This is a genomic window from Algoriphagus aquaeductus (assembly GCF_003253485.1).
GTDB lineage: Bacteria > Bacteroidota > Bacteroidia > Cytophagales > Cyclobacteriaceae > Algoriphagus > Algoriphagus aquaeductus.
On record NZ_QKTX01000007.1, the window covers coordinates 1 to 57,671 of the forward strand.

Annotated in this window: 52 protein-coding genes (1 of these 52 running past the window's edge); 30 read left to right on the forward strand and 22 right to left on the reverse strand. The window is 44.0% G+C overall.

Features of this window, described 5'->3' with window-relative positions; all coding sequences use genetic code 11:
- Positions 1 to 180, forward strand: a 180-nt coding sequence (locus CLV31_RS10580; RefSeq protein WP_146250888.1) for a transposase domain-containing protein, incomplete at its 5' end; no start/stop codon positions are given.
- A gap of 3 nt (positions 181 to 183) precedes the next feature.
- On the opposite strand, the gene CLV31_RS10585 is transcribed toward CLV31_RS10580, so the two are convergent.
- The 6 genes from CLV31_RS10585 to CLV31_RS10610 form a co-directional block, all read right to left on the reverse strand.
- Positions 184 to 522 carry an NAD(P)H-dependent oxidoreductase gene (locus CLV31_RS10585; protein ID WP_111392868.1) on the reverse strand — a complete coding sequence of 113 codons (339 nt, stop codon included), beginning with the start codon at positions 520 to 522 and terminating at the stop codon, positions 184 to 186.
- Positions 523 to 778: 256 nt separating this feature from the next.
- Entirely contained in the window at positions 779 to 2,428 is a 1,650-nt protein-coding gene (locus tag CLV31_RS10590; protein WP_111392869.1) for an SLC5/6 family protein, read from the reverse strand.
- Positions 2,429 to 2,488: 60 nt separating this feature from the next.
- Positions 2,489 to 2,971, reverse strand: a complete 483-nt coding sequence (locus CLV31_RS10595; protein ID WP_111392870.1) for a hypothetical protein — start codon at positions 2,969 to 2,971, stop codon at positions 2,489 to 2,491.
- A gap of 212 nt (positions 2,972 to 3,183) precedes the next feature.
- Complete coding sequence (locus tag CLV31_RS10600; protein ID WP_111392871.1) at positions 3,184 to 3,528, reverse strand: hypothetical protein; 345 nt, start codon at positions 3,526 to 3,528, stop codon at positions 3,184 to 3,186.
- A 62-nt stretch (positions 3,529 to 3,590) separates the two neighbouring features.
- Positions 3,591 to 5,117 (reverse strand): glycoside hydrolase family 32 protein, encoded by a 1,527-nt coding sequence (locus CLV31_RS10605; RefSeq protein ID WP_245943377.1) that lies wholly within the window; start codon positions 5,115 to 5,117, stop codon positions 3,591 to 3,593.
- A gap of 21 nt (positions 5,118 to 5,138) precedes the next feature.
- Complete coding sequence (locus CLV31_RS10610; protein WP_111392872.1) at positions 5,139 to 6,065, reverse strand: hypothetical protein; 927 nt, start codon at positions 6,063 to 6,065, stop codon at positions 5,139 to 5,141.
- A 133-nt stretch (positions 6,066 to 6,198) separates the two neighbouring features.
- On the opposite strand from CLV31_RS10610, the gene rfbA reads away from it, so the two are divergent.
- Complete coding sequence (gene rfbA, locus CLV31_RS10615) at positions 6,199 to 7,059, forward strand: glucose-1-phosphate thymidylyltransferase RfbA (protein ID WP_111392873.1); 861 nt, start codon at positions 6,199 to 6,201, stop codon at positions 7,057 to 7,059.
- Between the two features lie 66 nt (positions 7,060 to 7,125).
- Here the strand turns inward: rfbA and CLV31_RS10620 are convergent, their stop codons facing one another.
- The 6 genes from CLV31_RS10620 to CLV31_RS10645 all read right to left on the reverse strand — a co-directional run bounded on the left by CLV31_RS10620 (position 7,126) and on the right by CLV31_RS10645 (position 11,654).
- Positions 7,126 to 7,569, reverse strand: a complete 444-nt coding sequence (locus CLV31_RS10620; RefSeq protein WP_111392874.1) for a response regulator — start codon at positions 7,567 to 7,569, stop codon at positions 7,126 to 7,128.
- Positions 7,570 to 7,711: 142 nt separating this feature from the next.
- Complete coding sequence (locus tag CLV31_RS10625) at positions 7,712 to 8,590, reverse strand: CorA family divalent cation transporter (protein WP_111392875.1); 879 nt, start codon at positions 8,588 to 8,590, stop codon at positions 7,712 to 7,714.
- 43 nt (positions 8,591 to 8,633) lie between these two features.
- A complete protein-coding gene (locus tag CLV31_RS10630; RefSeq protein ID WP_111392876.1) occupies positions 8,634 to 9,656 on the reverse strand; it encodes a hypothetical protein in 1,023 nt (340 codons plus the stop codon).
- Positions 9,657 to 9,660: 4 nt separating this feature from the next.
- The gene (locus tag CLV31_RS10635; RefSeq protein ID WP_111392877.1) at positions 9,661 to 9,972 is read right to left on the reverse strand and encodes a DUF3817 domain-containing protein; all 312 of its coding nucleotides are present in this window, start codon (positions 9,970 to 9,972) and stop codon (positions 9,661 to 9,663) included.
- The gene (locus CLV31_RS10640) at positions 9,969 to 10,577 is read right to left on the reverse strand and encodes a hypothetical protein (protein WP_111392878.1); all 609 of its coding nucleotides are present in this window, start codon (positions 10,575 to 10,577) and stop codon (positions 9,969 to 9,971) included. The genes CLV31_RS10635 and CLV31_RS10640 overlap by 4 nt, the downstream gene beginning before the upstream one ends.
- Positions 10,578 to 10,727: 150 nt before the next feature.
- Positions 10,728 to 11,654: a ThuA domain-containing protein gene (locus tag CLV31_RS10645; protein ID WP_111393080.1), complete on the reverse strand. Its 927-nt coding sequence runs from the start codon at positions 11,652 to 11,654 to the stop codon at positions 10,728 to 10,730.
- A 159-nt stretch (positions 11,655 to 11,813) separates the two neighbouring features.
- Here CLV31_RS10645 and CLV31_RS10650 point away from each other — a divergent pair, with 159 nt between their 5' ends.
- The 5 genes from CLV31_RS10650 (at position 11,814) to CLV31_RS10670 (ending at position 18,078) form a co-directional block, all read left to right on the forward strand.
- Positions 11,814 to 12,704 (forward strand): DUF6807 domain-containing protein, encoded by an 891-nt coding sequence (locus tag CLV31_RS10650; protein ID WP_245943378.1) that lies wholly within the window; start codon positions 11,814 to 11,816, stop codon positions 12,702 to 12,704.
- 25 nt (positions 12,705 to 12,729) lie between these two features.
- Positions 12,730 to 14,100, forward strand: a complete 1,371-nt coding sequence (locus CLV31_RS10655) for a Gfo/Idh/MocA family protein (RefSeq protein WP_111392880.1) — start codon at positions 12,730 to 12,732, stop codon at positions 14,098 to 14,100.
- 124 nt (positions 14,101 to 14,224) lie between these two features.
- Positions 14,225 to 15,598: a putative oxidoreductase C-terminal domain-containing protein gene (locus tag CLV31_RS10660; RefSeq protein ID WP_111392881.1), complete on the forward strand. Its 1,374-nt coding sequence runs from the start codon at positions 14,225 to 14,227 to the stop codon at positions 15,596 to 15,598.
- A gap of 58 nt (positions 15,599 to 15,656) precedes the next feature.
- On the forward strand, positions 15,657 to 17,063 hold the full coding sequence (locus CLV31_RS10665) for an NAD-dependent epimerase/dehydratase family protein (protein WP_111392882.1): 1,407 nt from the start codon (positions 15,657 to 15,659) through the stop codon (positions 17,061 to 17,063).
- 64 nt (positions 17,064 to 17,127) lie between these two features.
- The gene (locus CLV31_RS10670; protein ID WP_111392883.1) at positions 17,128 to 18,078 is read left to right on the forward strand and encodes an aldo/keto reductase; all 951 of its coding nucleotides are present in this window, start codon (positions 17,128 to 17,130) and stop codon (positions 18,076 to 18,078) included.
- A 59-nt stretch (positions 18,079 to 18,137) separates the two neighbouring features.
- Here the strand turns inward: CLV31_RS10670 and CLV31_RS10675 are convergent, their stop codons facing one another.
- Positions 18,138 to 18,758 carry a beta/alpha barrel domain-containing protein gene (locus CLV31_RS10675; RefSeq protein WP_146250889.1) on the reverse strand — a complete coding sequence of 207 codons (621 nt, stop codon included), beginning with the start codon at positions 18,756 to 18,758 and terminating at the stop codon, positions 18,138 to 18,140.
- A gap of 138 nt (positions 18,759 to 18,896) precedes the next feature.
- Here CLV31_RS10675 and CLV31_RS10680 point away from each other — a divergent pair, with 138 nt between their 5' ends.
- The 10 genes from CLV31_RS10680 (at position 18,897) to CLV31_RS10730 (ending at position 33,428) form a co-directional block, all read left to right on the forward strand.
- A complete protein-coding gene (locus CLV31_RS10680) occupies positions 18,897 to 19,577 on the forward strand; it encodes a hypothetical protein (protein ID WP_111392885.1) in 681 nt (226 codons plus the stop codon).
- On the forward strand, positions 19,564 to 21,222 hold the full coding sequence (locus tag CLV31_RS10685; protein ID WP_111392886.1) for a S8 family serine peptidase: 1,659 nt from the start codon (positions 19,564 to 19,566) through the stop codon (positions 21,220 to 21,222). The genes CLV31_RS10680 and CLV31_RS10685 overlap by 14 nt, the downstream gene beginning before the upstream one ends.
- Before the next feature lie 53 nt (positions 21,223 to 21,275).
- A complete protein-coding gene (gene rpe, locus CLV31_RS10690; protein ID WP_111392887.1) occupies positions 21,276 to 21,926 on the forward strand; it encodes a ribulose-phosphate 3-epimerase in 651 nt (216 codons plus the stop codon).
- Between the two features lie 119 nt (positions 21,927 to 22,045).
- The gene (locus tag CLV31_RS10695; protein ID WP_111392888.1) at positions 22,046 to 22,534 is read left to right on the forward strand and encodes a hypothetical protein; all 489 of its coding nucleotides are present in this window, start codon (positions 22,046 to 22,048) and stop codon (positions 22,532 to 22,534) included.
- A gap of 104 nt (positions 22,535 to 22,638) precedes the next feature.
- Entirely contained in the window at positions 22,639 to 23,658 is a 1,020-nt protein-coding gene (locus CLV31_RS10700; RefSeq protein WP_111392889.1) for a hypothetical protein, read from the forward strand.
- A gap of 97 nt (positions 23,659 to 23,755) precedes the next feature.
- Positions 23,756 to 26,275 carry a DNA gyrase subunit A gene (gyrA, locus tag CLV31_RS10705; RefSeq protein ID WP_111392890.1) on the forward strand — a complete coding sequence of 840 codons (2,520 nt, stop codon included), beginning with the start codon at positions 23,756 to 23,758 and terminating at the stop codon, positions 26,273 to 26,275.
- 24 nt (positions 26,276 to 26,299) lie between these two features.
- Complete coding sequence (locus CLV31_RS10710) at positions 26,300 to 27,508, forward strand: tetratricopeptide repeat protein (protein ID WP_111392891.1); 1,209 nt, start codon at positions 26,300 to 26,302, stop codon at positions 27,506 to 27,508.
- A 450-nt stretch (positions 27,509 to 27,958) separates the two neighbouring features.
- On the forward strand, positions 27,959 to 29,071 hold the full coding sequence (locus CLV31_RS10720; RefSeq protein WP_111392893.1) for an acyloxyacyl hydrolase: 1,113 nt from the start codon (positions 27,959 to 27,961) through the stop codon (positions 29,069 to 29,071).
- 94 nt (positions 29,072 to 29,165) lie between these two features.
- On the forward strand, positions 29,166 to 31,622 hold the full coding sequence (locus CLV31_RS10725) for a PIG-L family deacetylase (protein WP_111392894.1): 2,457 nt from the start codon (positions 29,166 to 29,168) through the stop codon (positions 31,620 to 31,622).
- A gap of 102 nt (positions 31,623 to 31,724) precedes the next feature.
- Positions 31,725 to 33,428, forward strand: a complete 1,704-nt coding sequence (locus CLV31_RS10730; protein ID WP_111392895.1) for a sodium:solute symporter family transporter — start codon at positions 31,725 to 31,727, stop codon at positions 33,426 to 33,428.
- Between the two features lie 405 nt (positions 33,429 to 33,833).
- Here the strand turns inward: CLV31_RS10730 and CLV31_RS10735 are convergent, their stop codons facing one another.
- Positions 33,834 to 34,682 carry a DUF2911 domain-containing protein gene (locus tag CLV31_RS10735; protein WP_111392896.1) on the reverse strand — a complete coding sequence of 283 codons (849 nt, stop codon included), beginning with the start codon at positions 34,680 to 34,682 and terminating at the stop codon, positions 33,834 to 33,836.
- A gap of 179 nt (positions 34,683 to 34,861) precedes the next feature.
- Between CLV31_RS10735 and CLV31_RS10740 the strand changes: the two genes are divergently transcribed.
- Both CLV31_RS10740 and CLV31_RS10745 read left to right on the forward strand, forming a co-directional pair.
- The gene (locus CLV31_RS10740) at positions 34,862 to 35,782 is read left to right on the forward strand and encodes a 2-hydroxyacid dehydrogenase (RefSeq protein ID WP_111392897.1); all 921 of its coding nucleotides are present in this window, start codon (positions 34,862 to 34,864) and stop codon (positions 35,780 to 35,782) included.
- A gap of 9 nt (positions 35,783 to 35,791) precedes the next feature.
- Positions 35,792 to 36,634 carry a universal stress protein gene (locus CLV31_RS10745; RefSeq protein WP_111392898.1) on the forward strand — a complete coding sequence of 281 codons (843 nt, stop codon included), beginning with the start codon at positions 35,792 to 35,794 and terminating at the stop codon, positions 36,632 to 36,634.
- Here the strand turns inward: CLV31_RS10745 and CLV31_RS10750 are convergent.
- A complete protein-coding gene (locus tag CLV31_RS10750; protein ID WP_111392899.1) occupies positions 36,621 to 37,340 on the reverse strand; it encodes a tetratricopeptide repeat protein in 720 nt (239 codons plus the stop codon). The genes CLV31_RS10745 and CLV31_RS10750 overlap by 14 nt on opposite strands.
- A 296-nt stretch (positions 37,341 to 37,636) precedes the next feature.
- Between CLV31_RS10750 and holA the strand changes: the two genes are divergently transcribed.
- From holA to trmB, 9 genes are all read left to right on the forward strand, one after another.
- Positions 37,637 to 38,659: a DNA polymerase III subunit delta gene (gene holA, locus CLV31_RS10755; RefSeq protein ID WP_111392900.1), complete on the forward strand. Its 1,023-nt coding sequence runs from the start codon at positions 37,637 to 37,639 to the stop codon at positions 38,657 to 38,659.
- Positions 38,660 to 38,677: 18 nt separating this feature from the next.
- A complete protein-coding gene (locus CLV31_RS10760; protein ID WP_111392901.1) occupies positions 38,678 to 41,665 on the forward strand; it encodes a tetratricopeptide repeat protein in 2,988 nt (995 codons plus the stop codon).
- 4 nt (positions 41,666 to 41,669) lie between these two features.
- Positions 41,670 to 43,379: a TonB-dependent receptor gene (locus CLV31_RS10765; protein ID WP_111392902.1), complete on the forward strand. Its 1,710-nt coding sequence runs from the start codon at positions 41,670 to 41,672 to the stop codon at positions 43,377 to 43,379.
- A 67-nt stretch (positions 43,380 to 43,446) separates the two neighbouring features.
- Positions 43,447 to 44,259, forward strand: coding sequence for an SPOR domain-containing protein (locus tag CLV31_RS10770; RefSeq protein WP_181452610.1), 813 nt, complete (start codon positions 43,447 to 43,449; stop codon positions 44,257 to 44,259).
- A 1-nt stretch (position 44,260) separates the two neighbouring features.
- Positions 44,261 to 44,950 carry a MotA/TolQ/ExbB proton channel family protein gene (locus CLV31_RS10775; protein WP_111392904.1) on the forward strand — a complete coding sequence of 230 codons (690 nt, stop codon included), beginning with the start codon at positions 44,261 to 44,263 and terminating at the stop codon, positions 44,948 to 44,950.
- A 2-nt stretch (positions 44,951 to 44,952) separates the two neighbouring features.
- Positions 44,953 to 45,342, forward strand: coding sequence for an ExbD/TolR family protein (locus CLV31_RS10780; RefSeq protein ID WP_111392905.1), 390 nt, complete (start codon positions 44,953 to 44,955; stop codon positions 45,340 to 45,342).
- A 2-nt stretch (positions 45,343 to 45,344) separates the two neighbouring features.
- Positions 45,345 to 46,301, forward strand: coding sequence for an energy transducer TonB (locus tag CLV31_RS10785; protein WP_111392906.1), 957 nt, complete (start codon positions 45,345 to 45,347; stop codon positions 46,299 to 46,301).
- Between the two features lie 342 nt (positions 46,302 to 46,643).
- Entirely contained in the window at positions 46,644 to 47,933 is a 1,290-nt protein-coding gene (locus tag CLV31_RS10790; RefSeq protein ID WP_111392907.1) for a bifunctional folylpolyglutamate synthase/dihydrofolate synthase, read from the forward strand.
- Entirely contained in the window at positions 47,934 to 48,593 is a 660-nt protein-coding gene (trmB, locus tag CLV31_RS10795; RefSeq protein ID WP_111392908.1) for a tRNA (guanosine(46)-N7)-methyltransferase TrmB, read from the forward strand. It begins immediately after the preceding gene.
- A gap of 156 nt (positions 48,594 to 48,749) precedes the next feature.
- On the opposite strand, the gene CLV31_RS10800 is transcribed toward trmB, so the two are convergent.
- Genes CLV31_RS10800 through CLV31_RS10820 form a run of 5 tightly spaced genes read right to left on the reverse strand, consistent with a single transcriptional unit; the run spans position 48,750 to position 55,075 of the window.
- Positions 48,750 to 51,131 carry a hybrid sensor histidine kinase/response regulator gene (locus CLV31_RS10800; RefSeq protein WP_111392909.1) on the reverse strand — a complete coding sequence of 794 codons (2,382 nt, stop codon included), beginning with the start codon at positions 51,129 to 51,131 and terminating at the stop codon, positions 48,750 to 48,752.
- Between the two features lie 49 nt (positions 51,132 to 51,180).
- Positions 51,181 to 52,059, reverse strand: a complete 879-nt coding sequence (locus CLV31_RS10805) for a 3-hydroxyacyl-CoA dehydrogenase (protein WP_111392910.1) — start codon at positions 52,057 to 52,059, stop codon at positions 51,181 to 51,183.
- A gap of 5 nt (positions 52,060 to 52,064) precedes the next feature.
- A complete protein-coding gene (locus tag CLV31_RS10810) occupies positions 52,065 to 53,093 on the reverse strand; it encodes a phosphotransferase family protein (RefSeq protein ID WP_111392911.1) in 1,029 nt (342 codons plus the stop codon).
- Entirely contained in the window at positions 53,090 to 54,298 is a 1,209-nt protein-coding gene (locus tag CLV31_RS10815; RefSeq protein WP_111392912.1) for an acyl-CoA dehydrogenase family protein, read from the reverse strand. Before CLV31_RS10815 ends, CLV31_RS10810 begins: the two co-directional genes overlap by 4 nt.
- Positions 54,299 to 54,307: 9 nt before the next feature.
- A complete protein-coding gene (locus CLV31_RS10820) occupies positions 54,308 to 55,075 on the reverse strand; it encodes an SDR family NAD(P)-dependent oxidoreductase (RefSeq protein WP_111392913.1) in 768 nt (255 codons plus the stop codon).
- Positions 55,076 to 55,184: 109 nt separating this feature from the next.
- On the opposite strand from CLV31_RS10820, the gene CLV31_RS10825 reads away from it, so the two are divergent.
- Positions 55,185 to 56,156, forward strand: a complete 972-nt coding sequence (locus CLV31_RS10825) for a zinc-dependent alcohol dehydrogenase family protein (protein ID WP_111392914.1) — start codon at positions 55,185 to 55,187, stop codon at positions 56,154 to 56,156.
- 70 nt (positions 56,157 to 56,226) lie between these two features.
- Entirely contained in the window at positions 56,227 to 56,649 is a 423-nt protein-coding gene (locus tag CLV31_RS10830; RefSeq protein WP_111392915.1) for a hypothetical protein, read from the forward strand.
- A 37-nt stretch (positions 56,650 to 56,686) separates the two neighbouring features.
- On the opposite strand, the gene CLV31_RS10835 is transcribed toward CLV31_RS10830, so the two are convergent.
- Both CLV31_RS10835 and tyrS read right to left on the reverse strand, forming a co-directional pair.
- Entirely contained in the window at positions 56,687 to 57,382 is a 696-nt protein-coding gene (locus CLV31_RS10835) for a TetR/AcrR family transcriptional regulator (RefSeq protein ID WP_111392916.1), read from the reverse strand.
- Positions 57,383 to 57,520: 138 nt separating this feature from the next.
- Positions 57,521 to 57,671, reverse strand: partial view of a tyrosine--tRNA ligase gene (tyrS, locus tag CLV31_RS10840; RefSeq protein ID WP_111392917.1) — the end only. 1,142 nt of this gene lie beyond the right edge of the window; 151 of the gene's 1,293 nt are visible here — the last part of the coding sequence; its start codon lies beyond the right edge, outside the window; its stop codon occupies positions 57,521 to 57,523.

Below are 57,671 nucleotides of genomic sequence, written 5' to 3' on the forward strand. Positions count from 1 at the left end.
GGATCACATCACGCCGCCGAAATGACCGCCGCCATGTACTCCTTCATGGCCAGTTGCAAAAGAAACCACATCAATGAGTTTGAATGGCTCAAAGACGTCTTTGAACGAATCCAAAGCATCAACCACAAAAACCTCTACCAACTCCTGCCATCCAACTGGCCCAAATACCGCCCTAAATAAAAATCACTTTTTCTGCAATATGGGGTTGGTCGGAGGGATACACTTATTTTTTAAAAAAACACCTCCGGGGCCATATGCCCAACCGTACTCCAACACCAAGTCAATCCATTGCTTCAACAGCGGAGGACAGGAATACCAATAAATCGGGTGATGCCAGATAATGATTTCATGCTGAAAAAGCAGCTCCTGTTCCTTTTGGATGTCTATGTTGAAATCGGGATATAGCTCATACAAATCCCGTATTTCAATGTTTTCCAAATGACTGATAGGTTCAAGGAGTGCGTGATTGACATCCGATTGTTCGTACTTCGGATGGGCAAAAAGTACCAGGATTTTTCTCATAAATAGACTCAATACATCCAACAGTGGTAGGAGTTGGAAGTCTTGAATATAAAAATCCTTGGCCTGATTGGAACCAACCCAGCCAATAAAAAATCAAAAAGGTCTTCATACCCAGCACCAAAAGCGAATGATGCAGGGTTATTGGAATTCTATTCCTCTTTTGAGGAAGGACTCTTCAAGACCAAATAGAAGCAATACAAGGTGATTCCGATAATCAGGCCTTGAGTAACTAAGGATAGTATAATAGCTGAGGTATTCATGGCTGAGTCTTTTTTCGATGTAGGGAAGAGTACCAAACTATGGCGGTGATCACGAGGAACAATATGGCAAGTTGGGTTCTTGCCAAACCGGAAAACCACATTTTTCGCTCCAAAAATTCGGATCGACTGGGATCAGCTGCCAGTTGGGCCTCCAGGTCGGCAAAGGTAAGTTTGGCGAGAAGGGAACTTGGATCCAAACTCCATCCTTGGCCGGATAGGAGATTTGAAAACCCGGCATTCCAATCATTTCCTGCCGGTGTGATCAGGGCTCCCAAGAGAACCATTAGGAGCAAGACCGGGGTGATGTATTTCATAATCCATTGATAAGCAGATGGAATTCGGATTTCTGCCCCTCGGTTTAGCTCTTGCCACCCCTTATCCATTCCAAAAATCCAAGTAAACAGTATGGTTTCCAAAAGCGCAAACACGACCAAACTGACGGTTCCTGCCCAATAATCGTATTCGTCAAAATATCCATATTGGTAAAATAGGACAGTAGGAATTCCCATCGCCAAGGCAATCAATCCAAAAGAGATCGCACCTTTTACTTTCCCCCAGCCAAACTCATCCTTCATAAAGCCCATCCAAGGCGTTCCCATGGCAAGCGATGAGGTGATTCCGGCAAAGAAAAGCAAGCCAAACCAGCAAATTCCCGCAAAAGCGCCAATAGCAGGTCCCCATTGCTGGAATAAATACGGCATGGTCTGAAAAGCCATTCCAAATCCGGCGTTTTCCAAGACCCAATCCAATCCCAAAAAACCTGCGGCAATCGGAATCACAATGGCACTTCCCAATACGACTTCCACGAGCTCATTGGTAAATCCAGCAGTCACTGAATTAAGGGCGATATCTTCATTTTCCTTCAAATAGGAAGCATAGCACTGGATCGACCCCATACCCACTGAAAGGGTAAAGAAAATCTGACCTGCAGCTGCCAACCAAACTTTGGGATCGGCCAGAGAACTGTACTGCGGTGTCCATAGAAAATTGATCCCATCCCAGGCATTGGCGTCGGGAAAAGCTTCCGACGCAAAACGGTCTCCCATGGTCCAGGCCCGAATGGCCAATAGGACACCAAATAAAATCAGCAAAGGCATACCGATCTTCGCGACTTTTTCGATTCCTCCCAAACCTGTAGAAAGGATATATACATTCACTCCCAAAACCAGAATGTAAATCAGGAGGGGGAATAGAGGAATCCCAAAATCTGACCCCTGCAAGAGTACATATTGGTCAAAAAATTGACTGATCGATTCCTTGTCCAAGCCGCTGAATGTCCCGATCACGCTATGTATCACATACATGAATGTCCAGGATTCGATATAGGTGTAATAGGCTACAACAGCGATATTGGTAAAAATTCCAAAAACACCGATGTACTTCCAATACCATTTTTGGCTCATGGAGTCCAAAATATAAGGGGTACTGTGATTGCCCAGTTTACCACCAAATCTCCCAATACTCCACTCGATGAAGAGCAAGGGGATTCCCATCAATAAAAAGCAGATCAGGTAGGGTAAAATAAATGCCCCACCGCCATTTTGAACTGCCTGAACGGGAAACCTTAAAAAATTACCCAAACCGACCGCATTCCCGGCCATGGCTAAAATCAGCCCGGTCCTCGAGCCCCAAGACTCTTTTTTCATAGATTTATTCGTTTGATTGTAAGGAGGGAGGCCTTGATGTAGGCCTCCCAACTGAGATGATTAGAGGTTGGTCCGGATGAGTTCAGCCCATTTTTCAACAAGCAGTGTTTCTCCCATCAAATCCGAAAAGAATTCTTCGTTATAAAATTCGACCAAACTGCTTTTTTTCGTCGGGGATACATAGTGGATCTCCAGCCCCAGCTGTTCGAGGACACTTTTTTTGGATTCTCCCAGTTCCCTTGTCTTTTTTATCACAGTCACTTTCTTGATTTCCGACAGAGGGATACAGAAAGTGGCTCCAATTTCTCCTTCCTGATGATAGACAAGGACCTTCTTTTGAGTATCCAAACCGATGGCGTACTTGTGTCTCCAGGATTCGAATTGATCCAGATTTCCTCCGATGGCATTTATGGCATCTTTAAGATTTTGAACGAGGAGGTTATCTTTCTTTTTGTTTTTTTGAAAATGGTAAATAAACGGCACAGTGAACGCACCAAATAACACCACAGACAGCACAGCTGTCACAGGATCGATTGTGATCATTTGTATTGAAATTTTTGGATTAAGGTGAAATAGCCGAGAAGGCTGTTTTGAAAAGAGGTTTGAGGCTGTGTGACCCGCTTTTCCAAGGATAGCATTCACCGCGATTTGCGATAAGCGCCCATAAGACCATCAAAAGAAGAGTCTCAGGGGAAATCTACGGTGAGTCTATTCAAAGAGGACGGGTAGCATGCCTCCAGAAAAAAGGATTTCACCTACCAGGAATAAAAATACCTGATGAAAAATAGTCGGATGTCGAGTAATGCCCGGGATTTAGTGAAAAACGCAGGGGCCAAATAGGTACTTGATGGGGAAAAGATGGCAGGAATCCACTCGGAATTTAATTTGCCATTCAGTCTCCAGTCTATTTCAAATGGGGGAGTCTTTGGATTTTCGAAGGTGGATCGAAAATGAAGATCCGGACCTGAAACCTCACTCAGAAAGGTTTGCCTTGATTTGTTATTACCTTCTGTTGGGATTTTAGGCGGAAATGAAAATACAGCCACCATGCTGATCATCCAGCATAGACTGAGAAAGAAAGCAGATTGCCGTTTTTTCATTTTTATCACTCCAAATCAACCTCAAATGTAGTGGAATTGATTCCAATAAATCCTATTAGTCTTCAAGGTTTTTTTAGGGGATAAAGTTGGACCTCGTCAAGGCCGTATCCGATTTCAACTTTTTTCCATGGCGTGCTAGGAAATAACAATGAGGTAAGGACCAATTCTCCTTCATTGACAAACAATTCGATGGAAGAGGCATCCAGAAAAATCCGGAGATTTTTAGCTTTCCAACTCATGGGGGCTGCATGGGCTGCCGAAAAATCGGGATGGAAATCTGCTTTCCCGGCCTGTCTTCTGTCTATAGTAACCAAATTCATTTCCTTGGAAATCAGAAGTTCTTCACCAAGTTCATTTGAAAATTTAAGTTGAAAATGATCCTCATTGTCCACTTCCGCGAGGATCTCAACAGCTTCGGAAGGAAGCACGGACTCTTTTCCCGAAAGGGAAATAGCCTGGAGTCTTAGAGCGAGGAGTTCTTCAGCTGGGGAAGATTTGACCAATAGGGTGCCATCCACATCAAAAAGGCTGAGCTCTCTCGGAATGGTCATGGCTGATCTCCAAGTTTTTGTAGGAAGCCGCTGTGCATACAGCCAATTACTCATCCAGCCGATGAAAAGAGTCCGATTTTGTTCTTTGGGAAGGTTTGCCCAAGTCACGCCGGCGTAATTATCCGGTCCATAATCCAGCCAACGAATCATAGTGTCATCGGGCGTAAAAGTCCCGTTTTGGAAATCACCGATAAAATATTGGGTAGCTGAGCCATTTTGAGGTCCACCGGGATTTAAACTGACCAGTAAGACCCATTTCTGTTTTCCATCAGGCGTAGTGAAAGGCAAGAGATCAGGGCATTCCCAGACTCCTCCATGAGCACCGATACCCTGACCGAATTCACTGAGCAAGGTCCAATCTTTTAAATCAGACGAACCGAAAAACTGGATTCTGTCCAAAACAGCCAGCGTCATTATCCAGCGTTTGTTTCCGTCAGCTTCGGTGATTTGAGATACCTTAGGGTCTCGGAAATCTTTAATTCCCTGATTTGGCAGGACAGGATTTCCTTCATATTTGGTCCAAGTGCGACCCTTGTCAAGCGAGTAGGCAATTGCTTGCTTTTGGTAATCTTTTGCCCCTGATTTTTCCCCAGCCATATCATGATAGGTATAGATGGCCACTACCGGCGGATTTTCGGCTGTTCCCAATCCAGATGAATTTTCCGCATCAAATACTGCACTGCCTGAAAAAATATACCCTAGGCTATCCGGGTAAAGTGCGATTGAAAGGTCTTCCCAATTGACCAAATCCTTGGAAACCGCATGTCCCCAATGCATTGGACCCCAAACTGTGCTATCGGGGTAGTATTGATAAAACAGGTGGTATTCTCCGTCTATAAAAATCAGTCCGTTTGGGTCATTCATCCAGCCTTTGGAAGGAGTGAAATGATAGATCGGACGATAGGTTTCGGAAACTTTGGTTTCAAAGGTGACTTCAGAAGATTTGTTGCACGAATACAAGGAAAGTAAAAAACAAATAGTCAAAATCTGCTTTATGATTTTCATAATCGTTGAAAAGAGTTGAAGGATCGTTTTCATCCAAAGCTACAAGGAATTAGTTCAAGGAAGCGGGTTTGAGGCAAGTTTTTCGACCAATTCCAGACCTATTCCGCTGATCAGACATCGATGCTTCTGATTTCCTGTGAGCATTTTGGTCCAATCCACCAGCCCACCATCTGCCAGATCGATCAAATGTCCCTCATGGGTCAAAAACACCTTAAACTGAAAAGATTCATAATAGTGATGTTCAGGATCCTCCTGAAATGTCATGGGGATGGAAATCGAGTTCTGAAGCCAGTTTTCCAGCCGTGCTTTCCATGATTCCGGGTTTTCTTTCAGATAAAAAGCCAAACGGAATTCTCTATCGGGAAAAGAGTGGCGAAGAAGATGGAGTATCAGGCTTAAATGAGCTATCAATTCCTCTTTTTCAAATCGAAATGAGCCTGAATCCACTCCCCCCGAGGCCATCCCAAAAACTTCAAAATGGGCGGTAAAATTGGGCTGGTCAAAATGCTGCGCACGGATGTGCCTATGGGTCGTGGCAAATCTTTTAAGGTCTTTTGAGCCCTTTTTATGGGAAAGTGCAAGCTGTAAAGCCAAAATATTGGTGGCATCAGCCATGATTTCAGTGCCTCTTACTGCACTGATCACTTTGTCTTGATGGACTGTGCCGAAGCTGGAACAGGAGCCAAAAGGGGCAGCAGGGGAACAGGTCACTGGTTCAAATCCCTTGATTTTGGCTGCTTGGAGCCAGTTAAGCTTCCGCTCAAGGATGCGGATTGGATCACTGCTTGCCGGAAGGGTAAAGCGGTTTTTCTCGTAATTCCTCAATAATTCGCTTGGACTTACCGATGCGGCTCTTTGTTTGAACACTTCCAGCATGAGGCTATTGAATTCGGATCCGCTAAGGTTCTGAGCTAGCTTGGAGACGATTTTTGGGTCTCCGATTTTGTGCAATATTTTCTGGATCAGGGCTTGTGTCGACATGGAAATCTAAGAATCAGGGGAGAGGGGAAGATGAGAATCAATTTTTTATAAAAATAGATTTTGCGTTCTGATAAGGCAAAAGTTCCAATTGAACTGATAGTTTTGTCAAAATTTTAATCAAGTCGTCTCTATAATGAAGGGAATTATTTTAGCCGGGGGATCCGGTACCAGGCTTTATCCACTTACCATCGCAGTCAGCAAGCAGCTGATGCCGGTCTATGACAAGCCGATGATTTATTATCCGCTTTCGGTCTTGATGATGGCGGGTATCCGTGAGATTTTAATCATCACTACTCCCGAGGATTCGGCTGCATTTCAAAAACTTCTTGGCGATGGATCACAGGTGGGTTGTCGGTTTGAATATGCTGTACAGCCCAGTCCTGATGGATTGGCTCAGGCTTTTATTATCGGGGAGGAATTTATTGGTAATGACAAAGTTGCCCTGGTTCTTGGCGATAATATTTTCTATGGTTCCGGTCTCCATAAGACCCTGCAGGAAAACACCAATCCGGATGGAGGGGTGGTATTTGCCTATCATGTGAATGATCCGGAGCGCTATGGCGTTGTGGAATTTGATGAGCAGCAAAAAGCCATTTCAATTGAGGAAAAGCCGCTGAATCCTAAGTCAAATTTTGCGGTTCCGGGACTTTATTTCTATGACAACCAAGTGGTAGAAATCGCCAAAAACATCAAACCAAGCCCAAGAGGAGAGCTGGAGATTACCGACGTAAACAATGAGTATCTCAAAATGGGAAAGCTTCAAGTGGCGATTTTGAACCGTGGCACCGCCTGGTTGGATACCGGTACTCACCAGTCCTTGCTTCAGGCGGCCCAGTTTGTAGAAGTAATTGAAGAGCGTCAGGGATTAAAAATCGGATGTATCGAGGAAATCGCTTTCCGCAATGGCTTCATTGGAAAAGAAGAATTGCTCAAAGCTGCTGAAAAACTGGGTAAAAGTGGCTATGGAACGTATCTCAAAAGGCTGGTAAAATAAATTCCAATAAAAAAAACGAAGGTTGTCTGCAGATGTAGACAACCTTCGTTTTTTTAAGGTTTATTTTCAGTTTGGCATCTCTGCCTCGTAGAGTTGGTGCCTTGCCAAAAAGTCCGTTACATGCTTTCCGGAAAGTGGTTTGGAGATGTAGTCCAAAACCTCTGGATAGGAGAAAGCCTTGTCCCGATCCGATGCATCTATGGAACTGGTGATGATGGAAATTTTAAACTGGGATTTGATTTTGGAATCCAGTTTACTAAAAGCATCCAAAAATCCCCAACCATCCATGACGGGCATATTGATGTCCAAAAGAATCAAAACAGGACCTTGACTTTCCAGAATTTGATTAGTCGCTACGCGCTCCATGATTGCTTCAATAGCCTTTTTCCCATTTTCAAACTGAGTCAAGGTTTTATCAAAATCAATCGAATTCAAAATTTTTTTACCGACCATCCGGACAATCGCATCGTCATCTATGAAAAAAATCTCGCTTATTTTGAATTTACTCATTTGATTTCAAAATTTTCCTACAAAATTAATGGTTTTATCCAATTAAAAATTGGTTTCGGTGCAATGAAGTGTATTTTGCCGAATTTTTTTTCAAAATTTCAGCATTGGGAACAAGAAAACCTACTCCTCAGGGATAAAAAAATCAAAGGATGTTTTTTCTTTTAAACCAAAGGTAAATCACCAATGAAATACCGGCCATGATGCCCCAAGTGAGGAAATAGCCGAATTCCCAAGTCAGTTCAGGAATAAACTGAAAATTCATCCCGTATACCCCAACAATGAATGTGAGTGGAAGAAAAAAGGCCGAAAAAATGGTCAATAACTTCATCACCTCGTTGGTCTTTTGTGATGTGGTCGAAAGGTGGATATTAAGGATGGAATTGGCTTCGTCCAGAAAATCATCAAACTGGAGAATTAAGCTAGCGACCGTTTCTTTTAAGTCTTGTACTTGGGTTTGATTGGCAGGCTTGACCGAAATTTGATTCAGCACCATTTGAGTCAGAAGCATAAGTTTTTTACAAGCCCTGGCCTTTGCTTTGTCGTAATAGAGGTCTTCTACTGAAAACTTTCGACTGTGATTCAGGAAAATATCGTGTTCAAACCGATCCATTTGCTCCGACAACCAATCCGCAGGCCCCTCAAAAGTCTCCAGCATCTTTTCGGCTATTTTGAGAATCAGGGATTCTGCATCAGCGAAATTGCCCTGAATGGAATGTAAAAAATCAAATGACCTCTGATGAATAGTGATCAATAGATTTTCCTTGAAAAAAAAGCCGATTTTGTTGGTGAGTTCTGAGATTTCAGAGGAGTTTTCCTCGTTTTTGGCAGAATAGGCTCTCAAAATTAAAAAATTGAATTCTCCGACTTTTTCGATTTTGGGAAGGTGGCCGATTTGCAGCGTGTCTTCTAAAAGGTGAAGACTGATACCAAAAGGCCTAACCAACTCGGACAATTCAGACATTTTGGGATTTTCCAAATCAATCCAATGAAAATTCTGAAACTCTTTTTTTACTTCTCCCATACTGGACTCGGCCTGGTTGATGGAATTAAAATAGATTTTTATTCTAAGATTTGAGCAAAAGCTCCAAACTCGTACGCAAGATCCCTCCCATGTTTTGACAACTTAGAAACTTCTCGGATTTGTAATGTTTGGCCAATTCATTTTTCAAAGACTCGACATTCTCCGTTGGTGCAATTTTGTCTCGTTCCATTGTAGAGAGGATATCTTCAATTTCCTTGTGGGAAGATTTCAACCGGGTGGCAATCAGAGCGCGCTCTTCCCGCTGGTACTGTCGCATGGATTCGGGAGTGATGATTTCCATCCCCAGTTTGATCAGCGCATTATTTTCTTTGAAGTATTGGGGCAAATAGATAGACTTTTTGCCTTCGTAGGATTGCTGATCAAAGTCAATAGCCCGAATTCGGTAGTGGGTTTCTTCAAAATCAGGTGTCACGTCCACCACAAAATTGGAGGAGTGCATATCCCCAAGCAATCGGACAAAACAACGCTCGTTGAATTTGACAAATTCTTTAGCCAATCGGATCGGATTAAGATTGGGATCGTCCATGTGTTGCCGCATAAATTTATCCCCTGGAATACCGGCAATATGCTCTTCGATCAGGGTGTCTTTATGGACGAGGTAGCTGATTCGGTTGGGGGAAAGCAAATCCTCCAATTCCAGCCCATAGACCCTGGAAGCATCGGCACGCTTGATGTAGAAGTAGTCAAAATTGTCATTGATCCGATTGACAATCCGGACCCGAAAAGGTTGGGTATTTCCATAGATGCACAAATCAATCCGGTCGATATAGAGGTGGTCCATCACGCTCATATCTCCGCCGGCCTTCAGCAAGGCATAGATTTTTTTGACGTTGAGATGGATCTCCTCCCAATCACTTTGGTCATAGAATACAGTCTCCCATAGGGTATCCTGCTCCTTGGAATCATAGAGCGCGATAGAATTGGAATACCGTAGGAGCTCGTGGTAATGAATGGGAATATCAACCTCACGGCCATACTTGATCAGGTAGCGACGCAAGCCCGTTCCGATAGGGTAGATGAGCTTTTTCTTACTGATCAGAGCCATGAGCTTACAACGGGATTTGTTGGCTTTTTTTCAAGTTTCGGTCGAAAATAAAGGGCCCAAAAGGAAGAACAGAAGCTAAAAGGGCAAAAAAGGTCCGTCCAAATTCCCATTTTAGGCTTTTGGCGGTGGGGAAAACAATGTAGATATAGACGATGAACAACAGTCCATGCACCCAACCCACATAAGTGACTGCCATTGGCATGTCAAACATGTATTTGAGCGGCATAGCTATTCCCAGAAGTAGTAAGAAGGATAGGCCTTCGATCAAGCTGATCCACTTGAATCTTCTTGCCCATTTGATTTGTTCGGTATTCATTTGGTGCCGGAGCTAAGGTTAAAGAGAATCTGGAGCGACTTCCAGAGTTTTATTTTCAGGGGTTTGTCCTCTGCTATGACCGAAAGCGCATCTGCAAACAAATACTCGGTTTCCTCCTCGGAATAAATTTCATAGGGGTTTGCAGGAATGGCATTGATGGGGTGTTTGATCCGTCCGAATTTCAAAACTACATGAGCATTCAGCGCTTGAAATTCTTCCAGGGAGCGGTTTTCCAAATTCTCAGAAGAAATCATGCCTACTTCATTCATCGAATGTCCACAGGCATTGATCATCTTGACCAACATGTCCAAAACCTCTGGACCCAGTTCAGATTCTTCGTGAAGGATCAATATTCCTTTCGAAAAATTTCCACTCACAGGGATTGGATCCGGTTTAATTTCTTCTTTCAGTTCCTCCAGGTCTACCGTGTCTTCTTTGGCTTCTGGGTCACCGGAGAGGGAAGTATTTTCAGGAGAAAGCATCGGGATTTGATTGGGAGATTCTGCTCCTTGAAGTTCTTCTTCCAATTTTCGTAGATCCTCAGGAATCAGATAAAGCTCTTCTTCCAAAAATGCTTTTAGATTTTCCAGACTGTCATGTTCCATGTCGGGAAATTGGCTAAAAAATGCCTGATGGCAAAAGAGAACTTTGGAAAAGGCGGATTACCCAATTTGTTTTTGCCATTCAAAATTCAAAAGCATGGCCAAAGAAATTCAGCCATGCTTTTATCATCCAAGTCTTTGGATGATTATCGCTCAGTTTTTCAGCGGGGTCTCATCACAGATTACATCTCCGGCTACATACTGCATACCATCCAGAAAGAATTTCAGTAGTTGCGGATTTTCGAAGCTTTGAGCATTATGAGATGGGGAGGCATACATCACTTTTCCTTTGCCTTCAGCGCGGATCCAGGCTACGTAGGTTTTGCCTTCGGTCAATTCTTGGCCTTTTCTTTGGTTTTTGATCTCGGCATTGTTGAAATAAAGGAGCGGTTTAAAGTTTTGTTCTGCATAGGCGTTTTTGTAGAAATAAGGCTCATCAATATGGCTGAAGCCTCCGGCAGGGAAAGCGGAAACCAAAGGATGATCAGCGTCTTCCAAATATACTTGGAATGACTGCTGAGGGGGGTGATAATCAAAACTCGCTCCGACCAGCCGGCTAAATGCCCAAGAATTATTCTGGGTAGTCACAGCCCCATGGAGCAACATCAGCCCTCCGCCTTTCTTGACGTAGTTCAGAAGATTGGACTCGAGTTCCTGGGCTTTTTTCATCAGGGTGACAGAATCGGCATTGGAATCAGCTCTTAGCTTATCCCAAAACAGGTTTCGGTGATCTGGCCTGGAACAGGTGTTGTTGAGGATGATGGCATCGTATTTTTTCAGGTTTTTGGATTCAAACTCCGAGATGTCCTTGCTTCCTGTCACCGTGAATGCCCCGCTTTTTTCTCCGATGATTTTGATCATTTCTTCCGTATGTGGGATGACCCAATGATTGAATCCGGTATGGAGAGAAAACACCAGAATTTGTTTCTTTTTCTTGGTTGGAAAAGTAGGTTTCTCCGGTGCCAAGGAATGGATTTTACCTTTCCATTCATGGTCTAACGTGACTTCTGGAAGGCTTTGTGAATGGGCAAACTGTACGAAAAACAAGAAAACGATTCCGTAGAAAATATTCCTCTTCATGGGACTAAGGTGGGTTAATTTGGATTCTTTCATCGAGATTTTGATATCTTCAAACTCTAAGCCCAATAACCAGAATTTTCCATGCGTTTCAAAAGAAATTTCCTTTTACTGCTCGTTTTAGCCGGTTTTTTTACGCGATCGTTTTCGCAAAAAATTGATTTGAACGAGACTTCAAGTGGAGTAGATTTTCTCATTGATAATCAGAGGGTCCTGACTTATCAGACCAAGAAAGAACCGGTGCCGGCAGGAGTCAAGGAAGCATTTAGCAAGTCCGGTTTTATTCACCCGATTACTTCACCGAGCGGTCAGGTTCTCAGTAGGATACAGCCTTCAGACCATTACCATCACTACGGGATTTGGGGTCCTTGGACCCGAGCTACCATCAGTGGGAGAGAGGTGGATTTTTGGAACTTGGGAGATGAAAAAGGAAGGGTGGATTTCTCCCACGTGCTTTCCAAAAAGATTGCAGGAGGTGCAGCAGAACTCAATGTACGCCAACATCACATCGACCTGAAAGCCCCCGAATCGGAACGCCTTGCTATTGAAGAAGACCTTCGCATCAAAGTGAAGCCTGCTGACAAAGGTCGCTACCTAGTGGACTACACCACCACCATTTATACCAAAATCCCCGGAGGAATCTTGCTTGATGACTACCGATACGGTGGGGGAATCGGTTTCCGTGCCACCGAACTCTGGGGAGATGACAACAGCACCATTTTAACTTCGGAAGGTCATGATCGGAAGACAGCAGATGGTTCCAATGCCAAGTGGATCATTGTGAAGGGAAAGTCAGGCGATAAATCCGGTCAGAGCGGAATCTTATTTTTAAGTCATAACACGAATAAAGCCCATCCTGAACCCCTTCGGGTTTGGCCTGTGGGTCAATACAATGGAAAAGGCAATGTATTTATCGAATTCTGTCCGATCCGTCATGAATCCTGGGAGATTCAGCCCAATAACCGTTACACCCTGAAATATAGAATGATTGTGTTTGACGGTGACCTCAGTGCACAAGAAGCAGAGGCTTACTGGAGAGCATTTGTCAAATAACCCCTAATAACCCGTCTATCTAGCTATGGAAAGAAGAGACTTTATGAAAAAAACCGCACTCGCAACGGCTGCTTTTGGTATTCCAACCATTGTTCCCGCTTCAGTCTTTGGCAAAAATGCGCCAAGTAATAAAATCAACATCGGACAAATCGGATGTGGACGGATTGCAAGAGAACATGATTTACCGGGGACCTGGAGGCATGAGGTGGCTCGAATCGTAGCCGTATCCGATGTAGACAGCAAACGGATGGCCGACGGAAAAAAGCTCATCGAGGACTACTATACCAAAAAAATGGGGAGTCCCTACCTCGACGTAAAACAATACGGAGACTATCGCGAAATGCTGCTTAACAAAGACATCGATGCGGTAATCATTTCTACGCCTGACCATTGGCATTCCCAGCCTGCGATGGAAGCAGCCTTGGCCGGTAAGCATATTTATGTGCAAAAACCCACTTCTCTGACCATCAAGGAAGGACGTCAGCTCGTGAATGTGGTCAATCAAACAGGAGTGGTTCTTCAGCTGGGGACACAGCAGCGCTCGAGTGAGCAGTTTAGAGTGGCCGCTGAATTGGTTAGAAACGGAAGAATCGGAAAACTTCATACGGTCAAGATCGGTCTCCCGGGAGATCCCGCCGGACCGGATGCTCCAGCCATGCCGGTTCCAGCAAATCTGAACTTTGACATGTGGTTGGGTTCTACTCCGGAAATACCATACACCGAAATCGGAGTTCACCCTCAAAATGACTATAGCCGTCCGGGATGGTTGAGACATGAAAACTACGGGGCCGGAATGATTACCGGCTGGGGGCAGCACCATTTTGATTCCGCCGCTTGGGGGATGGATACCGAACTGACCGGACCTCGATACATCGAGGCGGTGGCGGAGTTTCCAAGAGCTGGTTTCTGGAATGTCCATGGAGACTTTATGGTCAAAGCAGAATATGACAATGGGATAGTCATGCTTACCTCGGGTGGATACCCAAATGGCATTCGCTATGAAGGGACCGAAGGATGGATTTGGGTATCAAGAGGGAATTATGTGGCTTCCGCTTCAGATCCTGTGGCGCAAGGAAATAATGCGAAAGCCTTGGACGCTTCTGATCCCAAAATCCTTCAATCTGTCATCGGTGAAAATGAGATTAGACTGACCCGAAGCAACGAACACCATGGCAACTGGCTGGATGCGATCCAGGGAAAAACAGAACTTCTTTCTCCTGTGGAGATTGGACATCGGGCCTGTTCCGTATGTCTGATCAGTCATGTAGCAATGAAAGTGGGAAGAAAACTCGAATGGGATCCAGCGAAAGAGCAATTTGTCAATGATGCGGAAGCCAATTCACATCTAAGCAGGCCACAGCGCAGACCTTGGGGAACGGATTATGTGAAGGTCTGAAAGCTTAAGTCATAAAAAAGAAGTCAGGTAGCTGAAAAAAGTAGTCTTTAATTTTCTAGCCTTTGGCTAGGAAAACAGCTAATTCTTTAAAATCAGATTAAACTCAGTACCATTTTACAATAACATGATATCCAAAAACTATATTTCAGGGGCCATTTTGGCCCTTTTTATCGCCAGTTGCAACCCAAAAGAAATGAATACCGGAGATATTGAATCAAGTTCAAAAGTAACGGTTATGACCTTGGATCCCGGGCACTTTCATGCCGGATTGATCCATAAGTCCATGTATCCTGATGTGGATTCGACGGTTTACATTTTTGCTCCGGAAGGAGCCGAGCTCAAAGATCACCTCAATCGACTAGCCTATTACAACAGCCGAACAGAGAATCCAACAGCCTGGAATTTGGAAGTGTACACCGGGGCGGATTACCTCCAAAAGATGATTTCCCAAAAGCCCGGAAATGTGATGATGGTAGCTGGCAAAAACGATGTGAAGATCGATTATATCCTGTCTGCAGTGGAAAATGGTGTCCATGTCTATGCTGACAAACCTTTGGTGATCAATCCTGAAGGCTTTAAAAAACTCCTGACTGCCTTCCAAACCGCCAAGGACAAGAACCTGCTTCTTTACGATATTATGACGGAGCGGTTTGAAATCACCACCTTGCTTCAGCGGGAGCTATCGATGATTCCGGAAGTTTTTGGAACCCTGGAAGACGGCACCCCTGAGGATCCGGCGATTTCCAAGGTCTCGGTTCACCATTTTTTCAAATATGTTTCAGGCTTGCCTTTGGTTCGTCCGGATTGGTTTTTTGATGTGGAAAAAGAGGGGACAGGGATCGTGGACGTAACCACACACCTGGTGGATTTGATTCAATGGGAGGCCTTTCCGGACCAGATTTTGGATACCACTGATGTAAAAATGAACACGGCAAGACTTTGGACTACAGCATTGACGGCGGATGAATTTACGCAAGTGACCGGAAAACCCGCTTTCTCAGATTTCTTGCAGAAAAATGTCAAAAACGGCAAACTGGAAGTCTTGAGTAATGGAGAGATGAATTATACGCTGAAGGGTAAGCATGCTCAGGTTAGCGTGATTTGGAATTATCAGGCTCCTGAGGGAGCAGGGGATACCCATTACAGCATGATGAGAGGTACCAAAGCCAATTTGATCATCCGTCAAGGCAAGGAGGAAAATTACCGTCCGGCTTTGTATGTCAAGCTGATCAGTTCGGGAATTGGGGATTTGGAAAATGCGGTAAAGCAAAAGCTCCAAGCCAAGTATCCCGGAATCGACCTGAAGCCTATGCCTTCAGGTGAATATCAAGTAATGATTCCCGATAGCTACCACAATGGGCATGAGGCACATTTCGCCCAAGTCACGGAGAAGTTTTTGGAGTATTTCAAAATGGGAACCATGCCAGCTTGGGAAGTTCCTAATATGATTACCAAATACTACACCACTATCAAGGCCTATGAATTGGCAGTGAAATAGGGAAAGATCAGAAACCTTAAGTAGGCTGGATAGGTTAATTAACTATCCAGCCTTTTTTATGCAAACTGATTCAATCCCTGCTTCCAAAAAACTGACTGTCGCCATCGCAGGCGCAGGAGGATACATTGGGAGTTGGTTTATTGAAAGGTTCAGGGAAAAATACCACCTCATCGGACTGAGCCGTCGGCTAGTCAAATCCAATCCTTATCCAGAAGTGGAATGGCGTCAGGTCGAACTTTACTCCATTACCTCTACCGTGGAAGCTTTGAAAGGGGTGGATGTGGCCATTTACCTGGTTCATTCGATGAATGCCTCCACCCGACTCAATCAGGGAAGTTTTGAGGATACGGATTTACTGTTGGCGGATAATTTCAGCAGAGCAGCAGCGCTCAATGAGGTCAAGCAAATCATTTATATCGGAGGCTTACTTCCTGATGAGCCTGAGGAAAAACTATCCCGACATCTCAAAAGTCGCTTGGAGGTCGAGCAAACGCTGGGCTCCCGGAAATCCAAACTCACAGCGATCAGAGCCTCCATCATAGTAGGCCCGGGAGGTTCGAGTTTTGATATGATCAAAAATTTGGTCACTAAACTTCCTGTACTGATGTGTCCCAAGTGGACCGAATCTTTGACTCAACCCATTTCCTTGAGGGAAACCCTGGAGATTTTGGACTCCTGTATTGCTAACCCCAATGTCTTTCACAAGGTCATCGAGATCGGAAGTCCGGAAATAATGAGCTACCGAGACATGCTGGAAAGAACTGCTCAGGTGATGGGAAAAAAGAGGTTGGTATTTTCTGTTCCTGTTTTTTCCTTGGGATTGTCCAAGTTTTGGGTGGGATTATTCGGAGACAGTCCTCCCCAATTGGTTTCACCATTGGTTGAAAGTCTAAGGCATACCCTGGTTGTCAATCCTGAAAAAAGTTTTGTGGAGAAACAGATCGACTATCTCCGGTTTGAGGATTCGGTAAGGGAAGCCTTAATCCAATATGAGAAGCCCAATTTGCCCTCTTTTTATAAGAAGAAGGGAGTCAAAAATACCGTTCGTTCTATTCAGCGGATGCCCAATATGGGAAGAAACTCGGCCCTTTGGGTAGCTAATCGCTATGCCATTTGGCTTCCTTCGTTCTTTAGATTTATCATTCGTGGAAAAGTCAATGATCGGGGTGACTTGGGCTTTCATTTGCTTTGGGACAAGAAACCCATGCTCCAACTCACTCAAATACCCGATAGAAGTGATCAGCAAAGGCAGCTTTTTTACATTACCGGAGGTTGGTTGGTCAAGCGGTTTGACTATGGGTGGCTGGAATTCAGGGAGGTATTGGATAGTCGGTATATCATTTCTGCCATCCATGAATTTGTGCCCCGCTTGCCTTGGTTTTTGTATATCAATACTCAGGCTAAAATGCATCTTTGGGTAATGAACAGATTTAAAAGGTACTTAGAAAAAAAAGCAGCAGTTTAAATAATAACTGTCCCCTTTGAATATAGATCCCTGTAACTTTAGAAGATTAAAACCAATTCACCACATGCAAACTCTTTCTTTCAAAAACGGAGACAAACTTCCCATATTAGGTCTTGGTACCTGGAAAAGTAAGCCGGGAGAAGTTCGGCAAGCTGTTTTTTGGGCTATTGAGGCGGGATATAGACATATCGATTGCGCGGCCATTTATCAGAATGAAAAGGAGGTGGGCCAAGGAATAGCGGATGCCATTGCTGAAGGTCTGGTCAAAAGAAAAGAGCTATTTGTGACCTCCAAGCTTTGGAATGATTCTCACCGCCATGAGGATGTACGTCCTGCCTTGGAAAAAACCCTAAACGACCTTCGATTGGATTATTTGGATCTGTATCTGATTCATTGGCCGATTGCTTTCAAACCCGGAATCGGATTTGCAACCCATCGGGAGGAATTTTACACGTATCAAGATGTTCCCTTGGCCCAAACTTGGGAAGCCATGCAGGACATCAAAGCTGCCGGGCTTGCCAAGCATATTGGCGTTTCGAATTTCAATCAGGCTAAACTCAAAGAGATCCTTGCTTTGGATGGGGAAAAGCCGGAAATGAATCAGATTGAGCTTCAGCCTTTTTTACCTCAAGAAGCACTGGTGGATTTCTGTAAAGCCAACGGGATTTTGGTTACTGCTTATTCTCCTTTGGGGTCTCCGGATTCCCGTGCCGAGCGACATAAAAATGACCCAAAACTTATCGAAAACCCAACTGTGATTCAGATTGCTGCCAAGCATCAGGCCAGCGTAGGTCAGGTGTTGATTGCCTGGTCTATCGCAAGATCGATCGCAGTCATTCCCAAATCTGTCAATCAAGCCAGGATCATCGAAAATCTTAAAGCAGCAGATCTTTCTTTGGATCAGGAGGATATGACCCAACTTGCAAATATTGGCATCTCCCATCGATTTGTGGACGGAAGCTTCTTCACAGGACCTCAGAGCCCGTACAGGCTTACCGATCTTTGGGATAGCTAAAAAAAGTAATTGCGAATTACCAAACGACCCCGACTTGAATTCAGTCGGGGTCGTTTGGTTTAATCTTCAATCTCCAAATTTTCAAGGATTTCAGCCAATTGATCAAAGTCTCTGAGCCCCGGTTTGATTTCATCTCCACCATTTAAGGCCAGACCGGAAATCCAATCCTTTTCACTGAGATCGGAAGCATTGGTCGGTGAGATTCCAAATCCTAAAATCACATCCGTGAATCTGGAATAGGTTTGTATGATTTCCTGATCATCAGGAGTTAATGAGTTATTGGTTGAAGTTAAATGTAACTTTATTAGATGTTTCTGTAAGATTGGTCCAAGACTGTTTTCCAACTTTTTGACCTGCTTGATGTCTTGCTTATAAAGCAACTTTAAGTCAGAACCGACCAATTCCAACAAAGGCTCAAGGTGTTCACTTTCAATCCAGGTGATTCCCTCGTAATGGTTTAGGGTATTCCGGATTTGATCTGCAGAAGAATTGTTGAATTCAGCGGCAAAAGCTATTCCCGAAACCCAGCCTGTAATTTCTTCAAACTGTTTGGGGGTTAAAAAATGTGTGGTTCCTTCCTCCAGGCAGAATCCCAGGAGATCGGCATGCATACCAGCACAATATCTTGCATCTGTAAGGTTGGTGATCCGGTTGATTTTTACAAAAGTTTTTAAGGACATGCGAATGGAAATCGGTTTGAGCACGCTAAGGTAAGCAGGCATTTTTTTAGAGAAAAGTAAATTAACTGCTTGTACAATCAGGATTTTTGCTGATATCAATCGGGAAATTCCAATTATTTTTATCCATAATTTGCAGACATGAGGAGAGTCGTTTATCTGTTTCTATTTTTTTCATTTCCATTCATCTTGGCATGCGATGAGGAATTTGAACCTGTCAGTCAGGATTTAGACTTCGGTTTTCAGCCGCTTAAGTTGGGTAACTATTGGATTTATGAAGTAGAGGAAACCATTCATTTTGGTGAAAATGATTTTGAGACAACTGACTTTTTTTATCGGGACAGGATCAGAGGCACCTATCTCAATGATGCCCGTGAACTGGTATATATCGTAGAGAGATCCAAATCCACCAATCGACAAACCTGGGTGAAACAACTCGATTTTACCCTTCAGATCAAGAATAATTCCTTGTTGAGAACGGCTGACAACCGGACTATTGTTGCCTTGGTTTTTCCCCCCTCATTGGGTTTAAAGTGGAACGGTCTGGCTTTTCAAGCACTGGGGAAAGATGAATTTGAGATCGAATCAGTGAATAGTTCTTCTTCTGGTTTGATAGACATCGTAAGAGTCAACCAACAGGATTTGGATGATAAGGTGACCATTCGTGATGTTCGGTTTGAGGTTTTTCAAAAAGAGGTTGGGCTGATTGAAAAGTATGATGAGGTAATCTCCTATTGTTCAAGAAACAATTGCCTGGGACAACAACTTATAGATGGAGGATCAAAAGTGTGGATGAAATTGATTGAATATGAGATTCGTTAAATTCTTGGGTTTATTTCTTGCTTTGGGATTTTTTAATCAGGCAAAAGCTCAGGACCGCTATGTGGTTTTCTTAAAGTATAAACCTCAGTCCGAATTAACCCTTGCAAGACCTCAGGATTTTTTAACGGCAAAGTCCATCAACAGAAGACTTAGAGAGAAGATCCCTGCTGACAGTTTGGATCTCCCGATTGCAGGAAAATATCTGATGGAAGTTAAAACTCACGCAATTGATGTACTTTATTCCAGCAAGTGGCTCAATGCTTTGGTCCTTGTTGCCACTGAAAGTCAAGTCTATTCCCTCAAAAATCTCCCTTTTGTTGATCGTGTAGAGCTGGCAGCCAAAGGTTTTCTGCCCCGTCCCGGATCAAAGTTGGAAGAGAGTCGACTACTGTTAGAAATAGGAAAAACCACACATCCCAAATGGAATTACAGGGAAATGGAAGTGCAAAACAATGCCTATGATTTTCAAAACCAGCTCATTGGAATCGACAAAATGCATGAGGCCGGTTTTACCGGAAAAGGAATAATTGTGGCAGTATTTGATGCGGGATTTCCAGGAATGAAAAATGCCAGTCCTTTTGCTCATCTTTTCACCAATAATCAAATCATCGGACAGCTCGATGTGGTGCGGCCATGGAATAAAGAGGTTTTTCTGGACAACCAACATGGCACCAATGTCACTTCCCTGATCGCATCCAAAGAACCCGGAAAATTAGTAGCAGGAGCGTTTGATGCCAGTTACATTTTGGCGATTACTGAGGAAGTGGCCACCGAATACCGAATCGAGGAATTGAACTGGATTAGAGCAGCAGAGTTTGCGGATAGTTTAGGGGTGGATATCATCAATAGCTCATTGGGTTATCTGGATTTTGATGATCCAAGTATGGATTACACCCTTGAGAAATTGGACGGAAAAACTTCCTACATCACCAGAGGTGCCTCAATAGCGGCAAAGAAGGGGATTCTCGTGGTCAACAGTGTGGGCAATTATGGCACCCGTGGAGCAAGTAGTCTGACCGCACCTTCAGATGCAGAAGGTATCTTATCTGTAGGTTCAGTTACCAATACCTCTGTGGTTTCAGCTTTTAGTTCACGGGGTCCTACCGGTGATGGCCGGATCAAACCTGAACTTGTAGCTTTTGGACAATCTCCTGTTTTGGTTCGTTCCAATGGTACGGTGGGTGCAGGGCAGGGGACTTCATTCTCAGCACCCCAAATCGCCGCTTTAGCCGCGGGTCTATGGCAGGCAAGACCCGAATGGACTAAGGAGCAGCTAATCCTTAACTTATTACGCAGCGCAACTCAATATGACAAGCCGGACAACAATTTGGGTTATGGAATCCCTAATTTCACCAATGCCTATTTTGGGGAAATATTGGGAGTGTATGAAGAGGATAGGATTCCTTGGAAAATCTACCCCAACCCACTGATAAATGGAGATTTGACGTTGGTCCATGATAGCCAACTTCAATTGCAAGTCAAATTGTTTGATTATACGGGAAAATTGGTGAGTGATCAGCAACTCGAGAGGAATTCAACCGCATTCCCCTTTTCTATTAATTTGGCCTTTTTAAGACCGGGGATGTATTTTATCCAAGTATTCGACGGTAAAAATCTCTATCGATCAAAGCTTATAAAAAGATAAGAAATTGGCAGGGAACGAGTTTTTACCTTGATTTGCAGATCAACCCCATGTCTATGCCTGTTCAGATTGCTCCTTCCATCCTTGCTTCAGATTTTGCCAACCTCCAATCCGAGGTGGAAATGCTCAACCGGTCAGAGGCAGATTATATCCATGTGGATATCATGGACGGCGTATTTGTCCCCAATATTTCTTTTGGGTTGCCGGTCACCGAGGCGATTCACCGTCATGCGAGGAAGCCTTTGGATGTCCATTTGATGATTGTCAATCCTGATCTGTATTTAGAGGCATTTCGAGCGGTAGGAGCAGAAATAATTACCGTGCACTATGAAGCTTGCACCCATCTTCACCGCACCATTGACGCGATCAAAAAACTGGGAGCCAAAGCCGGTGTAGCACTCAACCCGCATACTTCAGTCGACTTGCTGGGAGATGTCCTTACTGATCTCGATCTGGTCTGCCTTATGTCAGTAAATCCTGGTTTTGGAGGTCAAAAATTTATAGAAAACACCTACGCCAAAGTCACAAAACTCAAAAAATTGATAGAGGCAAAAAACTCCAAGGCGATGATCGAAATAGACGGTGGAGTGAATCTCCAAAATGCGCCTTTGTTGGTGGAGGCTGGAGCGGGTATCCTGGTGGCAGGCAGTTTTGTGTTTAATTCTCCAGATCCTTTGGCTACGGTGTCTGCTCTCAAAAAAATGTAAACCAAAGATTGTCAAGTCTGACCGCTTATCCTAAAATACCTTAAAAAGGACTTTTTTACTTGGTTTTCAAATCTTATCCGTTTTTATTGAAAATTATATCAATTAAAAACCTGTTAGTTATGAAAAAGATTTGGATGTTTTTAGCGCTGTTTGGCGGTATGAGTTTGGCGGCATTTGCACAGGAGGCGGGTGATCAAAATGAGGTGAGCGGTGAAGATCTCAAGAAGTTTGCCTCAGTAGAGGTTATGACAGCTGAGTTTGTGGAAAAAAAGACAGAAGAGCTGAAAAATATGATTCTCAACAACGAGGTGATCGATGGAGGGGCCCGTTACAATGAGATTAAGGCAGCTTGGGGAGATGCAGCCAAGGAAGAGGCAATCAAACTGACTGACGAAGAGCGGGCGGCTTATAAGGCGATTAAAGATTTTCAGGATTCGCTTCAACAATCCGTGGTAGAATACAAAACCGAACTGATCAAGGATGACGAGGTATTGGGAGTGAGTATATACAACAAAGTAAACTCAGCGATCAAAGAAGATCCCTCTCTTAAAGAAAAACTTGACCAACTCATTCTGGAAATGAAAGAAAAAAAGTCGGGAGAAGACTAATATTCAATCCGCTCAAATACTGGCAAAAGATTTGAAGAAGTCTCTTAAAAAGAGGCTTCTTTTTTATTTTCACACCAAAAACAGACGGAGTTCGTTTCAAAGTTATGATCAGAAAAATAATTCTCACCCCGATATTTTTTTTAGGTATTGTTCATAGCACGGTTTGGGCCCAGGATGGGGATATTTTCGGAATTTCGGAGAAAGCCAAAAATCCAAAAAGCGAATCCGGTGTGGGAAATGCAGCACGGAATATTTTGGAAATGTTTTCTCTGGAAATTTCTTCCGGCGGAGCTTATCAGCAAATGAAGACCACTTTTTTTTCGGAGAATCCAGGATTTTATCCCATTTCTCAATATCAAAATTTTGAAAACTCCCCCTTTACCTCTTTCGATACCTTATCACTGAGGGGAGGAGATTGGGTTTTTCCCACGATCAATGGAGGGGTAAGGATCAATCTGTTCAATTTGCTCACCATAGGCGGCGGAATGGGCAAAGAATGGGGAAACCTTGCCCCAATGAGAGGCAATGACTTTGAATTTCCATTCGAAGGGGCTACCTATCAGATCAGCAAAACCTACGGAACGGTGGGTTTGGTCCTGTTTGATGCCAAACGCCGACAATCCATCTTAAGGTGGAAATATCGAAAATACAGCACCAACAACCTTTACATGCAGTCCGAACTTCGGCAAAGGGCCCGTGCCAATTATCCCTGGAGATTTATTTTGGAAGGAGAATTTGGAAATATGAAATTGACCAAGGCCTATGATCCTGCTTTGGATGAGCCCGGATTTCCCTACACGCCACGATTGGCAGTCTCTCAGGACCCTTATTTTGGACTGGCTTTGAGGATGGAATATGATTTTTCAGAATACGCAAAAGTCTTCCTGAAAGGAGGCGCGGAGTTTAGGAAGTTCACCTATGCTTCCTCCGATTTCTCTGAATTCCAAAACATTGACCAGAATGTATATGGACTACAGGCTGGATTAGCCCTCAAAATCCCCGGTACCAAAAGATGCAAAATCCAGGGATGCGGGGTAGTCATGAAGCACCTTCATGATGGTATTGAGTACCGAGGCAGTTCTATTTTTAATCTTCAAAACAGGAAAGTAGGGCAGTGGTATTAATAGGCAAAATGGCTTTTTAGCTTTCTGATCAAGGTTTTTTAAGCTTGTCCTTTTTACTATCTTGCAGGCTTAATTTTGACGCGCGAAAAAGCAATTTATGGCCCAAGGAGAAAACGAGCACATCATTCCGATCAATATTGAAGAGGAAATGCGTGGTGCCTACATCGATTATTCGATGTCGGTGATTGTTTCAAGAGCACTTCCGGATGTACGTGACGGACTCAAGCCAGTTCATAGACGTATCCTGTATGGGATGCAGGAACTTGGCGTATTACACAACAAACCCCATAAGAAATCAGCCAGAATCGTAGGAGAGGTTTTGGGTAAATACCACCCGCATGGTGACTCTGCCGTGTACGAGACCATGGTGCGGATGGCCCAGGACTGGTCTCTTCGCTATACTTTGGTCGATGGTCAGGGTAACTTTGGATCGATTGATGGGGATAATGCCGCAGCAATGCGATATACCGAGGCGAGATTGAAGCGAATTGCCGAAGAATTGTTGGTTGATATCAACAAGGATACGGTCGATTTTCAATTCAATTTTGACGACTCCCTAAAGGAACCCACCGTACTGCCTGCCAAAGTACCTGCTTTATTACTGAATGGTGCATCCGGAATCGCAGTAGGTATGGCTACCAACATGGCTCCGCACAATTTGGGTGAAGTGATCGACGGAATTACCGCTTATATAGAAAATAAGGACATCACGGTAGCCGAACTGATGAAATACATCATTGCACCTGACTTCCCTACAGGAGGAATTATATATGGGTACAATGGCGTAAAAGCAGCTTTTGAAACCGGTCGTGGAAGAATCGTTCTTCGCGGAAAGGCAAATGTGGAAATAAAAGATGGGGGAAATAGGGAGATGATCGTCATCACCGAAATCCCATATATGGTCAACAAAGCCAACATGGTGGAAAAGACCGCCCAGCTGATCAACGAGAAAAAAATTGAAGGTATTTCTGCCATCCGTGATGAATCCGACCGATCTGGTATGCGCGTGGTCTATGAACTCAAAAGAGATGCGGTTGCCAGCGTAGTTTTAAATAACCTTTACAAGCAGACAGCGCTTCAGACCTCATTTTCAGTGAATAACGTTGCCCTTGTTAAGGGTAGACCATACACGCTTAACCTCAAAGATCTTATTGTTCATTACGTCAGTCACCGTCATGAGGTGGTGGTCAGACGTACGGAATTTGAATTGAAAGAAGCAGAGAAAAGGGCCCATATTTTGGAAGGTTACCTGATTGCTTTGGATCATTTGGATGAGGTGATTTCCTTGATCAGAAGTTCTGCCGATCCTGAAACTGCCCGAAATGGTTTGATGGAGCGATTTGGCTTGAGTGAGATTCAGGCGAGAGCCATTTTGGATATGCGATTACAGCGGCTTACCGGCATGGAGCGTGACAAAATTGTACAGGAGTACAAGGAAATCATGGCTTTGATCGAGGAATTGAAAGAAATCCTTGCCAATGAAGATAAGCGAATGGAAATTATCAAGACCGAACTTCAGGAAATGAAGGAAAGGTATGCAGATGACCGACGCACCGAGATCGAGCACAATGCAGAGGATTTTAGTTACGAAGACATGATTCCCAATGAGGAAGTCGTGATCACGGTTTCTCACCAGGGCTATGTCAAGCGTACCGCCTTGACCGAATACCGTACCCAAGGACGCGGAGGAGTAGGTTCAAAAGGAGTAAGTACCAAAGAAGACGACTGGACAGAATACCTCTTTACAGCTTCCACACATAATTACCTGTTGATCTTTACCGACAAGGGTAAATTGTTCTGGCTGAAAACTTATGCCATTCCGGAAGGATCAAAGACTTCCAAAGGCCGTCCCATCCAAAACCTGATCAACATCGAATCGAATGACAAAATCCGATCGATCATTCAGGTGGAAAATCTCGAAGATCAGGATTATATCAATAATCACTTCTTGGTCATGGTGACCAAGCAAGGGGTGATCAAAAAGACCACATTGGAACAATACTCCAGACCGAGGTCCAATGGTATCATTGCGCTGAACTTCAGAGAGGACGATCAGCTGGTACATGTGGCGATGACCAATGGGGATCAGCACATCGTGATTGCGGCCAAATCAGGCAGAGCTATCCATTTTCATGAGTCTGCTGTAAGGCCTATGGGTCGAACTGCTACAGGGGTAAAAGCGATCACGTTAACGGATGTTAATGATTATGTCATTGGCATGGTTTGTGCCTCCAAGGAAAACGCCACCTTATTGGTAGTATCAGAAAAAGGCTATGGAAAAAGATCTGACCTGGAAGAATACCGAATCACCAACCGGGGAGGAAAAGGGGTCAAAGCCATGAATGTCACAGACAAAACCGGTGCACTCGTTGCTATCAAAGAGGTGGTAGATACCGATGACTTAATGATTATCAACAAATCCGGAATTACCATTCGGATTTCGATGGATGAACTCAGAGTAATGGGCCGCGCTACACAGGGCGTACGCCTGATCAAGGTAGGGGAAGGGGACGAGATATCATCCGTAGAAAAAATTTCCAGAGAAGAAGAAGAAAATTCAGATTCTTCCGATCTTGCGGACGATTCTTCGGAATCAAACACTCAATCAATCGATTAACCAAACAATAAAGAAAAAACGCTAATGAAAAAGCTAGTTCTCTCAATAGCTATGGTTGCAGCAGCTTCCTTGGCTTTTGGACAAAAGAAAGTAGTAAGAGAGGCTGAAAAAGGATTCAAATCCGGTGATCTTCAAACTGCACTTACTGCTATAGAAGGAGCAACTACCAACCCTGAGACAAGTGGTGACCCGGCTACTTTCCTTTTGAAAGCTCAGATCCAAACCAAAATCTTTGGTGCTGATACTGAAAATACCATGGAAACCGTGGAAGTGGGGGCTCAAGCCGTAAGTACCTTCAACAAGGCATTTGAAATGGCCGGAAGTAACAAAACTTCTTCTGTTGGAAAGGCGGTATATGCTGAAGAGCTTCCTGGAATTCCGGATAACCTGAGACCATACTCTCTGTTTACTCTGAAAAACCTTGCTTTTGATAAGGCCTTGGAAAAGTATAATGAAGAAGATCTTGAGATGTCTTATGAGTTTTTCAACCTTGCGGGCGAAATCGACAAGACAGACTCTACGATTCATTACAATGCCGGTTTCCTTGCCAATGATTTGGGAAGATTTGAAGATGCAAAAAGACATTTTGGATACCTTTTTGAGTTGCCAACTTACAATAAGACCAATGCCTATTACTTCATGGTACAAATCCTAAGCACGGAGGAGAAAAATCCTGAAGCTGCATTTGAATTGGTAACCAAAGCTCGTGAGGAATACCCTAACGATAAAGTATTGGCTGAATATGAAATCCAATTGTTGCTTCAGTTGAACAAAATGGACGAAGCAATGGCTCAAATCAAAGACGCACTGGCAAATGATCCAAATAACTCCGGTCTCTTGCTTAGATCTGGCTATTTGAAAGAGCAGGCGGGTGATTTGAATGGTGCATTGGAAGATTATAAAAAGTCAGTAGCTGTAGATCCTAATTTCTTTGAAGGAAATTATTACACAGGTGCATTGCTTTTGGAACAGGCCACCAAAGAACTGAATACCCTTAATGACCTTTCTGATGCGGAATGGGAAAAACAGTCTCCCATAGTAGGTAAAAAGGCAGATGCCAATTACAATGAGTCCATTACCTATTTCTCCAAAGCTCTTGAAATCAAGCCTGATAATACAGACATTATGATTATCCTATACCAAGTGTATAGCAGACTTAAGAAAACAGCTGAGATGGAAGCGATGAATAAGAAAATTGCCGCTATCCTTGGTCCAAACTGGCAGGATAATTAATCTTTGATATTCCAAAATGAAAGGCCGGATTAAGTTCTGGCCTTTTTTGTTTCACCCGTTTTTAACGACCTAAGAGACGATCTGTCTTTTCCGGGTATACTATGAAAATCCGCTTAAAGAAAGAATTTTATTTTTTGCTGAAAATCCGCTTTTCATGCCATCCTCTGTTTTTGGGGAAAGGTCAACCTGTCGCAGTCCTATTATACTTCATTGCTGTCACTTGCTTTTCTAGAAAAGTTGAGGTGATTAAACCCATTATTATAGCCGGAAAAGCAGGAAATACACCTGAAAATTGATTTCTGGTAGTTGAATTGCTTTGAATTTTGCAAGTCGAAGTAACGAATCCGTACTTAACACCGTTTTCTGCTTTAATTTCAACATCTTTCTTTCTTTTGGTAGGCAGGAGAAGAGGTTGAGTTTTAAGAATAATCTGATTTATCCCTCATTTAAATGAATAAAATAAACATTTGCCTTTTCTTACTGGGGATATTCTTATTTTCTCTTCCCGCCAAAAGTCAAATAAAATACCAAAGAAAACTTAGCATCGGATACGAATCAGGCCCCTTGATGAGTAATGGCACGGATTGGGGAAATGAGATTAGAGATGCATTGGATTACAAAGCCATTGACCTGCAGTTGGGCTGGAAGAAAATCTCCAATTCCACTTATAATTACATCTACAGATATCCTACCTATGGAATCGGGCTTACATCTACTTTGACTTATAGTCCGGAAATCGGAAGACCTCAGGCAGTCTATGGTTTTATGGAAATCCCTTTTTCTCACGGAGGATTGAACAAACGTTTATACTTTGGATATTTTACTCAAATGGGGGTTGGATTTAATTTTAAACCCTTTGATGAACTATCCAATCCGATGAATCAGTACATAGGATCAAACGTCAACTGCTATGTGTTTTTGGGATTGAATTCAACATTAAAGATTACAGATAAAATGGATCTTCAAACCAGTTTTGGGTTGAAACATTTTTCAAATGGTGCCACCAAAAGACCCAATTCAGGAATCAATCTTTTTCCCTTGAATATAGCCTTGAATTACAAGTTTGGAGATCATGCACTCATTCCTTCCGAACCTATTGACATTCCCAAAAAGGGTCTCGATACCTATTGGAATTTTGCATTGTACACAGGTCTGAAAAATTATGAAGTAGGGGATCCAGCTTACTTTAGAGGAGGTTTAGGAGTCAATTATTTGTTGGAACCTAGCTACAAGTATCGGCTGGGATTGGGGCTGGACTTTTTTTGGGCACAGGGAATAAACCTAAGGAATCCAGGAGAATCATTCAACTTCATGGATCAGACCTCTTTGGCTTTGGTCGGTTCTTGGGAATGGCAATTGACCGAAAGAATCTATGTACCCATCGGGCTTGGTGCTTACCTATACCGAAATGAATTGAATCAGGAAATCACCTGGTTTTATGAGCGAATAGGTGTTCGATACCGATTTTCCAATCACCTCTTTACCGGAATGCAAATCAAAGCTCATAAAGCAAAAGCGGATTTTTTTGAGTTTACGGTCGGTTACACACTTCAGGGAAATTAATCCTCCAAAATCCGATAATTAGCATCCACTGGTCAAAAAATGTTTTTATTTGGCTCAAGTTTAGAATAGCTTTCCCTGTCAATTTTCACCCAATATGATCTATTTCAGGAATTTCTTAATTCTGACTATTCTTTACATTTCTGCCTTCGGTCACCCATCATTTGGACAGTCAATTCCCTCATCCCAAGTTTATCATAGCCTCTTAAAGCTCAAGGAAACCAAGCGTGTGCTATATGTAGCCGCGCATCCTGATGATGAGAATACGCGATTGATAGCCTATTTGGCCAATGGAGAGCATGCAGAAGTGGCCTATCTGAGCCTTACCCGAGGAGACGGGGGACAAAACCTGATTGGCAAAGAATTGGGCATCGAACTCGGGCAGATCCGTACCCAAGAATTGATCAAAGCCCGTCAGACCGATGGTGGCAGGCAGTTTTTTACCCGTGCCTTGGATTTTGGATACAGCAAGGATCCCACAGAAACACTTCAGAACTGGGAAAAGGAAAAGGTGTTAGCAGACGTTGTCTGGGCTATCCGTAAGTTTCAACCGGATATCATCATTACTCGATTCAATACCATTCCAGGGGTGACCCATGGGCACCATACTACTTCAGCAATTTTAGCTGAGGAAGCTTTTGCTTTGGCAGGCAATGCGCAGGCGTTTCCCGAGCAATTGAAATGGGTAAAGCCTTGGCAGCCCAAACGAATTTTTTTTAATGCCTATAATTTTCGGGGTGAGTTCGAGCCCGAAGTGGGAAAAAAGTATTATGCCTTTGAAGTGGGAGGATATGATCCTCTGTTGGGAAAGACCTACCATCAAATTGCGGCAGACAGCCGAACCATGCACAAATCCCAGGGCTTCGGTGCGACGGCAGGTGCAGGCAATGCCAAAGACTATATTGAGCAAGTCGGGGGAGAGGAATATTCCCAGACTCCTTTTGACGGGGTTTTGAATCGATGGGAGCAATTGCCTGGAGGCAAAGCAGTCCTAGGTCAACTCGATCAGATGCTCAAAACATTCAATTTTGTCCAACCGGACCAAAATATTCCTGCTTTACTTTTGCTTCGGAAATTGATTTTGAATTTGAACTCTAAAGAGTCATGGGTCATTGAAAAACTTGAAAAATTGGATCAGACCATCTTCAATGCTTTGGGTTTGGAATATGAGTACATCGCCAGAAAAGAGATTGGCTTCCCCGGTGAATCAATCAAAACCGAGCTAGTGTTGACCAATCCCTCCACAACAGCAATTACTGAGGTTTCTTTTCAGGTGTTAGATACCTATTTTATAGGAAAATCAGCCAAGGAAAATGCCACGATTTCTCTTCCGATCGAATTTAAAATTCCTGAAAACACTTCCTATTCTCAACCTTATTGGCTTGAGAATCCACTAGACGGGGCGCTTTTTTCAGTTCCAGATCAACCTCAAATCGGTATACCTTTTTCTACCCAAATCGTAGGCGGAGACCTGTCATTCATGATAGGGGATCAGCAGTTTAAATTTCCAGTCCAGTTGTTTTATAAATACAATGATCAAGTCGACGGAGAAATCAAACAATCCTTTACGATCGTACCTGAGGTAGACTTGTCGGTTTCCAAAGACAATGTTTTTTTAGTATCCGGAGCGGATCCAACTGTCACGGTCACCGTCAATTTCAGGAATCAATTTTTGGATGGGGATTTGGATTTTGAAGGGTTGGACCCTTCCCAATTCCGTATTTTGAGCGTCGAAGATGTGGTTTTTCAAAAAAGGCGGGTATTTAAAGTGGCTTTTCTCCCAAATGGATCTGGTAAAAAGGTCATCACGGCGAGATTTACTACCACCGCAGGAAAACAATATGATCAAATCACCAAGCAGATAGCTTACAAGCACATTCCAAATCTGACCTATTTTAGTCCTGCCAGTATCAATTTGATCCAAGCTGATTGGAAGGTTTCGGGAGAGAAGATAGGGTATATTGCCGGTGCGGGTGATGATGTGCCCGGAGTCTTGTCCGCTCTGGGATACAAGTTGACCATGATTGGTCCCGGTGATTATTCGGTGGATTACCTAAGTCAGTTTAAGGCCATTGTTGTTGGGATCCGGGCATACAATACCAATTCGGAATTGGCGGCCAATCAAGCTGCTTTGATGGGATATGTAAGAGCAGGTGGAAAATTGATCGTCCAATACAACACCAGTTCACCGCTTTTGACTACTCAACTTGGACCCTATCCATTTTCGATCGGAAGAGATCGGGTGACTGTGCAGGAATCTCCCGTGGTGGCTGATTTCGACAGCCCGATTCTCAAAGGGCCCAATCCGATAAGCCAAGAAGATTTTGGAGGCTGGGTTCAGGAGAGAGGACTTTATTTTGCTTCCAATCCTGATTCAAAATATCAGGCACCGCTTACCATGCAGGATCCTGGAGAAGAGGCCACTACCGGTTCTTTGATTTATGCCAAATTTGGAGAGGGTAGTTACCTATACACCGGCATTTCCTTTTTCAGACAATTGCCTTCCGGAGTCCCAGGAGCTATCAAACTATTCATCAACCTGATTGAACACTAAAATGAGCGAACGGCCAATTCAATGGAAGAGGATCTATTTAGCTTTGATCGCTAGTTTGGTAGTCATGATTGCCTTGTTTTACTGGTTAACGTTGGCTTTCTCATGAGCACGCTGGACTGGATTGTACTTTTCTTCACCCTGATTTCCATTGCAGCATTTGGGATATATAAAACCCGTGGGAAGAAAAATTTAGAAACTTACCTCAAAGGCAATCAAAACAATTGGTGGACGATCGGATTGTCGATCATGGCCACCCAGGCTTCTGCCATTACATTTCTGAGTACCCCGGGACAAGCCTACGAGGACGGGATGCGGTTTATCCAGTTCTATTTTGGCCTTCCGCTGGCGATGATCATTATTTCGGTCAGCTTTATTCCGATCTATTACAAATTGAAAGTATATACGGCCTATGAGTACTTGGAAAATCGCTTTGATCTAAAAACCAGGACCTTAACGTCCCTACTTTTCATCATTCAAAGAGGTCTTGCTGCCGGTATTACCATTTATGCACCGGCTATTATTCTGTCTACTTTATTGGGTTGGAATTTGACTTTTACCAATATTTTCATCGGTGTCTTGGTCATCATCTATACTGTTTCCGGAGGAACAGAGGCAGTCTCTATTACACAAAAACAACAGATGGCGGTGATGATGGGTGGAATGATTCTGGCAGGAATTATTGTCATTCAATTGTTGCCAATCTCATTTGGGGAAGCGCTTCATGTAGCCGGAAAAATGGACAAACTCAACGTGGTCAGTTTTGAGTTTGATCTTGCCGATCGATACAATGTCTGGTCAGGCATGACTGCTGCTGTGTTTTTGTTTCTGAGTTATTTTGGAACTGATCAAAGTCAGGTGCAGCGCTATCTTTCCGGACAGACCCTTTCGCAAAGCCGGATGGGGCTAATCATGAACGGGTTTCTGAAAATCCCGATGCAGTTTATCATCCTATTCATTGGGGTAATGGTTTTTGTATTCTATCAATACATCCAGCCTCCGGTTATTTTCAACCAAGTTCAAACTGAAAAACTTCGACAAAGTAAGTATGCCTCCGAATTGGAAGCTTTGGAGGATCAATATCGCGTCAGTTTTGAGTCTAGCCGGGCTTCTTACCAGGAGATGCTGGCTGCCATTGAACAAGGTCAGGAGGAAAGAGCGGATCAACTAAAAACGGAAATACGGACAATCAAATCCGAACAAAATCAGATTCGTGAGGAAGTAAAATCCCTGATCGTTCAAAATGACCCTGCGGCGGAAACCCGGGACACGGATTATGTTTTTATGCGTTTTGTGATGGATTACCTTCCGCCTGGAATTGTCGGATTGCTGTTTGCGATGATTTTCTCGGCTGCAATGTCCTCCTCTTCTTCTGAACTCAATGCCTTGGGTTCTACCAGCACCATAGATCTATACAAAAGGTCAATAAATAAACAGGCCGATGATCGCCATTACGTGCTTTCTTCCAAGGCATTTACCGCGTTTTGGGGCTTAGGAGCGATACTTTTCGCCACTTATGCTTCCTTATTTGAAAATCTGATTCAGGCAGTCAATCTTTTGGGATCCTTATTTTACGGGACTATTCTTGGGATTTTTATGGTAGGCTTCTTTATGAAATGGATTAAAGGCCAAGCCGTATTTATCGCTGCCTTACTGTCGCAAGCGTTGATCTTGGTGGTTCATTTCAAAAATGGAGTCGGGGTTCTTGGCTTCCATTGGGATATCGGCTTCCTTTGGTACAATGCCCTGGGCTGTATTTCCGTGATGGCTTTTGGAGCGATCATTCAGTTGGGGATACCCAAAAAATAAAAGGGGAATTCCTGAAAAGCAACATGGTTTGAATTGCCTCCTGATTTAGCAGGAGGTATTTTTTTTCTGAAAGTCTCCAAAATAAATCTACACGAATAGATTAGACCTGACAGGTGTTTTACGCTTTCATTGCTGTGGGTGAAAACTTAATTTCATGAATGTTTTTTCTGTATATCCGCTTTCATACCAGTAGACTTAGCTAGCTTAAAAAATTTCTCAAAAAGGCAGAAATCAAGAATCCTTCGGTCGCCTGTGCTGAGCACAGGCGAAGCATCCGACCCATTAAACAAAGAGAATTGGGCTGGTGGTGCAATAGCGGCAATCATAATGTTTTTATAGTGCCTTCCTGCCTTTGTGGCTAAAAGCAAAAAAAAACCGGATCTCTCGACCCGGCTTTATTTTCAATTATTTGATCGTCTTCACCAATCGCTCATTTAAACCCACATAATCTGGGTTTTTGGCCTCCATTGCCATTGCTTTGGATTTATTGGCTGATTCTAAGGCGTCTGTTTTCAAGCCCATGGCCAACTCGATTTTTGCTCGCAGGTGCATAGTCCAGTATTTTGGGTCGCTGTCCGTTGATGCTTTGATCCACTCATAAGCCTGAGGAAGATCTTTGTTGTTGGTAAAGTAGTAGCTGGCAGCCTGATAGAGCAGGGCAGGGTTAGTAGTTTTAGTATCGATGACCTGCTTTTGGATGTCAGCCATGACGATAGGGTCAACCTCAGTGGTGAGGGTAAAGTCCACACGGGTTTGTTCCCACTTGAGCGAAACATCGGCACTGTTGTCGGTCAGTTTGTTGAAGCTGATCTCGAAGGTTTCGTACTTTTTGCTGGTTTTGCTGGCAGGTACAGTCCATCTGAGAAGATCATCAGAGGCACTGTATCCGATAGAGCCCCAAAGCTGGGTGTTTTTGCTTAAGACCATGGTCCAAACAGACTTGCCTGGGATAGAATAGAGGGCATATGATCCGGCAGGCACTTTTTTTCCATCGATCATGACTTCCGTTGAGAAGTTGAAGATGGTAGCACTGTTGGCGCCGGTTCTCCATACTTCGCCGTAAGGTACGAGCTCCCCGAAAATTTTTCTTCCTTTAGTACTGGGACGACTGTAGTCCACGGTAACTTGAGTGAGGCCTACTTGCTGGGCTATTTTAGCGCTGGGACTTGCCTGAGGCATTTGAATTTGCTGTGCAAAGCCAGTAAATCCGGCAAATAGGAACGCCAGAAGGATAAGTTTGAATTTATTCTGCATATAGTATCGATAGTTTTTATTAATTCAATTGGGACTTTACAAATCCTACTCCAAATTTGAATTTCACTGCAATTTGACAGTTAATTTGCTCATTTTGTCAGGTTCCGGTCCTTATTTTACCAGTGGATTTTTTGAAGGATGGGAATGAGTTAATTTTACTAACCAAACGAATACTACCCATGAGTTTAGCTATTATCAGTCCCGGACGAAATCCTCAGGTGTGGATTGATGCACTTCGCCACCATCAACCGGATATTGATATTCAGGTATTTCCGGATATCGATAGACCAGAGGAGGTCGAAATGGCCTTGCTTTGGCAACATCCCCCCGGGTATTTAAGCAATTTCCCTAATCTCAGACTAATCAGTTCACTCGGAGCCGGTGTGGATCATATTCTCTCAGACCCGGCAGTTCCCGCCCACATGCCGATCGTCAGGATTGTGGATGAAAAGCTGACTTGGTCCATGACTAATTATGTGGTGATGGGGGTGTTGAATTTTCACCGTCAGATTACCCGATATCAGGCAGACCAAAAGCGAAAGGTTTGGGATATGTCCAATCCGGAGATTCCCGTCAAAGTAGGAGTGATGGGAGTGGGGGCCTTGGGAGGGGATGTGTTGGATAAATTGAATTACATGGGATTTAAGGTAGCCGGATTTGGCTTTTCTGAGAAATCGGGTTTTCCTCACCCATATTATTCCAAAAACGAGTTGAAGGATTTTCTTTCCCGGATCAACGTATTGGTATGCCTTCTTCCGCTTACCCAAGATACCGAGGGAATTTTAAATCTGGACCTGTTTAGACAATGTACTCCGGGAACTTTTCTGATCAACGTGGCCCGTGGCAAGCATTTGGCAGAGGAGGATTTGATCCCGGCTTTGGATCAAGGCTTTTTGTCAGGAGCCCTGTTGGATGTATATCGGGTAGAGCCTTTGCCGCAGGATCATCCCTTTTGGCAAGAATCAAGAATTCAGCTGACTCCGCACATTGCCAGCGTGACCAATCCATTGGCTGCTTCTCCGCAGATAATTGATAATTTTAATCGTCTGAAATCTAACCGACCGCTTCAAAATCTCGTTAACCGCGCAAGAGGTTACTAATTTTTAGAAATGGAAAAAACGTTCACAATTTTATGTCCCACTGATTTTTCAGAATGCTCTCTGAATGCCATTGAATATGCCTGCAAACTGGGTGAAAAACATCAGGCTCATTTGATTCTTTTTCATGTGCTCAACCGAGAAGATTATCTCAAGCTGGCGCCCAGGGATCCTGAGGGAAAGCATCAGCTTGATTTTGTAAATCAAAAATTGAGAAACCTCCAGGTTGCCGTTGAGGAGGAAGGAATTAAAAATGGATTGAAAAGTTGTGGAATTGCGCTAAAAGAAGGCAAAATCGTTCAGGATACTTTGTCTTTTGCGCAGGAAAAAAAGGTGGATCTGATCGTGGTCGGTACGGAAGGGATGAATGAATTGCGCGAAAATATCATCGGAAGCAGATCGAGTCGCTTGGTTGAACAATCTGACAGGGATATTTTGGTGGTTCCCAGAAAAGTTTTTTTCAAGCGTCCCAGAAAATTTGTCTTTGCCTCCGATTACCTGGAGGAAGATAAATTGGCTATTCAAAAAGTGGTGGAATGGGCCGCTTTTTTCAACGCAGAAATTGACCTCGTGCACGTATCCTCATCCCACAAGGCCATTGACAAAATCCTGCACATGACAATGGTTGATGAAATCAAGCCTTTTGTCCGGTATGATAAAATCAATTATGTGTTGAAATCCTACCGGGATGATCTCGCATTGGGATTGGAAAATTACCTTCAGGTTGCCAAAGGCGATATTTTGGTGACTTTGAGCAAAAAGAAAAGTTTTTTCGATCAGATTTTTTCCAAAAACCTATCCAAGAAAATGTCCTATTTCCTCAATAAGCCACTTTGGGTGATCAAGAGCTTTTAGATCTTTTTCCTCCAAAAAGTCCCTTTACGAAATCTGAAAATTCTCTTCGGGAGGCTTCGTTGCCCAAAATAGATTTGAGTGTACTCCAAAAATGACCCGCGGTCATTTTATTGTTTTCTTTGCTCGGTTCCGGGTTTGGTTTTGGGATTTCGGCTGATTTTTTATTTCCGACGGAAGGCAGATCATCTGATTTTTGAGTCGGTTTGTATCCTACGAGTTCATCAGCCTTTTCAAAGCTTTTCTTTGCCCGCTCTTTTTGTCCAAGCTTCTCTTCGACCAGCCCTTTATTGTTAAATGCCACGGCATCTTCCGGATCTAGTTCAATAGCTTTTTCATAATCTTCAATGGCGCCCAACAAATCACCTATCCGGTCTTTGAGAAAGGCCCTGCTCGAATAGCGATAGGGGTTTCGGGGATCAAAATTGGCTGCCCGGTCAAGTTCGGAAAGCGCTTCATCATTCCTTCCCAACAAATGCAAAACGACACCTCGGTCACTGATGAAGTCAGTATTGTAGGGTTCTAAGGCCGTCAAAAGATCAAAATCTTCCAAAGCCAATTCTCCTTTGCCTAACCTGGTCAAAATTCTACCCCTGTAAAGGTGAAGCTCGGTTTTCCCTTTTTCCTGAATGATCAACTCATCAAATACAGCCAATGCTTCTTCAAATTTTCCTTCCTGATAGAGTTGGTAACCGGTATTGAAATTCATTTTTTAAGACTTTAGAGGCTAGATTCAAGATGCTAGACTTTAGAAACAAGAGGCTAGATTCAGGAATTCAGTCGCATGAAATAGCTCCTTGATCCAAGAATTAAGACCCAAGAAAGTAGATGGAATATGTGTGAAAATGGTTCCATTAGGATTAGGTCCCAAATCTCTAGTCTCTTAGCTCTTGTTTCTTGCTTCTGCAAAAGTAAACCCCGTTTCCCAAACCAAAGTTTATTTTCCTTCTTTTTGCTTCAAAATCCCATCTGCTGTTATCTTTAACGCCAAGAGTATTTCAGATTATGGCCCTCAGTCCCGACGTTGTTCTCAAAGACCTCAAAGCGAAGAAGTTTGCTCCAATTTACTTTTTGCAGGGGGATGAACCCTACTTTATCGATTTGATAACGGATTTTATCGAGAAGAATGCCATTCCTGAATTTGAGCGCGGATTCAATCAGTTGGTGCTTTATGGGAAAGATTCTCCGATCAGCACGATCTTGAACAATGCCCGGAAATTTCCGATGATGGCTGAGCGACAACTCGTAATTGTAAAGGAGGCCCAAAGCATTCCGGATTTGGGAAAAGAGGAAGGTCAGAAACTGTTGGTCAGCTACCTGACCAACCCCTTGCCGAGCACCATTTTAGTTTTTGCCTACAAACACAAAAAACTGGACGGAAGAAGTTCTTTGAAAAAAGAACTGGAGAAGAAGTCCGTTTTTGTAGAATCAGAAAAAATCAAAGACTGGAACCTGACCCAATGGGTAGATGGGTATTTCAAAGGATTAGGCCATCAGATCGAGCCCAAGGCTTGCCAATTGTTAGCCGATTCCATCGGAAACAACCTGGAAGTCCTGACCAATGAGGTGGGAAAAATGCTGATCAATTTTCCCGAACCTACCAAGTTCAGTACTGAGCACATTTCGAAATTTATCGGGATCAATAAAGATTACAACAATTTTGAGCTTTCAAAGGCAATTGGATTCAAAGACGTGATCAAAGCCAATCAGATCATCCATTACTTTATTCAAAACCCTAAGGCTCATCCGGTTATTCCTATTTTTACCCTTTTGTACAATTACTTTACAAAAGTGGCCTTGCTGCATCGATTAGGTCCCCTGCCTGAAAATCAGCTAGCCAGTGCCATCGGTGTCAATCCCTATGGACTAAAAGAATATATTACAGCCTCCAAAAACTACAAATTGGGCAAGGTAATTGATGTATTCGGGTACATCAAAGAGGCAGATCTTCGTTTCAAAGGAGTGGACTCCGGAAGTATGGACGAAGGAGAAATCCTCCGCGAGCTGGTGTACAAGATTTTGCACTGATTACCCAAACCAATTATTATGAAATACTACCTGGTGCTGCTTGCAGGCCTGGGTTTGAGTGTGGAAGTCTATTCCCAATCCACACTATACCAAACCGGCCAACAGCAAGCGTTGGATTATCATTTGGAGCTTTTCGATAAGCAGCTTTTCTCAGCCAGTCTCTATGACAACACTCGGCTATTGGCTGAGTCTCTGACGGAAGAGCAGCGGAAAAATGCTCAACTCAATCGGGCCATGTCCGCCCTTCAGCTGGAAAGTCCCGATGGACCGGGATTGATGAAAGCCTATATTTTTGACCATGGCAATCATCCCTCAGTAGCTACAGCGGGTCTTTACCTCGGGAATCATTTTTTCTACAAAAAAAACTACAAGGAATCCATCGAAGCCTTTGGTTTGGTCAACACAAAAGGACTCAGTGAGGAATCCAAAGCTGATGTACTGTTCAAGCAAGGCTATGCCTATTTTCAGTTGAAAAATTACGGACAGGCAGCCGGATATTTTGATCAGGCGAAAACCTTGAATCAAGCCGTTAGCCCTGATGCCTATTATTACAGCGGTTTTATTGCCATGGAACAGGGAAACACAGCCAAAGCAGTGGCTGACTTGCAAGCGGCAGGGAAAACCTCCTTTTATGCGACCAAGGTTCCTTATTTACTGACTGCCTTGTATTATCAGCAGGGAAATTACGATCAGGCTATTTCTTATGCGGAACCGCTTTTGGCTTCAAATCAAAATCTGGATCGTAGAGAAACCATCCATTTGTACTTGGCCGAGGCCTATTATGCCAAAAAAGACTTTGCCAACGCAGCCAAAAACTATGATGCTTTTATCAATGCCAAAAAGGGGACACTTTCCCGGGAAGAGGTCTATAAAGCGGGAATCGCATTTTTCGAAATTAAAAATTACCAAAGAGCTACGGATTACTTAAAAGTATCGGCTTCCGGGAATGATGAAATTGCCCAGTCTTCCAGCTATTACCTGGGCCATGCCTATATCAAGCTGGATAATTTTGCTTTTGCTTCCACCAGTTTTCAGGCAGCGTCCAAAGTGTCTTTCAATAAGCAGATTCAGGAAGAGGCTTTGTTCAATTTTGCCAAGACGAACCTCCAACGGGGAAGTTTTCAGGTGGCCATCAGCACCCTCGATGAGTATTTGGATACTTATCCTTCAGGCAGACATCGGTCCGAAGCAGAAACCCTTCTTTCGGAGGCCTTAATCAACACCAGTGATTACCTCAGGGCAATTGAACAGATGGATAAAATCCGCACCAAATCGCCGCGAATCCAGGCAGCTTATCAAAAAGTGGCTTTCTACCAGGCGATGGTTTACTACCGAGACCAAAAATACAAGCAGTCTGTTTCTTTCCTGGACAAGTCTCAAGCCTTTCCTACGGACAAGGATTTGTTGCTGGAAACTCATTTTTGGAAAGGGGAAGTGCATACTGCTGATGGGAATTTACCTCAGGCCATTCGCTCCTACGAAGCAGCAAGAGCTATGAATCCAGCGAGCAGTCATCCTTTCTTGATCAAGACCCATTACGGTTTGGGATATGCCTATTTCAATACCCAACAATATCCCAAAGCAGAGGAGCAATTCCGGCTCTATACCGAAAAGCTCAGAGGTCGGGATGAAAAGCAAAACTATGACGATGCCTTGCTTAGGTTAGGAGACTGTCACTATGTGCAAAAGAAGTTTGGAGAGGCAGCGAGCACCTTTCAGCGGGCAATAAATGAAAGCAATTCCGGTATCGACTATGCCTATTACCGATTGGCGGTAGTTCAAAACTTTCAAAATCGAAATGATGAAGCGCTTTCCCAGTTGGATCGTTTGATCAGTGGCTTTCCTTCCAGCTTGTATCTGGAAGATGCAATGTTTCAACGTGGACAGATCTACTTGGAAGAGGTTCGTTATGCGGAAGCGTCCCGCGCATTTTCGGATTTGATCACAGGAAGGCCTAATTCACCTTTTGTTCCTTATGCCTTGGAGGGAAGGGCTGTGGCCAACTTCTCCATGCAGCGCTATGACCAGACCATTGCAGATTACAAAGCCATCATAGACAATCATCCCAACGCACAAAATTCTGAGACTGCCCTCAAAGGCCTTCAGGAAACCCTGGCTCTTCAGGGGCGTTCAGCCGAATTTGGAGATTATTTGGCAAGGTATAAAAGTTCCAATCCGGGTTCTGGCAATGTTCAGACACTGGAATTTGAGTCTGCAAAAAGCCTCTATTTGGATAAAAACTATGCCCAGGCGGCAAGAGCATTTGAAAACTACCTGAGAAGCTATCCTCAGTCTGCCCAAAAAGCCGAGGCTCTTTATTTTGCCGGAGATGCTTTCTTTCAGGCAGGTGATACCGAAAAAGCAATAGGCTACTTCAAACAGCTTGAGCGTGAACCGGCCTCCCCTCAGCGGGTGAGAGCAATGCAAAAGCTTGGAATGATCGAATTGGATCGGGGAAATTATGCAGCAGCCATTCCGTATTTGGAAACCGCTTCTCAAAATGCCCGAAACAAAGTCGAAGAAGCGGAAGCAGTGCAGGGATTGATGGTGGCCAATTTTGCTACACGAAAATTTCAGCAAGCCATCACCTTCGCAGATCGGTTGATGACCTTGGATGGAATCATTCCACAATCCACCCCGACGGCGATGTTGACCAAGGCAAAGGCGCAGCGAGAATTAAACCAAAAAGCCCAGGCTGAAATCACGCTTCAAAATCTCGTCCAGGATCACAAGACCGTCCAAGGAGCTGAAGGCTTGTATTTATTGGCTTTCTCCTACCAGGAGCGGGGTGATGTGGCCAAGTCCAATGAAGCCATTTTTGATTTCTCCGGACCCTTCGCAGATTATGACTTCTGGTATGGTAAAATGTTTTTGCTTTTGGCCGACAACTTCCTGAAGACCGGGGAGGAGTTCCAGGCAAAAGCCACACTCGAATCCATCGTAGAGCGATCCACCAATGCTGAGATCAAGGCAGAAGCGCAGTCCAAACTCAAAAACCTGAACTAAACCAATGAAAAGATTAGTGATCACCTTATTGTTTTCAGGTACTTTTTTAGGAGGCCTGACTTCTACTCTGGCACAGACTCCGCAACGAGGAGCAGTGCAGGACCAAGAATTTGTGATCCGAAAGGATCGTGTGTTGACCGTGCCGACTCAGCCACGTTCTTTTGAGCGTCTGCCTGTGTTGCCTCAGCCTAAGGGGATGGAAGATTTTACTTATGCTATCACGCCCTATTTCCTTTCCATTCCTGCGCTAACGCTACAGCCCACCCCGGTTCAAAAGGATTATCGGCAGCCTAAGCAGGATTTATACCCCGGCCTGGTGAGAGCAGGGTATGGCAATTTTGCTTCACCTTTATTGGAAGCCCGCTACATGTCGACCACTGCCGATCCGCTAAACTATGCGCTGAGATTTAAACATCAGAGTTTTGGAAAAGGACCTGCGGGACCTTATGCCGATGCAAGTCCCGAGGCACATACCACCTTTGGCGGTGATGTGAGTTACTTTCTGGAGAGAGCAGAAGTATTTGGGGGATTGAGTTGGGGACAGGACAAGTATTCTTTTTACGGTGAGGATCCCAATTTTAGAGTTCCTGACAATGCGGACTTTATCGGTCCTGTCATTGAAAACAATGTTCAGAATAATGTTCAGTTCTCCGCAGGAATCCGCGACATTGAGAAAGTCGGTCCATTTGGTTACGAAGCCAAATTGGGTTTTAGAAGCTTCAAAGACAGCTATTTGGCGAGAGAAAATGAAGTGGGAGTGCAGGCCTTGGGGAAGTTTAGACCATCCGATGATTGGTCAGGTAAAGTTGGTTTGAGCTATTTCTCTACAGGTACGGAAGATTTGCTGTATGACTTGACGAGAACTTACCTCGCCATCCGACCAGAAGTGTCTTATAACTATGAGGCTTTCCGATTTACGGCAGGATTGAATATTGTCTCTGAGAATGATTCATTACCCGAGAAAAAGAGTGATTTTAGAATCTTCCCCGTGCTGAAAGTGAGCTATCAGTTTGCCGAGGAGTTTGGGTTTTATGGAGAATTTTCCGGAGATGTACAGCGAAATACCTATTTCAGTTTTGTTCGCGAAAATCCTTTCTTAGGACCAAGTTTTCAATTGCTCAACACGGTGAATAATTACAAAATTGCCGGTGGGATAGAGGGGCAGTTTCAGGAAGCATTTCATTACCGAGCAGGTATCGATGTGAGCCGATTCAATAATCTGCATTTTTTCGTGAATTCGATTGCCGACTCTGCACGATTTGAATTGGTTTATGATGATAAGACTACCGTAGTCAACTTAAATGCAGAATTGGGGATGAAGTTTTCTGACGTGTACACCTTGGGTTCCAGATTGGATTTGTACCAGTATGACTTGAGTACTCAGGCAGAAGCTTGGCATAGACCCGTTTGGGCACTTTCGATCAATAATCAGGTGAAGCCGGTTGAGAAGCTTTTGCTTCAGGCCAATCTGAATTTTATGGGGGGAATCAAGGCAAGAGGGGATGTGAGCGCGGCTGCTATTTTTCCTCCGGATATCGAAGTAGTCAATCTTAAAACCATCGCAGACCTGCAGTTAAAGGCTGATTTCAAGATCACAGACCGAATCTCCATTTTCGCAGAGGGGAATAACCTGACCAATGGAAAAAACATGCGTTGGCTGAATTACCCTGTTCGTGGTGTTCAGCTGATCGGAGGAGCCAGCTTCAAATTCTGATATTTCAGGATTTGAGGTTGGGCTTTCCGTTCATTTAGGTTAGTTTCGTAGCCTTTCCCAAATGAAGATGTCAGCAAAAGATAACGGCAACCGTACCTGGTCAGATCCCAAAGATTATGGGTTGCCTTTTGTAGAAATTACTCCAATCAAAACTCAAATTTCTCTTCCAAAAGAAACGCAGGAAGTGAAAGAGGTTGTTTCTATTATTCCAGAAATAAAGAGTGAAATTCCTTTGCCACAAGAGCAAGTTGGTGGTTCGGAAGAGAAGCCTAAAGCTGATTTCGTAAAGGCCAAAGAAGTTCCAAAAATCAATTCAGAGAAAAAGACAAAATCCAACACTTGGGTTTGGGTTGTCATCTTGTTGGCAGTGGCAGTTTTGGCGGTGATTGTTTGGCAACTTCAATTGGCTCAGACCAATTCCAATGCTGCTGTGGTCGAATCTCAAACCAAGGAGGTGAATTCTGGCCTTTCCGGCGTTTCGCTTAAGCCAGAAATCACACCAAGTGAAGAAACCATACCTCCTGTAAATCAGGATTCTATCACCACCATAAATAATTCAAATCCTAATATTTCTAATCCCGCAGAAACTGGTACAACAATTGCCAATACGGTAAGTGGAAGTTTGATCCGCATCGAATCCAAAGCTGAAAAAGTGAGGTATTTCATCGTCGTTTCAAGTTTGCCCAATGAGCAGTTGGCTTTGGAGATCACCGCGAAGTTTGCAGGCAAATCACCTGAACTTTATCTGATTACTCCTTACGAGTCCAGTCCAAATTATCGGGTAGCCATTGGGAAATTTGACACTTGGAAAGCCGCTTCAGATGAGGTCGCCAAGATCAAATCTCAATACACTGAAGATTTATGGATTTTGAACTATTAATATGATCCTTCTCCAAACCCTAACTGTTGATTCCCTGTCCACTGCGGACGCTATGGCTGCCCAAGCCACCAAAGAAAACATCGGCCTTTTGGATCTCCTGCTCAAAGGAGGCTACATGATGATTCCGCTTTACCTTTTGTTTGTACTGGCGATTTTCATCTTTGTCCAAAAGCTTATCACCCTCAATAAGGCTGCAAAAACCCCCAGCCACTTAATGGACCAAGTAAAAGTTTTGGTACAAAGCGGGCAAATCGAAAAAGCGAAAATCCTATGTGCCGGAGAAAATACACCGGTGGCCAATATGATCGCCAAAGGAATCGACCGAATCGGATCACCTTTGAAAAATATCGAAGTCTCTATCGAAAACGTGGGTAAGATCGAGATCTACAAACTAGAAAAGAATTTGGGGCTTTTGGCGACAGTATCAGGTGCTGCCCCCATGATCGGTTTCTTGGGTACAGTAACCGGGATGATTCAAGCCTTTATCTCGATTGCACAGGAAGAAGGAAATGTGTCGCCAAAGCTGCTTTCCATGGGGATCTATGAAGCGATGATTACCACAGCAGCGGGGCTTGTGGTGGGAATTATAGCGTATTTGGGCTATAATTATTTGGTTACTCAGGTTTCCAAGCTGGTGCACAACATGGAGTATACCTCCATTGAGTTTATTGATCTTCTTCAGGATAAATAATCATGGGACTGCAGTCAAAAAATAAAGTAGAAGCAGCATTCAGTATGTCCTCTATGACGGACATTATTTTTCTGCTCTTGATTTTCTTCATGCTGACCTCATCCTTCATTACGCCTTCTGGGTTGCCGGTAAATTTACCATCCAGCGAGTCATCAGATATTGTGATGCAGGAAGTAACCGTGTCTGTAACGAAAGATCTGCGATTTTCGGTCAATGATAAAGTAGTGGGGCGTGATCAGATCAAATCTGAACTTGCCACCCTATTGGAAGGGAAAAAAGGTCAAGTGGTTTTGCACATTGACAAAGAAGTTCCCGTTGAATACTTAGTGGAAATCGGCGGAATCGCGGCTGGCTTGGAGGCCAACGTGTCTATCGCCACCAAACCATACTAATCATGCAAACCTGGAATGCCGACCAAATAGAAAAAGACAGCAAGAAAAAATCAGCGATCATTACTGCGGTGGTGAATGTGCTGTTGCTTCTTGCCTTTTATTTTATCGTGGTGTGGCGTCCTCAGATCCCTCCTTTGCCCACCTATGGTTTGGAGCTGAATCTTGGTTTTACGGATGTGGGATCGGGTAATCGAAACAGCCCCAATGCACCTTCCGAAACTCCCTCCCAAAGCGTGGAACAAGCAGCACCGGGAGAGGTTGCGAAAGCCGTGACCCAACCTGCCACTCCTGCACCTGCGCCTAAAACAGAAACAGCAAAGCCGAAAACCGCTTCCAAACCAGCTGCCAACCAGGCTGTAACGACTAAACCCTCCCCAATCAAAGGAGAGGAGAAAGCGGCTGTTGAAACCAAAAAGCCTGAACCTGTCAAAGCAGAGCCTATCAAGACAGTCACCACTCCGGCTAAATCAGAAGCAGAACAAACTACTCAAAAAGCTCCCGAACAACCCAAAATTGACCCTCGTGCTGTGATGGGGGCGGGCGGTACCTCGGGAAAAAGCTCGACTCCAGCTTCAGGAGGTGCCCAGGGTTCCTCCAATGCCAAAGGCGATGAAGGTCGTCCAACCGGTACAGTGGACGGGAGAGCGATCATGGGTGAAGGAAGTGGAAAAGGAACCAATTCCGGTGCGGGATATAGCTTGGATATGGCAGGATGGGATTTTGCCTCCAGGCCGAATATCAATGACCGGGTTTCTACCAGAAATGGTCGAATCGTATTCAAAATCACCGTAGACGACTCCGGTCGGGTAGTTCAGGCTGTTCCGTTAGAATACAATGTTTCCAACGATGTGTTGGCCTATTACCGTCAGGTAGTCAATCAGATCAATTTCAAAAAATCCGGTGGGGCAGCTGCCGATTTTTCTACCGGAAAGATCACCTTTGTGATTAAGGTGGATTAATCTGATTTCTGGAAAATGATCCATTTGGTGATTTAAATTTCAATGCAGTGGGCGGGAAGACCGAAGACCGTAGACCGAAGAAATCTGATGCTAAACATTTTTTTATCGGAATTGCCTAATGATTTTTGGAAAAGCTGACGAATTCAATTGGATTTATGTGTATCCGCATGTTTGCACGTTACCGATTTAACTTAGATTTTGAGGTTCCAAATAGGCGGATTCCCTCTTACCAAGGGGGCTAGGAGCCTGTCCCGACGAATGAAGGGTGGATTTTTCATAAAGGAAAATTTGCTATTCAAGACCTCCGTAAATTGTTCCGGATACACATAATTGGATTTAAGAATGAATTACCAAGAAACCCTGGATTACCTTTTCAATGCACTTCCCATGTTTCAGCGGGTAGGTGCTTCTGCATTCAAAAAAGACCTGAGCAATACCCTAGCGCTCTGTGCACATTTGGGAAATCCGGAGCGAAAATTCAAGTCCATTCATGTAGCCGGAACCAACGGAAAAGGAAGTACTTCCCATACTTTGGCGGCCATACTTCAGTCTGCTGGATTTAAAACAGGGCTGTATACTTCTCCGCACCTCAAATCCTTTACCGAGCGTGTTCGGGTCAATGGTCAAGAAATCACCGAACTGGCGGTAGTGGATTTTGTAGAAGCCAACAAGGCCTTTTTGGATGAATTAAAGCCCAGCTTCTTCGAGATGACGGTTGCCTTGGCTTTTTGGTATTTTGCCAAAGAGGAGGTCGATATTGCCATCATCGAAGTGGGAATGGGAGGAAGACTGGATAGTACCAATGTGATTACTCCTGAACTTTCGGTCATCACTAATATCGGTTGGGATCACATGCAGTTTTTGGGAGATACGCTTCCTCTGATTGCCGGAGAAAAGGCAGGAATCATCAAGCCAAATATTCCGGTAGTCGTCAGCCAAACTCAAGAAGAAACCACATCGGTTTTCATCCAAAAAGCCCAAGAAAATGAGGCTCCGATCATTTTTGCAGATCAAAAATTCAGGTTGGAAAAAGTCGCAGCTACTGAGCCTGGACTAGCCAAATACACCGTATCAAAAGACGGAGAAACTTATTCCTTGGACTATGGTCTAATGGGTGATTACCAGATTTTTAATTTGCCCGGTATACTGGAATCGGTAAATCAGCTTCGAAGTAAGGGCTGGAAGATATCCAATGAAGCGCTGGAAAAAGGATTAAAAGAAGTTACCCAGCTTACCGGCTTAAAAGGCAGATGGCAGATTTTAGGAGAAAAACCAACCGTCATTGCAGACACAGGCCATAACGAACCCGGAATTCGGGCCATTTTGAGTCAGTTGAAAAGTTATTCTTTTGATCGACTCTGGATGGTCTTGGGGATGGTGCAGGACAAGGATATCTCCAAGATTTTGGAATTGCTTCCCAAGGATGCCCGGTATGTATTCTGTCAGGCGGATTTACCTCGTGCCATGCCAGCTGAATTGCTTGCTGAAAAGGCAGCTGAGTATAGTCTGAAAGGAGAAGTGATATCCGAGGTGAACCAAGCGCTTCAATTTGCCCGAAAAAATGCAGGTCCAAATGACCTGATATTTGTGGGAGGGAGTACTTTTGTGGTCGCAGAAATCGACGACCTCTAAATGAGCAGAAAAAAGCTGGTTCGCTTCGCCCAAAATGAAGCCAATCCCAATGTCATTCAGGCTGGAAAGCCACTTTTCGAATCCATCAAAGGCAACTGGCACGAAGTACAGTTCCAAAATCAAAATCCCATCGTAGTTGAATTGGCTTGTGGGCGGGGAGAATTTACCGTGGGTCTGGGCCGTGAATACCGTGATCAAAACTTCATCGGAGTGGATATCAAAGGCAGCCGAATCTGGAAGGGGAGCTCTACCGCAACAACGGAAGGATTAAACAATGTGGCTTTTCTGAGAACGCAAATTCAAAATCTGGATCAGTTTTTTGCCGAAGGCGAGATCTCCGAGCTTTGGATCACCTTTCCTGATCCTTTTCCACGAGATGGAGATGAAAAGCGCCGGCTGACTTCTCCGAAGTTTCTGGATATGTACAAGCCGATGATTAAGGAAAATGGATTGGTTCACTTCAAAACAGACAATACAGGGCTTTTTGACTATACCTTGGAACTCGTCAAAAGTCGCGAAGACATCGAGATCTTAGCCTTCACGCATGACTTTTACCAAAGCGAGATGCGGGACGAACACCATGGGATCAAAACCCGCTATGAGAAGATGTTTTCCGACAAGGGAGAGAAGATCAAGTATTTGAAGTTCAGATTTAAGTAATCCCTTGTTCTGATTTTCCTAAAGCTGGACTTATTATGAAAAATCCTGCTTCTGGAGAAGCAGGATAACCAGGTAGACCTTTGGGGTTTTCAAAACCCCGAAGGTCTGAATCAACTAGTGAAACCTTCGAGGTCTGAAAGACCTCAAAGGATAATTTCAGAGTTTTTCCAACTGCACTTTTTCCAAAAACAAGGCTTGCAGCACCTTTTCCAAAAGAATTTCGGCATCAACGGGCTTGGTCATGTAGTCATCCATACCCACTGCTTTGGCTCTGAGCTTGCTTTTCTCGGTGGTGTCTGCCGTCACAGCAATAATGGGAATAGTGAGGTATTTTTCACCGGCTGAGCCGGCACGAATGGCTTCTGTTGCTTCATAGCCGTCCATTTCCGGCATCTGCAGATCCATCAAGATGAGGTCAAAATGACTTTGCTGCAATTTTTCCAATCCTTCCAGACCATGATTGGCAAAGTCAAAGGTGATGCCCTTCCACTTTCTTAGGATTGATTTGATGACCAATTGATTGACGGGATTGTCTTCCACTACCAAAATCCGCTTGCCTAGCAGCAAGGTCTCTGATTGTGCTTTGACCGGATCTTGAACTGATTCCTCGGCTTTTCCAAAAGTCAGGGAAATGCTGACTTTGGTGCCTTTGCCGACTTCACTTTGGATCGCCACAGTTCCATTGTAGAGTTGGGTCAGGGCTTTGACAATACAAAGACCGAGTCCAAATCCCCCAAATTTTCGCTTATCGTCAATTTGTTCCTGAATGAAGGATTCAAAAATACGGTCCAGTTTTTCCGGCTTGATACCTACTCCGGTATCACTGATTTCGAAACTTAAAATGCTATTTGATCCACTTTCTATCAAATCTGTGATGGCAAGTTTGACTTCTCCTTGATTGGTGAATTTGATCGAGTTATGGATTACATTCATCAGAATCTGTCTGAAGCGGGTGGCATCCCCAATGAGTTTTTTAGGAAGTTGGACTTTTTCCTCTACGATGAATTTGAGTCCTTTATCCCGGGTTTGTTGGTGAGCAAGCAGCTTGATTTCGTTCAAAACCTTCAAAAAATCGAAAGTTTTCTGTTCCAGATTAAGTTCGCCTTTTTCGATTTTGGAGTAATCCAGGATATCGTCAATGGAAGAAAGGAGAGAAAAGGATGAATACTTGATGACCTCGAGGTTCTCTTTGATCTTTTCATCCTGAATTTCCTTCATAATGGATTGAGAAAGACCTAAAATCGCATTGAGGGGAGTTCTGAGTTCATGTGATACATTGGAAAGGAAAAAGGACTTGATTTCGTTGCTTTCTTCGGATCGCTGCAGGGCGAGTTCCTGCGCTTTTTCCTTTTCCGTTCTCAGAATTCGAATTCGGTTTGCCATGGAAAGCGAAAGGAAAAGAATTTCCAATCCAGTTCCCAGTTTGGCGGAATTTTCTGTGATGAATGAGTTCTCAATCAGAGAGAAATTGTTCAGAATAAAGGTGATAAATCCTATAGTCAACGCGGTAATACCCAAAGCGAAAAAAAGATCGACCGGCTTTTTTTTCACATAACTCATTACTATGGAAGCAATCACCAACAATACGCCTAAAAATCCCAAGGCATTGACTAAAGGGTAATAGAGAGGCTTGCCAGAGCTGATGAAAATTATACAGAATAGCAGTCCCACCAGGAGTCCATTGACTACATGAATGGTGTAATGCAGGCCTTTGGCAAAGGTTCGGACTCGGATATAAACCTGATTGTATCGGTTGAGAAGAATAGCCGAAACGGCCGCGAAAATCAGGAGACTTCGATTTGAAAACCATCCCGGCTCTCTTAGTAGATATTGGAAAAAATAACCGTCCAGGCTGGAATGAAGCAATCCTATAGAAAGGACATAGGAAACGTAAAGGATAAAACTTTTCTCCTTGATCCCAAAATAGAAAAACAAATACGTCAATCCGGCCAAAAGCAGAATTCCATAAAACACACCAAAGACCAATTGATCCGTGAAAGTTGATTCGATCAAAGAAGTCCCATCATGAAGTACGAGCGGCAAGTTGATAACTTCACCGTCGCTTTTCAAGTGAAGAAAAAATGCTGTGCTGGTAGCAGGAGAAAGGGTAATTGGGAAAAGAAGCTTTCGATGGCTGATTTCACGATCAGCAAAGGGCATCAAATCACCGTTTTTTATGATTTTTTGAATTTCACCATTTTCCAAAAAATACAAATCCGCCACATCGGTAATTGGCCTGGCGGTCTCGAGAAATAAAGACTTGGAAACGGAACCGGGATTAGTGAGCTCAAACCTTACCCAATAGTGATGATCCGTAAATCCCAGGTTGGAATTGGGATTGGGCAAGGGTTTAAATCTGTTTTCTGATGGCTCAGAAAGGAATTTGCTCAATGGAATAAATTCTTTTCCCATATCCCAAATCTGCGCTTGGTCATGGATGGAAACTGGATAGGTTTCTTTGGCGTCTTGGGCATGGGATACCGACGCGAAGACTAGAAAGAATCCGACCAGGAGATGGGTGATCAGTCGACGATTCATAAAGGGGGTAGTTTGGCCCCATTTACGTCGTAACTGGGGGGATTGGATCTTATTGACAGAAATTTTCTTTTCGATATTCTGGATTGGGATACGTGTAAAACCCTTCTCCGGATTTTTCGCCCAGTTTTCCCTGGTCTAGGTATGTTTTCAAAAGTGCCGCGAAAGCCTGAGAAGCAGCATCGGGCATCTTATGGGTCACATGCCAGGCGGTATCCAAACCTATCGAATCCAAAATTCCAAATGGTCCCATAGGCATGTGGAAATTGACCATCCAGGATCGGTCGATATCCTCGATGCTTCCTACTTCCCGAGTTAATAATTTTCCAGCGGCTCCGATCAAAGCCATCAACATGGTATTAAAAATGTATCCCGGATTTTCTTTTTTGACCAAAACGGGCACTTGATTGAGTTTTTTTCCCAAATCTTCCAACATCAGAATCATGGCAGGGTCAGTTCCCGGATGAGGCATGATATCCACCACTCGGGAATAAAACACATCATGAAAATGGAAGGCGCAGAATTTGGACGGACGTCCGCTTTCCTCAGCAAACATGGAGGGGAGAAGATAGGAAGTATTGGTGGTAAACCAGGTTTTCTCCGGAGCAATTTCGCCAAACTGCTTCCAGACTTTTTTCTTGATATCTACTTCTTCGGTAACGCTTTCATTGATGAAATCGGCATCTTCAACTGCCTCAAATGGATCAAGAGTAAATTGGATTCTGGAAAAAATCTCAGTGATTTGGCTTTCATGCAACTGTCCGGCTTTAACCAATTGACGAAGGATTTTCTCCATGGTTTTATGACCCAAGTCCAGTGCTTTTTGAGAGATGTCGTAAACGGAAACCTGAAAACCGGAAATAGCAAATTGGAGTGCGACGCGTGAACCAAGGGTTCCGGCTCCCAGAATACAAATTTTATGGATGCGCATGTGGGTTAGATTTTTTGGATGGAGATGGAATGCTGTGCCATTTTTCCCGCTGCTTCGACTACCTGAATTAATGCAGCAAAACGGGGATCATTGGCAAACCCTAGGGAAAACCGCTTGAAAATCTGTTGGGCAATCACGGCTACTTTGAATAGTCCAAAGGCATAATAGAATATCATGTGGTCCATTGGCTTCCCTGTTTTTTCTGAATAGTAGTCAATTACCTGTTTTCTGGTGAAATTTCCGGGAAGATGACTCAGGTTAAACATTTTCAGGGTTTGGGGATCATCAGCTTGTGCCCAATAGGCCAAGGTCGTTCCCAAATCCATCAATGGATTTCCCACGGTAGCCATTTCCCAATCCAAAACTGCCTTGATCGCTGTTTTACTTTCAGGATCCAGCACCAGATTGTCGTATTTGAAATCGTTGTGGATGAATGCTATGGATTCAGAAGAAGGAATATGGTCCTTGAGCCATCCTGCGGTCTGTTCTAACTCCGGAAGCTCATGGGTTTTGGCTTTGAAATAGCGCTCAGACCAGCCTTCTACCTGTCGCTGAGTATATCCCTCCGGTTTTCCGAGTTGAATCAAGCCAGAATCCTGAAGCTCCAAACCATGAAGTTCGATCAGGCAGTCCAACGTGTTTCTGGAAAGTTGAAGGAAGTCGTTTGAGCTGATTTCCATCCTTTCTGACACTTTGTTTCGAAGAATAAATCCGTCAACACATTCCATCAGGAAAAATGGGGCTCCGAATACGGACTCCGTTTCGCAATACAAGAATGGCTTTGGGCTTTTGGAATAACCGGATTTTTGAAGACTTTCCAAAATCCGAAACTCCCGACCCATATCGTGTGCTTTGGCTATTTTTTCTCCAAAAGGCGGTCGTCTCAGGATCAATCTCCGATCAGGCGCCTGAACCAAAAAAGTAAGATTGGAATAGCCTCCGGAAATTTGCGATACGGTGATTTGATCCGCTTTGCAAGAAAGCGGACTTTCCAAATAGGATTTGAGTGATTCAAAGGGTAATTCGGTTTTCATTTCTCCGTAAAGCTTTTCAAAATACTTCGAGCTAAAGCGGATTTATGTACTTCGTCGGGTCCGTCATAGATTCGGGCACCGCGTTCATGTCTGTACCAAAAAGACAGGAGCGTGTCATCCGTGATTCCCAATGCCCCGTGAACCTGAATCGCCCGATCGATCACTTTCATCAGGACATCGGCCACAAAGAATTTGATGGTCGAAATATCCTCTCTTACCGCTTTTGCTCCCAATTCCTGCATCTTCTGGGCCGTATCCATGACCATGAGCCGGCTTGCTTTGATCTCGGCACGGCTTTCGGCAATCCAGTTTTGAATCGTCTGCTTTTCAGCTAGTGGTTTTCCGGGATCCAGTTGCCGCGAAATGGCTCGACGGCACATGAGGTCAAAAACCCGCTCGCAGATGCCGATCCAACGCATGCAATGGTGGATCCGGCCCGGACCTAGTCTTTCTTGAGCCAACGCAAATCCCTGTCCTTCCTTTCCAATCAGATTGGAAACGGGTACCCTGCAATTTTCAAATTTAACCTCTCCATGAGAAAGGTAGTCTTCTCCAGCCTCACCCATGATCGGAATGTTTCTCATCAGTCGATAGCCTGGATTATCCAAAGGGACCAAAATCATACTTGCCCGCTGATAGGGGCTTTCCGCTTCGGGATTGGTCACTGCCATCACGATGGTGAATTTGGCGCCATCTGCAGCGGTGGTAAACCATTTGTGACCACTGATCACAAATTCATCTCCTTCTCGGACCGCTGTAGTTGCCAAATGCACCGGATTGCTACCTGCCAAGGCCGGTTCGGTCATCGCAAAGCAGGACCGGATTTCTCCCTGCTGAAGTGGTTTGAGCCAAGTTGACTTTTGATCCTCTGTGCCAAAAAGATGGAGCAACTCCATATTTCCGATATCCGGAGCGGCACAGTTGAACACATAATGGCCGATCGGACTTTGGCCCAAAATCTCAGAGACCTGCGCAAACTGAACCAAATTCAATCCAACACCACCGTCCGCTTTGGATAGGTGAGGGGCGAAAAGTCCAAGTTGCTTGGATTTGGTCCGAAGGTCATGCAATCGCGGAAGGTAACTTTTAAATGGTCCTTGGACCACGTTCAGATCGATGGGGAAGATTTCTTCCCGGATAAATTGCCTGTATTTCTCAAGAAGTGGGGCTAAAGCTTCTGGAGGAAAATTTGGGGTAGGATGCATTGGGGTAAGTTAAATGGTAAAGCCCCCATCCGCTGTAAATACACCACCTGTAGTGTAGGACGAGGCAGAGGAAGCCAGGAAAAGCGCCATGGCTCCGATTTCTTCAGAAGTGCCGGCACGCTTGATGGCGAGCTGCTTCATGATCATGGACATGATTTTTTCATTGGTCCAAAGGGCCTCGGAGAATTTGGTTTGAATCAGTCCCGGACAGATTGCGTTGACCCGGATTTTAGAATCCCCCCATTCTTTGGCGAAAACTTTGGTGAGGGAAATCAAGGCTGCCTTGGACACTGAGTAGATTCCCAATCCATGTTCAGGGGAGATACCCCCGATACTGGAAATATTGATTACCGAGGCTCCGGAGGATTTTCTCAGATGAGGATAGCAAAGACGGCATAATTCAAAGGCTGCTTTGACATTGACATTCATGATTTTGTCAAATGCTTCCAGGCTGGTTTCATGGACTGGACCAAACACGGGATTGGTTGCAGCATTGTTGACCAAAATGTCGATGGTACCATATAAGGCCACCGTTTTTTCTACCAATGCAGGAAGTTCATCCATGTTTCCGACGTTGCAAGCAATGCCGCTGCCTACATATCCTTTGGACCTGAGTTTTTCGGCCATTCCGTCCAATGCGTCTTGTTTTCTGCTACTGATGACCACTTTGGCTCCTGCTGCTGCAAAAATTTCTGCAATGCTGAATCCAATGCCTTTACTGGCGCCCGTAATGAGGGCCACTTTCCCCTCCAAAGAAAAAACCGAAGATAAATCCATGAGTTTTGGGTTATATTACTTCCTTAAGTTATAAAAGTTAACTCAGTGGAAAAGTGGAATCCTCCAGTTATTTCATTGAATTGATAAAAATCATCTCACTATCAAGCCCATGCAAGAACTTATTTTTGAACAGACCGGTCCTCCTCAGGAAGTACTCCAGTTAAGAGAAAGCCCAATCCCCACTCCGAAGCCGCATGAAGTCTTGGTCAAAGTCAAGGCGAGAAATATCAATCCTTCCGACATCATGTTTGTCCGTGGGATGTATGGCATCACTCCCAAGCTGCCCAGCAGTGCAGGTTTTGAAGCGAGTGGTGTGGTAGAAAAGGGGGATGAGGCCGGGAAGGTAAAAGCAGGCACCCGAGTGATGTTTACCGCCATCGGTACTTGGAGAGACTATGTCTGTGTGCCTGCTGCTTTGGTAATTCCTGTACCGCCTCAGATGTCGGATGAGGTGGCCTGTCAGGCTTTTGTCAATCCGATGACCGCTTACGGCATGATCGAGGAGTCAGGCCTGCGGGCTGGAGAATGGCTATTGATCACTGCGGGAGCCTCAGCTTTTGGGAAATTTGCCATTCAGATGGCCAAGTCAAAAGGAATCAAAGTGGCCGCCACAGTCCGTCATGATGCCCAGAAGGCGGTGTTGGAGAATCTAGGAGCAGATTTGGTAGTCAATACCGAAACAGAGAAGCTTCAGAAAGTAGTGCCTGAAAAAACTGAAGGGGGAGTTCAGGTAGTTTTTGATGCAGTCGGAGGAATGCTTGGAGCAAAAGCTTTGGCATGTCTCAGACCCAAAGGAAAAATGATGGTTTTCGGTGCTTTAGCCTTGGAAAATATGCCGGTAAACAGCGGATTACTCATTTTTAAAAATCTCAGAATTGAAGGCTTTTGGTTGAGTACTTGGGTAGAGGAAATGGCACCTGAGGCTCGGATGAAGGCTTTTCAGACGGTTTTTGGATTTCTGATGAAGGAGGATTCGAAGATCGATATCGAAGGAAAATATCCACTCTCGGAGTTTAAAGCTGCCTTGGAAGCCTACGAAAAGCCCGGCAGAAACGGAAAAATCCTTTTGGTCAGCGAATAATCGGTCTTTTGTTCGGGTAAAACTTCAGGATTAGCCATCTTTGCACTTTCAACAAACCAAATTTTACTCCATGAACTGGGAAAAGTTAGATCAGCAGCTTACCGAAATTGTCAAAAAACGAAATCAACTGAGTCAGATGGATTATAGCGACGACAGCTATGACGATCTGGAAGAAGAACTGCATGATCTGGAGGATGATTTCAATGAGGAATATGAGGAAGTGCTTGAACCCCAATTGGAAAAGATCTATGCTAAATTGAAGTCCGATACGGATATTCTTTTGCCCACCGCTTATTTGGCCAATCAGTATAAGGAAATGCTGCCTGATGCCAAAGGTATCATCACTTACGAAGTGAGCGGTAACCAAGGCGTTCCGATCGAATCGGATCAATTGGGAAAGGTGGATATGAGAATTGTCTTAGTGCCCAATCCTACCCGATTTGTATTACTCGTCAATGGAATGCAGCTCAAAGAGCTTTGGAAAAGCAGATAAAAACAAGAAAGGCTGTCGATCGACAGCCTTTCTTGTTTTAGAACAAACTTGCCTGAACGATTTGAGGTTTACTTGCCTGCACGGTTCCTTTAAGCATATCCTGCATCAGTTTGATAAAGCCTGGTTGCCAGGATTCCGGGCTGATTTTGGTTTCTTTTCCTTCAAATTCGATCGGGCCACTCATTTTTTCAAACCCGATGATCATACTCCAAATGGTATAGAAAGTGATCTCAGGCTGTAATTCCGGACGAATACTTCCGTCTTTGATTCCCTGAGAAACCATCTGAATCCCGATTCGGGCCGGCTCGTGATGAAGCTCGAGTAGCTTATGAAAATGAGTAGAATCAAGAATCAAGGGATCTATCTCATGTCTCAGCTTTGGATTGGTGTATTTTTTCATCACATCCAAAAAGTGAAGAATGGCTTGGTAATAAACCGGTTGCTCCTTGGCAAATACCCAAATCCGCTGGACCAGATCGGTGATCATTTCCAATCCGTTTTTTCCTTTGGAACGGAAGGATTCCCGAAACTCCTCCTTAAACTGATCAAAGGCCTTTTTGGTCAACGCCATGAACAGGTCTTCTTTGTTTTTGTAATAAAAATAGGTGAGGCCCTTACTGATTCCTGCCCGCTTAGCCACATCTTCCATACGTGTGGCATTGTAACCTTTGGTCGTAAAAAGGGCTACCGCTGAATCCAGAATGAGTTTTTCCTTGTTTTTTTCTCCTGCCATGGGTTTGATATGCTTGATTGAAAAGTGACTTCAAAGATATTAAATCCGGGTCAAAAAAGAACCATTTTTCGAACCGGATTCAACTAAAAAAGGCCTCAAATTTTATTCTTGAGGCCTTTCTGCTGAGAATCAGGAGTTTTATTTTACTTCCAGAATGTAGTAGTTTTTCTTTCCCTTTTGGATCAAAAGATACTTTCCTTGCAACAGATTGAAGCTCAATGGGGCATTGGGATCCGCTACTTTTTCTTTGTTGATACTTACCCCGCCTCCTTGGATCATTTTGCGTGCT

Coding starts and splice junctions, on each gene's coding strand:
- gyrA (WP_111392890.1), top strand. CDS start 23,756: ATGGCCCAAGGAGAAAACGAGCACATCATTCCGATCAATATTGAAGAG.
- CLV31_RS10780 (WP_111392905.1), top strand. CDS start 44,953: ATGGGACTGCAGTCAAAAAATAAAGTAGAAGCAGCATTCAGTATGTCC.
- CLV31_RS10830 (WP_111392915.1), top strand. CDS start 56,227: ATGAACTGGGAAAAGTTAGATCAGCAGCTTACCGAAATTGTCAAAAAA.
- CLV31_RS10750 (WP_111392899.1), bottom strand. CDS start 37,340: ATGAATTTCAATACCGGTTACCAACTCTATCAGGAAGGAAAATTTGAA.
- CLV31_RS10765 (WP_111392902.1), top strand. CDS start 41,670: ATGAAAAGATTAGTGATCACCTTATTGTTTTCAGGTACTTTTTTAGGA.
- CLV31_RS10610 (WP_111392872.1), bottom strand. CDS start 6,065: ATGTCGACACAAGCCCTGATCCAGAAAATATTGCACAAAATCGGAGAC.
- CLV31_RS10645 (WP_111393080.1), bottom strand. CDS start 11,654: ATGAAGAGGAATATTTTCTACGGAATCGTTTTCTTGTTTTTCGTACAG.
- CLV31_RS10595 (WP_111392870.1), bottom strand. CDS start 2,971: ATGATCACAATCGATCCTGTGACAGCTGTGCTGTCTGTGGTGTTATTT.
- rfbA (WP_111392873.1), top strand. CDS start 6,199: ATGAAGGGAATTATTTTAGCCGGGGGATCCGGTACCAGGCTTTATCCA.
- CLV31_RS10640 (WP_111392878.1), bottom strand. CDS start 10,577: ATGGAACATGACAGTCTGGAAAATCTAAAAGCATTTTTGGAAGAAGAG.
- CLV31_RS10720 (WP_111392893.1), top strand. CDS start 27,959: ATGAATAAAATAAACATTTGCCTTTTCTTACTGGGGATATTCTTATTT.
- CLV31_RS10735 (WP_111392896.1), bottom strand. CDS start 34,682: ATGCAGAATAAATTCAAACTTATCCTTCTGGCGTTCCTATTTGCCGGA.
- CLV31_RS10685 (WP_111392886.1), top strand. CDS start 19,564: ATGAGATTCGTTAAATTCTTGGGTTTATTTCTTGCTTTGGGATTTTTT.
- CLV31_RS10790 (WP_111392907.1), top strand. CDS start 46,644: ATGAATTACCAAGAAACCCTGGATTACCTTTTCAATGCACTTCCCATG.
- CLV31_RS10630 (WP_111392876.1), bottom strand. CDS start 9,656: ATGGCTCTGATCAGTAAGAAAAAGCTCATCTACCCTATCGGAACGGGC.
- trmB (WP_111392908.1), top strand. CDS start 47,934: ATGAGCAGAAAAAAGCTGGTTCGCTTCGCCCAAAATGAAGCCAATCCC.
- CLV31_RS10730 (WP_111392895.1), top strand. CDS start 31,725: ATGAGCACGCTGGACTGGATTGTACTTTTCTTCACCCTGATTTCCATT.
- CLV31_RS10660 (WP_111392881.1), top strand. CDS start 14,225: ATGATATCCAAAAACTATATTTCAGGGGCCATTTTGGCCCTTTTTATC.
- CLV31_RS10760 (WP_111392901.1), top strand. CDS start 38,678: ATGAAATACTACCTGGTGCTGCTTGCAGGCCTGGGTTTGAGTGTGGAA.
- CLV31_RS10725 (WP_111392894.1), top strand. CDS start 29,166: ATGATCTATTTCAGGAATTTCTTAATTCTGACTATTCTTTACATTTCT.
- CLV31_RS10625 (WP_111392875.1), bottom strand. CDS start 8,590: ATGGGAGAAGTAAAAAAAGAGTTTCAGAATTTTCATTGGATTGATTTG.
- CLV31_RS10655 (WP_111392880.1), top strand. CDS start 12,730: ATGGAAAGAAGAGACTTTATGAAAAAAACCGCACTCGCAACGGCTGCT.
- CLV31_RS10635 (WP_111392877.1), bottom strand. CDS start 9,972: ATGAATACCGAACAAATCAAATGGGCAAGAAGATTCAAGTGGATCAGC.
- CLV31_RS10590 (WP_111392869.1), bottom strand. CDS start 2,428: ATGAAAAAAGAGTCTTGGGGCTCGAGGACCGGGCTGATTTTAGCCATG.
- rpe (WP_111392887.1), top strand. CDS start 21,276: ATGCCTGTTCAGATTGCTCCTTCCATCCTTGCTTCAGATTTTGCCAAC.
- CLV31_RS10695 (WP_111392888.1), top strand. CDS start 22,046: ATGAAAAAGATTTGGATGTTTTTAGCGCTGTTTGGCGGTATGAGTTTG.
- holA (WP_111392900.1), top strand. CDS start 37,637: ATGGCCCTCAGTCCCGACGTTGTTCTCAAAGACCTCAAAGCGAAGAAG.
- CLV31_RS10815 (WP_111392912.1), bottom strand. CDS start 54,298: ATGCATCCTACCCCAAATTTTCCTCCAGAAGCTTTAGCCCCACTTCTT.
- CLV31_RS10700 (WP_111392889.1), top strand. CDS start 22,639: ATGATCAGAAAAATAATTCTCACCCCGATATTTTTTTTAGGTATTGTT.
- CLV31_RS10710 (WP_111392891.1), top strand. CDS start 26,300: ATGAAAAAGCTAGTTCTCTCAATAGCTATGGTTGCAGCAGCTTCCTTG.
- CLV31_RS10605 (WP_245943377.1), bottom strand. CDS start 5,117: ATGAAAACGATCCTTCAACTCTTTTCAACGATTATGAAAATCATAAAG.
- CLV31_RS10785 (WP_111392906.1), top strand. CDS start 45,345: ATGCAAACCTGGAATGCCGACCAAATAGAAAAAGACAGCAAGAAAAAA.
- CLV31_RS10675 (WP_146250889.1), bottom strand. CDS start 18,758: ATGTCCTTAAAAACTTTTGTAAAAATCAACCGGATCACCAACCTTACA.
- CLV31_RS10810 (WP_111392911.1), bottom strand. CDS start 53,093: ATGAAAACCGAATTACCCTTTGAATCACTCAAATCCTATTTGGAAAGT.
- CLV31_RS10670 (WP_111392883.1), top strand. CDS start 17,128: ATGCAAACTCTTTCTTTCAAAAACGGAGACAAACTTCCCATATTAGGT.
- CLV31_RS10745 (WP_111392898.1), top strand. CDS start 35,792: ATGGAAAAAACGTTCACAATTTTATGTCCCACTGATTTTTCAGAATGC.
- CLV31_RS10740 (WP_111392897.1), top strand. CDS start 34,862: ATGAGTTTAGCTATTATCAGTCCCGGACGAAATCCTCAGGTGTGGATT.
- CLV31_RS10835 (WP_111392916.1), bottom strand. CDS start 57,382: ATGGCAGGAGAAAAAAACAAGGAAAAACTCATTCTGGATTCAGCGGTA.
- CLV31_RS10770 (WP_181452610.1), top strand. CDS start 43,447: ATGTCAGCAAAAGATAACGGCAACCGTACCTGGTCAGATCCCAAAGAT.
- CLV31_RS10805 (WP_111392910.1), bottom strand. CDS start 52,059: ATGCGCATCCATAAAATTTGTATTCTGGGAGCCGGAACCCTTGGTTCA.
- CLV31_RS10600 (WP_111392871.1), bottom strand. CDS start 3,528: ATGAAAAAACGGCAATCTGCTTTCTTTCTCAGTCTATGCTGGATGATC.
- CLV31_RS10620 (WP_111392874.1), bottom strand. CDS start 7,569: ATGAGTAAATTCAAAATAAGCGAGATTTTTTTCATAGATGACGATGCG.
- CLV31_RS10825 (WP_111392914.1), top strand. CDS start 55,185: ATGCAAGAACTTATTTTTGAACAGACCGGTCCTCCTCAGGAAGTACTC.
- CLV31_RS10820 (WP_111392913.1), bottom strand. CDS start 55,075: ATGGATTTATCTTCGGTTTTTTCTTTGGAGGGGAAAGTGGCCCTCATT.
- CLV31_RS10775 (WP_111392904.1), top strand. CDS start 44,261: ATGATCCTTCTCCAAACCCTAACTGTTGATTCCCTGTCCACTGCGGAC.
- CLV31_RS10585 (WP_111392868.1), bottom strand. CDS start 522: ATGAGAAAAATCCTGGTACTTTTTGCCCATCCGAAGTACGAACAATCG.
- CLV31_RS10665 (WP_111392882.1), top strand. CDS start 15,657: ATGCAAACTGATTCAATCCCTGCTTCCAAAAAACTGACTGTCGCCATC.
- CLV31_RS10800 (WP_111392909.1), bottom strand. CDS start 51,131: ATGAATCGTCGACTGATCACCCATCTCCTGGTCGGATTCTTTCTAGTC.
- CLV31_RS10680 (WP_111392885.1), top strand. CDS start 18,897: ATGAGGAGAGTCGTTTATCTGTTTCTATTTTTTTCATTTCCATTCATC.